The sequence below is a fragment of the Coleofasciculus sp. B1-GNL1-01 genome, assembly GCF_040220235.1.
Lineage (GTDB): Bacteria > Cyanobacteriota > Cyanobacteriia > Cyanobacteriales > Coleofasciculaceae > Coleofasciculus.
Genome location: NZ_JAVJTO010000021.1, coordinates 1 through 57,671, shown reverse-complemented (window position 1 = coordinate 57,671; position 57,671 = coordinate 1). Strand labels below are relative to the sequence as shown.

General features: G+C 46.7%; 54 protein-coding genes (1 of these 54 running past the window's edge). 28 read left to right on the top strand and 26 right to left on the bottom strand.

Going from position 1 to position 57,671, the window contains the following annotated elements:
• From RID53_RS05045 to RID53_RS05035, 3 genes are all read right to left on the bottom strand, one after another.
• Positions 1-11: the beginning of a Uma2 family endonuclease gene (locus RID53_RS05045; RefSeq protein WP_446387079.1), read on the bottom strand. 853 nt of this gene lie to the left of the window's left edge; only the first 11 of its 864 coding nucleotides appear in the window; the start codon lies at positions 9-11; the stop codon falls past the left edge of the window.
• A gap of 322 nt (positions 12-333) precedes the next feature.
• Positions 334-2,490, bottom strand: coding sequence for a Tex family protein (locus RID53_RS05040; protein ID WP_446387084.1), 2,157 nt, complete (start codon positions 2,488-2,490; stop codon positions 334-336).
• Positions 2,491-2,842: 352 nt separating this feature from the next.
• The gene (locus RID53_RS05035; protein ID WP_446387078.1) at positions 2,843-3,136 is read right to left on the bottom strand and encodes a hypothetical protein; all 294 of its coding nucleotides are present in this window, start codon (positions 3,134-3,136) and stop codon (positions 2,843-2,845) included.
• A 38-nt stretch (positions 3,137-3,174) separates the two neighbouring features.
• Between RID53_RS05035 and RID53_RS05030 the strand changes: the two genes are divergently transcribed.
• The 11 genes from RID53_RS05030 (at position 3,175) to RID53_RS04980 (ending at position 13,008) form a co-directional block, all read left to right on the top strand.
• Positions 3,175-3,834 carry a DUF2834 domain-containing protein gene (locus tag RID53_RS05030; protein WP_446387077.1) on the top strand — a complete coding sequence of 220 codons (660 nt, stop codon included), beginning with the start codon at positions 3,175-3,177 and terminating at the stop codon, positions 3,832-3,834.
• Between the two features lie 134 nt (positions 3,835-3,968).
• Positions 3,969-4,931, top strand: coding sequence for an arsenosugar biosynthesis arsenite methyltransferase ArsM (gene arsM / locus RID53_RS05025; protein ID WP_446387076.1), 963 nt, complete (start codon positions 3,969-3,971; stop codon positions 4,929-4,931).
• Between the two features lie 285 nt (positions 4,932-5,216).
• On the top strand, positions 5,217-5,417 hold the full coding sequence (locus tag RID53_RS05020) for an XRE family transcriptional regulator (protein WP_446387075.1): 201 nt from the start codon (positions 5,217-5,219) through the stop codon (positions 5,415-5,417).
• Between the two features lie 114 nt (positions 5,418-5,531).
• Positions 5,532-5,858, top strand: a complete 327-nt coding sequence (locus tag RID53_RS05015) for an ArsR/SmtB family transcription factor (RefSeq protein ID WP_446387083.1) — start codon at positions 5,532-5,534, stop codon at positions 5,856-5,858.
• Positions 5,859-6,095: 237 nt separating this feature from the next.
• The gene (locus RID53_RS05010) at positions 6,096-7,124 is read left to right on the top strand and encodes a PstS family phosphate ABC transporter substrate-binding protein (protein ID WP_446387074.1); all 1,029 of its coding nucleotides are present in this window, start codon (positions 6,096-6,098) and stop codon (positions 7,122-7,124) included.
• Between the two features lie 82 nt (positions 7,125-7,206).
• A complete protein-coding gene (locus RID53_RS05005) occupies positions 7,207-8,217 on the top strand; it encodes an ArsJ-associated glyceraldehyde-3-phosphate dehydrogenase (RefSeq protein ID WP_446387073.1) in 1,011 nt (336 codons plus the stop codon).
• Between the two features lie 51 nt (positions 8,218-8,268).
• The gene (arsJ, locus tag RID53_RS05000; protein WP_446387072.1) at positions 8,269-9,534 is read left to right on the top strand and encodes an organoarsenical effux MFS transporter ArsJ; all 1,266 of its coding nucleotides are present in this window, start codon (positions 8,269-8,271) and stop codon (positions 9,532-9,534) included.
• A 150-nt stretch (positions 9,535-9,684) separates the two neighbouring features.
• Positions 9,685-10,836 carry an ACR3 family arsenite efflux transporter gene (gene arsB / locus RID53_RS04995; protein ID WP_446387071.1) on the top strand — a complete coding sequence of 384 codons (1,152 nt, stop codon included), beginning with the start codon at positions 9,685-9,687 and terminating at the stop codon, positions 10,834-10,836.
• Between the two features lie 101 nt (positions 10,837-10,937).
• Positions 10,938-11,345 (top strand): arsenate reductase, glutathione/glutaredoxin type, encoded by a 408-nt coding sequence (gene arsC / locus RID53_RS04990; protein ID WP_446387070.1) that lies wholly within the window; start codon positions 10,938-10,940, stop codon positions 11,343-11,345.
• A 95-nt stretch (positions 11,346-11,440) separates the two neighbouring features.
• Positions 11,441-11,836: an arsenate reductase, glutathione/glutaredoxin type gene (gene arsC / locus RID53_RS04985; RefSeq protein ID WP_446387069.1), complete on the top strand. Its 396-nt coding sequence runs from the start codon at positions 11,441-11,443 to the stop codon at positions 11,834-11,836.
• Positions 11,837-12,225: 389 nt separating this feature from the next.
• Positions 12,226-13,008 carry a DUF6816 family protein gene (locus RID53_RS04980; protein WP_446387082.1) on the top strand — a complete coding sequence of 261 codons (783 nt, stop codon included), beginning with the start codon at positions 12,226-12,228 and terminating at the stop codon, positions 13,006-13,008.
• Here the strand turns inward: RID53_RS04980 and RID53_RS04975 are convergent.
• Positions 12,985-13,155, bottom strand: a complete 171-nt coding sequence (locus tag RID53_RS04975) for a hypothetical protein (protein WP_446387068.1) — start codon at positions 13,153-13,155, stop codon at positions 12,985-12,987. The genes RID53_RS04980 and RID53_RS04975 overlap by 24 nt on opposite strands.
• Before the next feature lie 387 nt (positions 13,156-13,542).
• Between RID53_RS04975 and arsS the strand changes: the two genes are divergently transcribed.
• Entirely contained in the window at positions 13,543-14,538 is a 996-nt protein-coding gene (gene arsS, locus RID53_RS04970) for an arsenosugar biosynthesis radical SAM (seleno)protein ArsS (RefSeq protein ID WP_446387067.1), read from the top strand.
• Positions 14,539-14,630: 92 nt separating this feature from the next.
• Here arsS and RID53_RS04965 read toward each other — a convergent pair whose 3' ends face one another.
• The 6 genes from RID53_RS04965 to RID53_RS04940 form a co-directional block, all read right to left on the bottom strand.
• Positions 14,631-14,867, bottom strand: a complete 237-nt coding sequence (locus RID53_RS04965) for a hypothetical protein (RefSeq protein WP_446387066.1) — start codon at positions 14,865-14,867, stop codon at positions 14,631-14,633.
• Positions 14,854-15,750 (bottom strand): ROK family protein, encoded by an 897-nt coding sequence (locus RID53_RS04960; protein ID WP_446387065.1) that lies wholly within the window; start codon positions 15,748-15,750, stop codon positions 14,854-14,856. Before RID53_RS04960 ends, RID53_RS04965 begins: the two co-directional genes overlap by 14 nt.
• Positions 15,751-15,815: 65 nt before the next feature.
• Positions 15,816-16,361, bottom strand: a complete 546-nt coding sequence (locus RID53_RS04955; protein WP_446387064.1) for a hypothetical protein — start codon at positions 16,359-16,361, stop codon at positions 15,816-15,818.
• A gap of 257 nt (positions 16,362-16,618) precedes the next feature.
• Positions 16,619-17,500 (bottom strand): ABC transporter permease, encoded by an 882-nt coding sequence (locus RID53_RS04950; protein ID WP_446387063.1) that lies wholly within the window; start codon positions 17,498-17,500, stop codon positions 16,619-16,621.
• Positions 17,497-17,934 (bottom strand): NUDIX hydrolase, encoded by a 438-nt coding sequence (locus RID53_RS04945; RefSeq protein ID WP_446387062.1) that lies wholly within the window; start codon positions 17,932-17,934, stop codon positions 17,497-17,499. Before RID53_RS04945 ends, RID53_RS04950 begins: the two co-directional genes overlap by 4 nt.
• A 47-nt stretch (positions 17,935-17,981) precedes the next feature.
• Positions 17,982-18,377: a hypothetical protein gene (locus RID53_RS04940; protein ID WP_446387061.1), complete on the bottom strand. Its 396-nt coding sequence runs from the start codon at positions 18,375-18,377 to the stop codon at positions 17,982-17,984.
• Positions 18,378-18,574: 197 nt separating this feature from the next.
• Between RID53_RS04940 and folD the strand changes: the two genes are divergently transcribed.
• The 3 genes from folD to RID53_RS04925 all read left to right on the top strand — a co-directional run bounded on the left by folD (position 18,575) and on the right by RID53_RS04925 (position 21,246).
• Positions 18,575-19,453, top strand: a complete 879-nt coding sequence (folD, locus tag RID53_RS04935; protein WP_446387060.1) for a bifunctional methylenetetrahydrofolate dehydrogenase/methenyltetrahydrofolate cyclohydrolase FolD — start codon at positions 18,575-18,577, stop codon at positions 19,451-19,453.
• 276 nt (positions 19,454-19,729) lie between these two features.
• Complete coding sequence (crtE, locus tag RID53_RS04930; protein WP_446387059.1) at positions 19,730-20,659, top strand: geranylgeranyl diphosphate synthase CrtE; 930 nt, start codon at positions 19,730-19,732, stop codon at positions 20,657-20,659.
• A 125-nt stretch (positions 20,660-20,784) separates the two neighbouring features.
• Positions 20,785-21,246: a divergent PAP2 family protein gene (locus RID53_RS04925; RefSeq protein WP_446387058.1), complete on the top strand. Its 462-nt coding sequence runs from the start codon at positions 20,785-20,787 to the stop codon at positions 21,244-21,246.
• A gap of 25 nt (positions 21,247-21,271) precedes the next feature.
• Here RID53_RS04925 and RID53_RS04920 read toward each other — a convergent pair whose 3' ends face one another.
• Both RID53_RS04920 and RID53_RS04915 read right to left on the bottom strand, forming a co-directional pair.
• Positions 21,272-21,601, bottom strand: a complete 330-nt coding sequence (locus RID53_RS04920) for an MgPME-cyclase complex family protein (protein ID WP_446387057.1) — start codon at positions 21,599-21,601, stop codon at positions 21,272-21,274.
• A gap of 182 nt (positions 21,602-21,783) precedes the next feature.
• Positions 21,784-22,521 (bottom strand): pyridoxine 5'-phosphate synthase, encoded by a 738-nt coding sequence (locus tag RID53_RS04915; RefSeq protein ID WP_446387056.1) that lies wholly within the window; start codon positions 22,519-22,521, stop codon positions 21,784-21,786.
• Positions 22,522-23,084: 563 nt separating this feature from the next.
• On the opposite strand from RID53_RS04915, the gene RID53_RS04910 reads away from it, so the two are divergent.
• The 5 genes from RID53_RS04910 to RID53_RS04890 all read left to right on the top strand — a co-directional run bounded on the left by RID53_RS04910 (position 23,085) and on the right by RID53_RS04890 (position 29,962).
• Positions 23,085-25,727 (top strand): terpene synthase family protein, encoded by a 2,643-nt coding sequence (locus tag RID53_RS04910; RefSeq protein ID WP_446387055.1) that lies wholly within the window; start codon positions 23,085-23,087, stop codon positions 25,725-25,727.
• A 333-nt stretch (positions 25,728-26,060) separates the two neighbouring features.
• A complete protein-coding gene (locus tag RID53_RS04905; protein ID WP_446387054.1) occupies positions 26,061-27,470 on the top strand; it encodes a family 2B encapsulin nanocompartment shell protein in 1,410 nt (469 codons plus the stop codon).
• Positions 27,471-28,162: 692 nt separating this feature from the next.
• Positions 28,163-29,563 carry a family 2B encapsulin nanocompartment shell protein gene (locus RID53_RS04900; protein ID WP_446387053.1) on the top strand — a complete coding sequence of 467 codons (1,401 nt, stop codon included), beginning with the start codon at positions 28,163-28,165 and terminating at the stop codon, positions 29,561-29,563.
• A 35-nt stretch (positions 29,564-29,598) separates the two neighbouring features.
• The gene (locus RID53_RS04895; RefSeq protein ID WP_446387052.1) at positions 29,599-29,745 is read left to right on the top strand and encodes a DUF4058 family protein; all 147 of its coding nucleotides are present in this window, start codon (positions 29,599-29,601) and stop codon (positions 29,743-29,745) included.
• Between the two features lie 16 nt (positions 29,746-29,761).
• Positions 29,762-29,962, top strand: a complete 201-nt coding sequence (locus tag RID53_RS04890) for a hypothetical protein (RefSeq protein WP_446387051.1) — start codon at positions 29,762-29,764, stop codon at positions 29,960-29,962.
• A 67-nt stretch (positions 29,963-30,029) separates the two neighbouring features.
• Here RID53_RS04890 and RID53_RS04885 read toward each other — a convergent pair whose 3' ends face one another.
• The 7 genes from RID53_RS04885 to RID53_RS04855 form a co-directional block, all read right to left on the bottom strand.
• Positions 30,030-30,467: an endonuclease domain-containing protein gene (locus RID53_RS04885; RefSeq protein WP_446387050.1), complete on the bottom strand. Its 438-nt coding sequence runs from the start codon at positions 30,465-30,467 to the stop codon at positions 30,030-30,032.
• Positions 30,468-30,650: 183 nt separating this feature from the next.
• Positions 30,651-32,504: a hypothetical protein gene (locus tag RID53_RS04880; protein ID WP_446387049.1), complete on the bottom strand. Its 1,854-nt coding sequence runs from the start codon at positions 32,502-32,504 to the stop codon at positions 30,651-30,653.
• Positions 32,505-32,779: 275 nt separating this feature from the next.
• A complete protein-coding gene (locus RID53_RS04875; protein WP_446387048.1) occupies positions 32,780-33,769 on the bottom strand; it encodes a hypothetical protein in 990 nt (329 codons plus the stop codon).
• A 997-nt stretch (positions 33,770-34,766) separates the two neighbouring features.
• Positions 34,767-36,038 (bottom strand): SufS family cysteine desulfurase, encoded by a 1,272-nt coding sequence (locus RID53_RS04870; RefSeq protein WP_446387081.1) that lies wholly within the window; start codon positions 36,036-36,038, stop codon positions 34,767-34,769.
• Between the two features lie 157 nt (positions 36,039-36,195).
• On the bottom strand, positions 36,196-36,402 hold the full coding sequence (locus tag RID53_RS04865) for a hypothetical protein (protein WP_446387047.1): 207 nt from the start codon (positions 36,400-36,402) through the stop codon (positions 36,196-36,198).
• Positions 36,403-36,913: 511 nt separating this feature from the next.
• Positions 36,914-39,550: a TIGR03960 family B12-binding radical SAM protein gene (locus tag RID53_RS04860; RefSeq protein WP_446387046.1), complete on the bottom strand. Its 2,637-nt coding sequence runs from the start codon at positions 39,548-39,550 to the stop codon at positions 36,914-36,916.
• A gap of 259 nt (positions 39,551-39,809) precedes the next feature.
• Positions 39,810-40,184, bottom strand: coding sequence for an STAS domain-containing protein (locus tag RID53_RS04855; RefSeq protein ID WP_446387045.1), 375 nt, complete (start codon positions 40,182-40,184; stop codon positions 39,810-39,812).
• A gap of 605 nt (positions 40,185-40,789) precedes the next feature.
• On the opposite strand from RID53_RS04855, the gene RID53_RS04850 reads away from it, so the two are divergent.
• Complete coding sequence (locus tag RID53_RS04850; RefSeq protein ID WP_446387044.1) at positions 40,790-40,984, top strand: hypothetical protein; 195 nt, start codon at positions 40,790-40,792, stop codon at positions 40,982-40,984.
• Positions 40,985-41,068: 84 nt separating this feature from the next.
• Here the strand turns inward: RID53_RS04850 and RID53_RS04845 are convergent, their stop codons facing one another.
• The 4 genes from RID53_RS04845 to RID53_RS04830 form a co-directional block, all read right to left on the bottom strand.
• The gene (locus tag RID53_RS04845) at positions 41,069-41,455 is read right to left on the bottom strand and encodes a hypothetical protein (protein ID WP_446387043.1); all 387 of its coding nucleotides are present in this window, start codon (positions 41,453-41,455) and stop codon (positions 41,069-41,071) included.
• Positions 41,456-41,600: 145 nt separating this feature from the next.
• On the bottom strand, positions 41,601-41,891 hold the full coding sequence (locus RID53_RS04840; RefSeq protein WP_446387042.1) for a hypothetical protein: 291 nt from the start codon (positions 41,889-41,891) through the stop codon (positions 41,601-41,603).
• Between the two features lie 197 nt (positions 41,892-42,088).
• Complete coding sequence (locus RID53_RS04835) at positions 42,089-42,655, bottom strand: single-stranded DNA-binding protein (RefSeq protein WP_446387041.1); 567 nt, start codon at positions 42,653-42,655, stop codon at positions 42,089-42,091.
• A gap of 346 nt (positions 42,656-43,001) precedes the next feature.
• On the bottom strand, positions 43,002-45,542 hold the full coding sequence (locus RID53_RS04830; protein WP_446387040.1) for a sugar phosphate nucleotidyltransferase: 2,541 nt from the start codon (positions 45,540-45,542) through the stop codon (positions 43,002-43,004).
• 370 nt (positions 45,543-45,912) lie between these two features.
• Between RID53_RS04830 and RID53_RS04825 the strand changes: the two genes are divergently transcribed.
• Together RID53_RS04825 and RID53_RS04820 are read left to right on the top strand one after the other, a co-directional pair.
• On the top strand, positions 45,913-46,104 hold the full coding sequence (locus RID53_RS04825) for a hypothetical protein (protein ID WP_446387039.1): 192 nt from the start codon (positions 45,913-45,915) through the stop codon (positions 46,102-46,104).
• A 3-nt stretch (positions 46,105-46,107) separates the two neighbouring features.
• The gene (locus tag RID53_RS04820; protein ID WP_446387038.1) at positions 46,108-47,043 is read left to right on the top strand and encodes a precorrin-6A/cobalt-precorrin-6A reductase; all 936 of its coding nucleotides are present in this window, start codon (positions 46,108-46,110) and stop codon (positions 47,041-47,043) included.
• 41 nt (positions 47,044-47,084) lie between these two features.
• On the opposite strand, the gene RID53_RS04815 is transcribed toward RID53_RS04820, so the two are convergent.
• A complete protein-coding gene (locus RID53_RS04815; RefSeq protein WP_446387037.1) occupies positions 47,085-47,585 on the bottom strand; it encodes a 2TM domain-containing protein in 501 nt (166 codons plus the stop codon).
• 265 nt (positions 47,586-47,850) lie between these two features.
• Here RID53_RS04815 and RID53_RS04810 point away from each other — a divergent pair, with 265 nt between their 5' ends.
• Both RID53_RS04810 and RID53_RS04805 read left to right on the top strand, forming a co-directional pair.
• Positions 47,851-48,972 carry a site-2 protease family protein gene (locus tag RID53_RS04810; RefSeq protein WP_446387036.1) on the top strand — a complete coding sequence of 374 codons (1,122 nt, stop codon included), beginning with the start codon at positions 47,851-47,853 and terminating at the stop codon, positions 48,970-48,972.
• Between the two features lie 142 nt (positions 48,973-49,114).
• Positions 49,115-50,158, top strand: a complete 1,044-nt coding sequence (locus RID53_RS04805; protein WP_446387035.1) for a pentapeptide repeat-containing protein — start codon at positions 49,115-49,117, stop codon at positions 50,156-50,158.
• Between the two features lie 139 nt (positions 50,159-50,297).
• On the opposite strand, the gene RID53_RS04800 is transcribed toward RID53_RS04805, so the two are convergent.
• Both RID53_RS04800 and RID53_RS04795 read right to left on the bottom strand, forming a co-directional pair.
• Positions 50,298-50,426 (bottom strand): hypothetical protein, encoded by a 129-nt coding sequence (locus tag RID53_RS04800; RefSeq protein ID WP_446387034.1) that lies wholly within the window; start codon positions 50,424-50,426, stop codon positions 50,298-50,300.
• Between the two features lie 2 nt (positions 50,427-50,428).
• Positions 50,429-51,052, bottom strand: a complete 624-nt coding sequence (locus tag RID53_RS04795; RefSeq protein WP_446387033.1) for a hypothetical protein — start codon at positions 51,050-51,052, stop codon at positions 50,429-50,431.
• Between the two features lie 261 nt (positions 51,053-51,313).
• Between RID53_RS04795 and RID53_RS04790 the strand changes: the two genes are divergently transcribed.
• From RID53_RS04790 to RID53_RS04780, 3 genes are all read left to right on the top strand, one after another.
• On the top strand, positions 51,314-51,847 hold the full coding sequence (locus tag RID53_RS04790; RefSeq protein ID WP_446387032.1) for a DUF928 domain-containing protein: 534 nt from the start codon (positions 51,314-51,316) through the stop codon (positions 51,845-51,847).
• Between the two features lie 54 nt (positions 51,848-51,901).
• Entirely contained in the window at positions 51,902-54,613 is a 2,712-nt protein-coding gene (locus RID53_RS04785; protein WP_446387031.1) for a WD40 domain-containing protein, read from the top strand.
• A gap of 83 nt (positions 54,614-54,696) precedes the next feature.
• Complete coding sequence (locus tag RID53_RS04780) at positions 54,697-57,423, top strand: toll/interleukin-1 receptor domain-containing protein (protein WP_446387030.1); 2,727 nt, start codon at positions 54,697-54,699, stop codon at positions 57,421-57,423.
• Positions 57,424-57,671 lie beyond the last annotated feature (248 nt).

Here is a 57,671-nt window from a genome sequence, read left to right as displayed (position 1 = left end):
CTCTGAGTCATGGGAATTGCGTCTGCGATCAGATTGCCCTATTATAACGATTGTCTGCGATCGCCGCCGTAGAGATGTTCCGGTGGAATGTTTCCTTATCATGAATCCCGGCAACGGGATTGAAACTTGAGAGTCGATGGTGGGTTACGGCGGATACCTCATTAAACGGTTACTTCCCTAATGGAATATCCGCCTAACCCACCCTACAGGCTATGGGCTACTTGATAGGAAACCCGCGCCGGCGGGTGCAAGGCAAGTGTAGCTGCGGTTACCCTACGGGAAGCCGCTCCGCGTCTACAACCGCCTAATATCGGTTCGCGATCGCAAAATCTATTACCTCTGTTGCGCCGCACGCATGGATAAGCCAATTCGCTTTAACTTCTCATCCACAGAAAGAACCCGCACATTTACAACTTGTCCCACTTTGACAATTTCTTTGGGATCTTCCACAAATCGATCCGCTAGTTGGGAAATATGCACCAACCCATCCTGATGCACGCCAATATCGACAAATGCACCAAAATTTGCCACATTCGTAACAATTCCTTCTAACTCCATTCCCTCTTTTAAGTCAGATAGTTCCTTTACGCCTTCCTTAAATGTGGCATATTTAAACTCAGCACGCGGATCACGTCCCGGCTTTTCTAATTCCCGGATAATGTCTTTCAGGGTGGGTAAGCCAACTGTATCCGTCACATATTTCTTTAAATCAATAGATTTGAGCCGATCGGCGGCTTTAGGGATTTGTTTCAAGGGAACCCCAATATCTTTCGCCATGGCTTCCACGACGGGGTAACTTTCCGGATGCACGGCGGTATTGTCTAGGGGGTTATCGCCACCGCGAATTCTCAGGAATCCGGCGGATTGTTCAAAGGCTTTGGGTCCTAATTTGGCGACTTTCAGCAGACGGCGGCGATTGGGAAAAGCGCCATTTTCATTGCGATAGGTGACGATATTTTTGGCAATGGTTGGAGTTAAACCTGACACAAAGGTTAATAACTCTTTCGATGCTGTATTCAGATCCACACCCACATAGTTCACACAACTTTCTACTGTGTCATCCAGCTTCTTTCTAAGTAACTTTTGATCCACATCATGCTGGTATTGTCCCACGCCAATGGATTTGGGATCAATTTTCACCAATTCCGCCAAAGGATCTTGTAAACGGCGTCCAATACTAATCGCCCCGCGCACGGTAACATCTTGATCCGGAAATTCTTCTCGCGCTACATCACTCGCCGAATAGATAGACGCACCCGATTCATTTACAATCACGCTAATCGGTTTCCGATCTAGGGTTTTAATCACATCCCCGACAAACTCATCGGTTTCCCGCGATGCTGTACCATTGCCGATCGCGATTAATTCGATCTGGTATTTTTCGATTAGGCTTTTGACTGTGGTAGCCGCTTGGGTGGGTTTTCCGGTATGGGGAAAAATAGTTTGGTATTCCATAAACTTCCCCGTTTCATTTAACACCGCCACTTTACATCCGGTTCGCAATCCCGGATCAATGGCTAAGGTGGGTTTCATTCCCGCTGGCGGAGAAAGTAGGAGTTCTCGTAAATTAGCTTCAAAGGTTTTAATCGATTCAAAATCAGCATACGCCTTACGATCTGTCCGCACTTCCGTAATTAGGGAATTTTTCATTAAGCGGTTAAAGCCATCATGCAGCAGATCCCGATAAAACTGCCGCACTTCTGGAATTTTCGTGCGAATCGTTTCTGATTCTAAATACGACTGAACAAACTCTTGATCAAAGTCCAGATTCAGGCTTAAAATTCCCTCACTTTCCCCGCGAAATAATGCCAGCATATTATGCGGCGCAATATCCTTTGCCTTAATTTGGAAGTTGCGGTACATTTCATATTTGGTACTGCCTTCGGGATAATCGTCTTTAATCTTGGAGACAAATCGCCCATTTTTCATTAAATAGTCGCGCAGGTAAGCCCGAAATTCAGCAGTTTCGGCAACTTCTTCGGCGAGGATATCAGATGCTCCTTTCAGTGCATCAGCAGCAGTTTTAACTCCCTTTTCTTCATCAAGATAATTGGCGGCTTCTGCTTCTAAGGAGACAGGTTTGGCGGTGGGAGTATTCAGGGATTTAATCCATTCAGCCAGAGGTTCTAATCCTTTTTCCCGCGCAACGGTGGCTCTAGTGCGGCGCTTGGGACGATAGGGGAGGTAAAGGTCTTCTAACTCATTTTTCTGGAAACAGGACTCTATTTTCGCCTTCAGTTCATCTGTCAATTTCCCTTGAGACGCGATCGCCTCCAGAATCGTGGCTTTGCGTTCTTCGAGTTCACTCAGGTAAGCGTAGCGTTCTGCGATCGCGCGAATTTGGGTTTCATCTAGAGAACCAGTGCGTTCTTTCCGATAGCGGGAAATAAAGGGAATCGTAGCGCCCTCGGCTAAAAGAGACAGGGTATTTTCCACCTGATTGGCGGAGAGGGAAAGCTCTTGTGCTAGGACGGAGGGAATATTCAACATCGGGTCTTTGTTATTCGTCATTCGTCCTTTGTCATTTGTCATTTGTTATCCTCACCAAGCGCCAAGTAAGCGATGTTTATGTAAGGGTTTGATGACTCTTGACAGAACGTAATCTAGTTAAGTTGACGGACTTAGATTTGCTATTATAGCTTAAATCCTTAAATCAGTTGTCGATATCATAGTTATCCGTGGTTATACCAATAAGCTGTTTTACATTTAAACCTTAATGTCAATAATGACGATATCCTTGGTATGCGATCATCTTTCTCGCTACCCATTCCCAATTTAAATGCGTGACAGCTTATCTCGACTTTGAAGTAGCCGGGTATCTAATTTAATAGTGAGAGGATGATCACTTCCAGTGTAGCGATCGCGAACTGATCCGTTGACCCAACACCCGGCTGGGAAAACAAAGCAACTCCAGCCAAATCAGTTTCAGGTAAAACGCCTGTCTGTATTGGGCAAATAGTTTAATTTTCTGCCATAAAAGCAATAATTGCAGTTTCAGCCGCACGGTGAATTCCCTGGTTAGCATGACTCTGGTGGTGTTGTCGTGATTACCGATGATTACCGTTTTACCGCAAAAAATGCCCGGGCGCGATCGCAAAAATGCCAACCGCCCCAGTGAATTTATGTGATAATGCACAAGATACCCGGTGGACTCGCACTTCACATCATTACCTTATGCTCAGACAACTTGGTTTTTGGATACTCTGGGTCAGCTTTCTCGCTTATGCCTTTCTGTTTGCGCCTCCCCAGCAACCCGACACCTTTGACCTGATTACCAATCTTTCCACAGGCAACTGGGATGGGATTAATCCCCTAATTATTGCCCTATTCAACATCATGGGCATACTACCGCTAGCATACGCCTGCTTGGTGTTTATTGATGGACGGGGACAGAAAATTCCCGCGTGGCTTTTTGCTACCGTCTCCTTTGGTGTAGGCGCGTTTGCGTTACTCCCCTATCTCGCCTTACGTCAACCGAATCCCGAATTTCCCGGTTCAAAAAATATCTTCTTGAGTATTCTCGATTCCCGTTGGTTAGGTGCTGTTCTCACCCTCGGCACTGTAGCACTCTTAGGCTTTGGTATACTTAACGGTGATTGGGCAAACTTTATCCAGCAGTGGCAAACCAGTCGTTTTATCCATGTGATGAGTTTGGACTTTTGCCTATTGTGCTTGCTTTTCCCGGCACTGGTGGGTGATGATATGGCACGACGCGGCTTAAATAATCCCACCCTATTTTGGGCAGTTTCCCTAATACCGTTAATTGGTTCGCTAGTCTATCTGTGTCTGCGTCCTCCTCTTCCCGACACCGAGGAAGTTATGGCGACAGCATAAAGTTTAGCGGATTCTCAGCAAAAACTAATTCAACCCCAGTTTAATACCCTCAGACAAAGAATGCTGACAGCATAAATCGTCATCGAGTCACCCATGACCAATGACATAAGACCAATGAAAAACAACAAACACTTATGACGTATCTAGAAACAACCGCAGAATTCTACAGTGAAGTCGCCCAAACCCCGGAAGTGGGGTTATGTTGTGTGCAGAGTTCTCCCCTGCAACTCCCCGGATTGAAAATTCCCCAGCAAATGCAAGAAATGAACTATGGTTGTGGGACAACGGTTCATCCGGCGGAACTGATAAACGAGCCAACGGTACTTTATGTAGGCGTGGGTGGCGGTTTAGAAGCCCTGCAATTTGCCTATTTTTCCCGGCGTCCTGGTCGTATCATTGCCGTTGATCCCGTCCCAGCCATGCGGGAAGCAGCGACTCGTAACTTAGAAAGTGCTGCTCAAGATAATCCTTGGTTTAATCCGAGTTTTATTGACATTCGGGAGGGCGATGCCTTTAATCTCCCTGTACCCGATGCTTCGGTTGATGTTGTTGCTCAAAATTGTCTATTTAATATCTTTGAACCCGAAGATTTAACGAAAGCCTTACAAGAAGCCTATCGGGTGTTAAAAATTGGCGGACGCTTGATTATGAGTGACCCCATCGCCACCCGTCCGATTCCTGATCATTTACGCCAAGATGAACGGTTACGGGCAATGTGTTTATCAGGGGCGTTGACTTACAACGAGTATATTAAACATCTGGTTCATGTTGGGTTTGGTCAAGTGGAAATCCGGGCGCGGCGTCCTTATCGGTTGTTGGATTGTCAAAGTTATCAGTTAGATGAACCTTTGCTGTTAGAAAGTTTAGATTCTGTGGCATTTAAAGTGCCAATTCCGGAAGATGGCGCTTGTATTTTTACCGGAAAAACGGCGATTTATCAGGGAAATAAAGACGTTTTTGATGATAACGCGGGTCATGTTCTGCAAAAAGGTGTTCCAGCGTCGGTGTGTGATAAAACAGCCGCTAACCTGGCGATGTCAAAGGATATCATGATTACTGATTCCACCTGGCATTACACTGGCGGCGGTTGCTGTTAAAGAAATTGAGGTGAATCAGGCGCACGTTAGTTATTGGTGTCAATGTGTCAATGTAGAGACGCGCCATGGCGCGTCTCTACTTGGGGTAAACGCGCGATCGCATCCTTTGTGCATGCTTTCAATTCAGAGGGTTAAGCGAGTATTTGATCCGAAGGATTGGTGGGTTACGGCGGATATCTAATTAAATGGCTATGTTTTGAAATTGAGTACCGCCTAACCCACCCTACCAATGTATACAAAAATGAGACATTTACGAAATTATTTGCCTCTGACACCATAAGGGGCATGGGAAAAGCAGGAAAAGCACTGAAACAGGTTCTGGAAACCTACGAGATCACTCAAAATCGATTAGCTGTGGCGATGGAAACGCGGCGTTTTAATGTAGGGCGCTGGTATCATGAACAAATCGATCCCACAGGGGATACGATCGCTGATATTGTCACCGCCTTAAAGAAACTCAATCCAGATGCGGCCAGATGCGGCTGAAATGTTTGTTGAACTGTATTTAGGTCAACTGCTTAAGCCTGATGAATAGCTTTCAAAAGCACGTCTCTACCTTGAAACCGGGCTAAAATTAAGGGGATGTTTCAAGAAAAGTTGATGCAAGTCACCGCCTCCCCGACCAATCTGAGCCTGATTACCTCTAGCTTCCATGCTCTATCTGATCCGATTCGGATCAAGCTACTGGAACTGTTGCGAGAACAGGAACTCTGTGTGTGCGAACTCTGCGAAGTGCTGGAGGTGAGTCAGTCGAAGTTATCGTTTCACTTGAAAACTCTCAAAGAAGCCAACTTGGTTCGCCCCCGTCAGGAAGGGCGTTGGGTTTATTACAGCCTGAATTTGCCTCAATTTGTGCTGTTAGAACAATATTTGGCAGACTACCGCCGCTTTAGCCCAATTTTATCCGCTCGTCCCTGTGCGGATTAATACCTGGGGTTCAAGGGCGTAGGGGTGTAGAGACGCGCCATGGCGCGTCTCTACAATTGTTTGGTATCAACTTTTTTTGGAGTATTGCTATAATCAGCCTTCTGCCCTCTGTCTCCTGCATCCTAGCTCCTGCCTCCTGCATGACATCGCCTCAATCTGGGATATAAGGGCTTGACAAATCAAATTTTTTTGAAATGATAAAAGTAATCCCATAGTTCTAGAAGGGGGTCGAGTTCAATGAAGGTTATCCCCAAACCCAAAATCCTGCCACAGACAAAATTGGCGCTAATTGGAATGGTTACGGCACTCCTGGGTGCTTGTTCCCAAGTCCAGTCGCAGTCGCCCCAACCGATTGATATTGATGGTTCGAGTACGGTGTATCCGATTACGAAGACTGTTGCGGAGGCATTCAAAGCTACAACAAAAGCACCTGTCAATGTCACCGTGGGCTTTTCAGGTACAGGGGGTGGGTTTGAAAAGTTCTGTGCTGGCGAAACCGATATTAATGATGCCTCTCGCCCGATTCAAACTGATGAGATGGCAGCTTGCAAACAAGCAGGGGTGGCTTACATTGAACTCCCCGTTGCCTTTGATGCGATTACCGTTGTCGTCAATCCCGAAAATGATTGGGTAGACCGTCTCACGGTGGCAGAATTGCAAAAAATCTGGGCACCCGAAGCCCAACGCCAAATCACCCAATGGAATCAAGTCCGGGAGTCTTTTCCCCAGAAACCGTTAAATCTATATGGTCCGGGAACAGATTCTGGTACGTTTGATTACTTTACCGAAGCCATTGTCGGTGAAGCTGGGTCGAGTCGTAGCGATTATACCGCCAGTGAGGATGATGAAATCCTGGCACAGGGGGTGAATCAAGACCCCAATGCATTGGGCTATTTTGGTTTAGCTTATTACGAAGCGATTCCAGATAAATTAAAAGCGATCGCGGTCGATAGTGGCAAGGGGGCTGTATTCCCGTCACGTCAAACCGTTGAGGCGGCTGACTATCAACCCTTAGCCCGACCGTTGTTTATCTACGTTAACGCGGCGGCTGCCCAGAAAAACCCAGCGTTAGCAGAATTTGTGGCGTTTTACCTGGAGAACGCCCCAGAAATCGTTAGTTCGGTTGGCTATGTGCCGTTACCGGAAGAGGGATATCACATGGCGAACGTACATTTCTTTCAAAACAAAGTCGGCACAGTCTTTGACGGCAAAGCTGAATTCAATCTCACCATTGGTGAGTTGTTACGCAAACAAAAAACGTTTTAACCATTAGCAGTTGCCGTTTGATTCATTTCTCTGAAGAGGAATACCAAGGCATCTAAGAAGCTTATTGATGGAGTAAAGTTGTATGACCAAGGTTGCAATTAATGGGTTTGGACGGATAGGTCGATTAGTGTTGCGAGCCGCTTGGGCTAGGCCCGAGCTGGACTTCATCCACATCAACGAAGTCAAAGGAGGAACGGCAGCCGCCGCTCACCTGCTCAAGTTTGACTCAGTACACGGACGCTGGGAACTAGCCGTAGAAGCCGAAAGCGAGACACAAATTCTCATTGATAGACAACCTCTTAGCTTTAGTGAGTACCAGACTCCTGGTGAAGTTCCTTGGGATGAACTTGGCGTAGATATCGTTCTAGAATGCTCCGGCAAATTCCGCACCCCCGAGCTGCTCGATCCGTACTTCAAACGCGGCGTGCAGAAGGTTATTGTGGCAGCTCCCGTCAAGCAAGGAGCACTCAATATCGTCTACGGCATTAACGATGATCTCTATGCACCTGCTAAACACCATTTGTTAACAGCGGCTTCCTGCACCACCAACTGCCTCGCTCCGGTTGTAAAGGTGATCCATGAAGGACTAGGGATCAAGCATGGGGTGATCACCACCATCCACGACACAACCAACACCCAGACGATTGTTGATGCGCCCCATAAAGATCTACGGCGAGCACGGGCAACCAGTTTATCGTTGATTCCCACCACAACCGGATCAGCAACGGCGATCACCCTCATCTATCCCGAATTGAAAGGTAAGCTGAATGGCTTGGCTGTACGTGTACCGCTGCTGAATGCATCACTGACAGACTGTGTGTTTGAAGTAGAACGCCCCACCACAATCGACGAGGTGAATCAATTGCTCAAGAGCGCCTCTGAGGGGGAACTCAAAGGCATTTTGGGCTACGAAGAGCGTCCTTTGGTATCCATCGACTATAAAGATGACCCCCGCTCGTCCATCATTGATGCCCTTTCAACCATGGTGGTGGATGGGACTCAGGTGAAGATTCTCGCCTGGTATGACAACGAGTGGGGTTATGCGAACCGGATGGCTGAACTGGCTCGCAAGGTGGCGGCTTCGTTAGCGTAATCTATCTCTTTAAGGCTACAGCTACATTATTAATCACAATCCTAACGACCTATGGCATCTCCTACAACGTTCGACAAAACTGGAGTTCGTAATTATGCTCTCGTGACGGCAGCCTATTGGGGGTTCACCATCACCGATGGGGCACTGCGGATGCTGGTGCTGCTCTACTTCTACACGATTGGTTATTCGCCCTTTGAAGTGGCGATGCTGTTTCTTTTATACGAAATCTTTGGTATTGTCACCAATTTATTCGGCGGTTGGATCGGGTCTCAGTTTGGTGTAAAGTTGACTCTCTACGGAGGGATTGCTCTACAAATTGGAGCATTGCTGATGATGACTCCTGTGAATGAGTCCTGGGCACTTGCCTTGGCGATCCCCTATGTGATGGTAGCACAGGCTATATCAGGCATTGCCAAAGACTTAACGAAAATGAGTTCCAAAAGTGCTATACGTCTGGTCATTCCGCAAGAGGCTCAGTCATCCTTATTCAAATGGGTTGCCATTCTCACTGGGTCGAAGAATGCTCTCAAAGGTGTAGGCTTTTTTGTCGGAAGTGTCCTGCTTGCAGCATTCGGCTATATCAATGCGCTGCTGATTCTGGCAGGTGGACTGTTCTTTATTCTACTATCGAGTCGGTGGTTGCCGTCGGGCATGGGCAAGATTAAGGCAAAGGTAAAGTTTCGCCAGCTCTTTTCTAAGAGTCGAGAAATCAACATTCTTTCAGCGGCACGGTTCTTTCTATTTGGTTCACGGGATGTCTGGTTTGTGGTAGGTCTACCCGTGTTTCTCCACGGCGAATTGAACTGGACCTTTGAACAGGTTGGTGGATTTCTCGCCATTTGGGTGATTGGGTACGGTATTGTTCAATCCCTTGCCCCAACATTGCTGAAGCATTTTGGTTCAGGGAAGCCTCCCCAAGCCAGCACGATTCGCTTCTGGACAGGATTTTTGACGGCAATGCCTGCGGCGATCGCCTTGGCTCTGCAAACAGGTCGTCCCCCCGGACAAACTATTGTGATTGGTTTGATGACATTTGGTATTGTCTTTGCATTTAATTCGGCGGTGCATTCCTACCTGGTGCTGGCTTTTACCGAAGATGACAAGGTAGCGCTGAATGTGGGTTTCTATTACATGGCGAATTCTGGTGGACGGTTAGCGGGAACCGTGCTATCGGGTCTCATCTTCCAGTTTTATGGATTGGTGGGCTGTTTATGGACATCGGCTATTTTTGTTTTGCTAGCAGAACTCATTACCTTGAAACTACCAAACCCCAAGCCCGGTCGAGAGATTGGCTGGAAAGCTGGAGGAGGTCACTAGTGCAGCGCGGCTTCAAATACTAACCAGTCAACAAGCTCCTTAAAAGCAGCTACCTTATTTATGTTCCTTATAGCCTTCTGCCATCTGCCTTCGGACTTCTGCCTTCTTGTACTAGGTGAAGGTTCACAGGCTGAGGGGTAATTGATTCCCATGAGTACCAATTCATCTCACACCACACCATCACCACCCCAAGTTGGGGGTCAACTTAGTTTCTTTGAAAAATATCTCACCGTTTGGGTGATATTGTGCATTCTCGCGGGTATTGCCCTAGGCAAATTATTTCCCGGTGTAGCGGTGACACTGGATACCATGAGTATTTATCAGGTATCTATTCCTATCGCCATCTGCCTGTTTTTCATGATGTATCCGATTATGGTGAAGATTGATTTCACCCAAGCAAAACGGGCAGTGCGTGCGCCCAAACCGGTGATTTTAACCCTGGTGGTCAATTGGTTAATTAAACCGTTCACTATGGTGGTTTTTGCCCAGTTTTTCCTGGGTTGGTTGTTTCAGCCTTTGCTATCGGAAACTGAGATGATTCGCGGCACAGAAGTTGTCTTGGCAAATTCTTACATCGCTGGGGCAATTTTATTAGGCATTGCCCCTTGTACAGCGATGGTTTTGATGTGGGGATATCTGTCTTACAGTAATCAAGGACATACCTTGGTGATGGTGGCGGTGAATTCGTTGGTGATGTTGTTTCTGTACGCCCCATTAGGACGATGGTTATTAGCGGCGAATAATTTAACTGTACCCTGGCAAACCATTGTGTTATCGGTGTTGATTTATGTGGGGTTGCCGTTGGCGGCGGGGATGTATAGTCGATATTGGATTTTTAAACATAAGGGGAAAGAATGGTTTGAACGGCGATTCATTAAATATCTGAGTCCGATTTCGATTGCGGCGCTGTTAATTACGCTGGTTCTGTTATTTGCCTTTAAGGGAGAACTGATTATTAATAACCCGCTGCACATTTTGCTGATTGCTGTACCGTTGTTTATTCAGACCAATTTTATCTTCTTTATTGCTTATGTGGCGGCGTTGAAGTTGAATTTGGCGTATGAAGATGCTGCACCTGCGGCATTAATTGGGGCGAGTAATCATTTTGAAGTGGCAATTGCGACGGCGGTTATGCTGTTTGGGTTGAATTCGGGGGCGGCGTTGGCGACGGTTGTTGGGGTATTAATTGAGGTGCCTGTGATGTTGATGTTGGTGGAATTTTGTAAGCGAACGGCGATGTGGTTTCCCCGGGAACCGGAGAAGGCAACATTGCGTGATCCGCGTTGTGTTAGCCCTTACTAATCATTCTCCGTGCCATTGTTTATCCAAATAACAAATGATATGAGCTAATAACAGACTTCCCTTGTCCTTAAACTCATTATCCTTCATGCTGTTATTGATCCATGAAAAGAGTGATTTTTGTCTGTCAAAAAAACGCTTGCCGTTCCCAAATGGCAGAAGGGTTTGCTCGCTTTTTAGATGAGAATCGGAAATTTTCCTTCGCCAGCGCTGGACTGGAAGCGAGTCAGGTTCATCCACTGGCGGTTCAGGTTATGGCTGAGGTGGGTATTGATATTAGTCAGCACCAGTCTAAACTGTTGAGTGATTTCAATGCTGAAGACTTTCCGGCTGTGATATCGATGTGTGACTGTGGTAAAGATTTACCGGAGGAGTGGTTAATAAAGGAAACTTTCTACGAGTGGCGATTAGATGATCCCCATGATGAACCGATAGAGATATTTCGCCAAGTTCGCGATGAAGTGGAAAGACAAGTCAGAGCCTTATTGTTATTTCTGAATATTAAGGGATAGAGAGGAATAGCGGTGATTTTTTTGAACTTTGTTCCGACTCGTGCCTCAGCGATTGAATTGTCGTAAACCAACAAAAATTAGTATCCAGGATTACCATGAAACACGTTATGTTTGTTTGCAAAAAAAACTCCTGTCGTTCCCAAATGGCAGAAGGATTTGCTCGCAAGTTAGGAGAGGGGAAAGTTGCAGTGACGAGTTCGGGTTTGGAGGCGTCTGAGGTGAATCCTAAGGCGGTGGAGGTGATGGCGGAAGTTGGTATTGATATCAGTGAGCAAACGTCTAAGCCGTTAAGTGATTTTAATCCTCAAGATTATAATGCTGTGATTTCTCTGTGTGAGTGTGGGGTAAATTTGCCTAAACCTTGGGTATTGCGTGAAATATTTCAAGATTGGCAATTGGATGATCTGGCGGGTGAACCGATAGAGACGTTTCGGCGAGTACGAGATGAGATTAAGCAGCGAGTTGTTAAGCTAATTGATGAATTAAGTTGAGGTTGAGCCTAATATTTGTAGGGGCACGGCATTGCCGTGCCCTTACCGTTTGTTGAGGAAATTTATTTTTAATGGATGTTTGTTTCAATCCCTGGTAGGGATTCAGGGGCATTCCAAGTGCAGCCTCTCAGAACCTATACTGTATTTGGTTTTCAAGGTACGATTGCGACAACCTCCTTAACAGCAAAAGAGGCGGCAAACCCTGACAGGATAAAGGATACAGCCTCAAATTTAGACTCGCCTGAAAAAACACCTACAGGTTGTCGCATCTAACCGAGAAATTGGCATGATTGGGCAGAAGTTCACTGGCGAGGTATCCTACTGTGAGTGCGATCGCACTCTCTCTTATTCACCGATACCAAGCAACGATCAACTTAGTTGTGGCAATTATCCCCAGACTCATAGGATTAGGCTTAATTTTAGTCTACTGGTTTTGGACAAATCCAGCCCAAGCCGGACAACTTGCCGATCGCGTGGCGCAGTTTCCCGATTGGCAAAGTAAACCCCCAGTAACGGCGGCGACGGGGGATTTGGTTTATCCCGATTGGATGGAGGGAACTTGGAATGTTACCAGCACCCTCGTCGAACAAGTTGCACCCTTAGCGCCAGAGATAGTCACGCCGGGATTTGAGAGTAATCGCCGCTATTTAAATCAACCAATCCAGTTTCAGGTACGGTTTGAACGGGTGGATCAAGTTCAATCCAAATCTCGCGATCGCATCATACCGCTTCCCCAGCAAACCGAATCAGCGATTGTGGCGGATCGAGAATTTAATGGCTTAAATATCGCCCAAGCCTATCTCGGTAATGACGCCATTCGTTCAGTTAAGGTTGATCCGGCGTCTGTAAATCGCCAAATAACCGAATTGCGATCGGGACGCCAACTTATCTCTATTGTCACAGGTCGAAACACAGAAACCCCCAGCCGCGATCGCTTTATTGCGACAGAAGTCACTAACCAATATTTTCGCGGTATCCAACAACCCTATTTAAATCAGGTGGAAACCACAACCGCTTATCATCACTTACCATCACCGGATTCCGGAATTGAAGCATGGCAAATCACCGCGATTTACCTTTCCCCTCAAGATCCTGATTATTTTAAGGCGTTAGATCAACCCGTCGCCTTGTATCGGTATCGACTCCAGTTAAATATCCCATATTGCCATTAGAGTGCCAGGATTTGCTGATGATTTAATCCACCGACACGCTAATTTTTTCTTACTCAGAGGATTACCATCCATCAAGAAAGCTTTGCCTGTTAATCTAGAACTATCATAAATCGCTTCTTTGCGGGATTCTTCTTTCACTCCTTTCATGGTTTCGCTCCTGAGTTAATGGCATGAATTAACCCAACCTTAACCTGTTATTTAAGCGTTTTGGTAAAGCGGTAATGAAGGTTGAACTCAAAACGGTGAAGCTTTTATTTTTTGTTTTCAAAGATTATTGATAAGTAGTCGGACAAAAGAAAACGGCACTGCACTAAGTTTTGTAAACACCCCTCAAACCCTTACAAAGGACGTAGCTTACTTCTCACTTGCGCGAGTATGACGAATGACGAATGACTGATTCTCAGCAAAAACTCATTGAACTCTTGTTTAATTAATCTGGGTCAGACTAAATGATTTATTATAGACTCAGCTAGCCGATATGAGTTTGGCTAGTCAGATGCTGAAGTCAAGATACATTTCCAGAGATTTAACGTAATGACACAGACAGCCACATTAGCGGTAACACCGTTTCGCCAAAAACTGAGTACACCTTTAACTAAAAACAAAATTACGGTTCTGCAAATCAATCTGGGGAAACGCTGTAATCTCGCCTGTACCCATTGCCATGTAGAAGCCGGACCTAAACGCACGGAAGAACTAACCCCGGAAATTTGTGATCAACTTATCGAACTGATTCATCGTTTTCCGCAAATCCAAACCGTTGATTTAACGGGGGGGGCGCCGGAAATGAATTATGGGTTTAAACCCTTAGTTGAAGCAGCGCGGGTAACGGGTAAAGAAGTCATTGTACGGTCAAATCTAACCATTTTCTTTGAACCGGACTTTCAGGATTTACCCGAATACTTTGCCCAGCATCAAGTGCGCGTGGTTGCCTCGCTTCCCTGCTATTTAGAGGATAATGTGGATAAAATGCGGGGGAAGGGAGTTTACAATGATTCGATTTGGGCAATTCAACGGTTAAATCAATTGGGGTATGGGAAAAATCCGCAGTTAATCCTGGATTTGGTTTATAATCCGGTGTTGCCTGTGAGTGAAGATTTTTCCTTAACGCCGAATCAGGTGAAGTTGGAACAGGATTATAAACGGTTCCTTAAGGAAAATTTTGATATTGAGTTTAACCAGTTGTTTACGATTACCAATTTGCCCATTGGCAGAACCAAGTTTTATATGCAACGAACCAAGCTGTATACGCCGTATCTGAAGTTTCTGGAAGATAATTTTAATCCGACGACGGTGGAACATTTGATGTGTCGGAATGAACTCTCGATTGATTATCGAGGAAATGTTTACGATTGCGATTTTAATCAGATGGAAGAGATTCCGGCTGAGTCTGGTACTGGGGAACCCTTAACTGTGAGTAAGCTATTAGCCGCAGGAAGCTTAGATATCATTGACGAAATTCGCACAGCGTCCTATTGTTACGGTTGCACCGCCGGGTGTGGTTCGAGTTGCGGTGGTGCTTTGACTTGAGAGAACAGGCATGAAAATACTTGAGCAGCCTCGTAGATATGATGAAGCGGGAAGCTGGGGAAGCTGGGGAAGCTGGGGGAAATATTAGCTGTTCAGCTTGACAAATGACCAATGACAAATGACCAATGACAAATGACCAATGACAAATGACCAATGACAAATGACCAATGACAAATGACCAATGACAAATGACCAATGACAAATGACCAATGACAAATGACCAATGACCAATGACAAATGACCAATGACAAATGACCAATGACAAATGACCAATGACAAATGACCAATGACAAATGACCAATGACCAATAACAACTCATAATTCATCATTTCTCATTTGTAACGCTAATTTAGCCGCCCCAACCATTCCCGCCTGATTCCCTAGGGTAGCTGTCAGTAACTGTAAACCTGTACGAGAACTCGGTAACACTCGACGTTCAATTTCTGTCCAAGCCGCCGGGAAGAAAAATTTGGCACTTGCACTAACTCCACCCCCAATAATAATCGCTTCTGGAGTGAGGACATAAATCAAACTCGCTAATCCTGCACCTAAATCCCGTCCGTAATGGTTCCAAAATTCTAACGCCTTTGGATTGCCTTCATTTGCCAAAATCCCCAGTTCAGTCGGTTCTTTTCCGGTACGGCGACGAATTGCCCCAATGGACAGATATTGTTCCAGAGACCCTTGATTGCCACTATTACAAGGCGGACCTTCTGGATTTAACGTGATTAACCCCAACTCCCCGGCTGCGCCCTGATGACCGACAAAGAGTTTCCCATCTAGAATAACTGCACCACCAACGCCAGTACCCAACGTCAGCATAATCAGATGGCGAAACTGACATCCTGCACCTAACCAAGCTTCACCTAAACCCGCGCAATTGGCATCATTGGCGATAATCGTCGGACAACCTGTTTTAGCTTCTAACCAATCCGCTAAGGGAATATCATGCCAATCGTTGAGATTAATCGCCACTCTAGCAATCCGTCCGGTTGCATCTGCAGGTCCGGGAGTACCCACACCAATGGCAATCACGCTATGGTTGGTATCAAGTTGTGCGATCGCGTCTGCCATTACTTCAACCACGGCTTTTGGAGTTGAGGGTTGGGGCGTCGCCACGGTTAACGATTGGGTGCAAGTGCCATCTTTCTGGAAAAGTCCCAGCTTAATCGCGGTTCCACCTAAGTCAATACCAATTACATCATTTGTCATTTGTCATTTGTCATTCGTCATTCGTCAGGTAACGGGGAACGGGGAACAGGCTATATTAAACCATACTAATCAGCAATGTTGAATGAATTCCAAAACGCTTGGAAGTCTTGTTCAGCGCGGCGATAATTGGCTTCTTTCTGTTCTAAAGCAGCTTGAGTAATTTCGCCATCTTGGAATTGTTTCTGGGCAAGTTCAAATTCGAGTTTAGCAATCTGATACGCTTGTTTTTTCAGCGTGCCTTCTACAGAACCCAGCCAGTTAGAAAAACCGAGATGCTGCGTTTCCCAGTCAGTATGACCAATTTCCGCCATTTTGCGATCGCCTAAAATGGGTTGGCTGGTTTCGGTTAACTCCTGGAAGCTGGACAGGGCATTTTTAATTTGTTGAACAATACCGAGGGAGTTGGAGAGAGAAAAGCGTTCATTTAGGGTATAGTCAACGGGTTCATCGGGGTGAACAGGAGAGAGGGATGGGTTATTTTGAGATATATTAGCGGGTTGAGGCAGTTGGGCAACGGAACTTGTCCACCAAAACCCTGCACTAGCCAGGGGAATGAGTAGTAACCCACTCATGGCGGCGAAACGTATAGACTTGGGTTGGATAAATTTCATAGAAATTGGCTGGTAGAATTCCCAGCTTTGAAAACTTATGTCTTCATTATTCGACGAGAATGAGATGATTTCCGGTTCCTGGGAAAGTTTCGACCCTTCGCTGCGCTACGGAACCTGATTTGTAGGGGTGGGTTTAGGGACTTTCTTGTCGCTATTGATGATAACGTTGGTGCAAAACCCGCCCTGACTAAGGTTTAGCGTAACTACCTCCATCTCCCCCATCTCCCCCATCTTCCCCATCACGCCCATCTCCCCCATCACCCCTCTCGCCCACGGGGATTAATAATCTCCGTTAACCCTTCTCCCAATAGCGATAAACCAACTACCATTGATGTCATCGCTAAACCAGGAAATAACGCTGTCCACCAAATCCCTGTCGGTAAAGCATCCAGCGCTTGACGCAAATCATGTCCCCATTCTGGGGTTTCTTCTGGGAGTCCCAGTCCCAAGAATCCCAATCCACCTAAAATTAAAATAGCGTCAGCCGCATTGAGGGTAAATAACACCGGGACGCTTTGAATCACATTCAGAAACAGATAACGGGAAAGAACCCGCCCAGGAGAAGCCCCCATCGCTTGCGCGGCTTCGATAAATAATTCCGTTTTGACGCTAACGGTATGGTTACGGACAACGCGATAATATTGAGGAACGTAAGAAATACTCAGTGCGATCGCGGCATTGAAGACGCCTCGCCCAACTACAAAAGCTAAGGTAATCGATAACAGCAATCCTGGCAAGGTATAGATCGTATCCATCAAAAATAGCAACACCCGATCTAATCTACCGCCGAGATACCCACTAATTAACCCCAAGGGAACACCAATAATTAAACTCAAGCTGGTTGCTAGAATCACCACCTTTAACGCCGCTTGAGTACCAAATAAGGTGCGGGAGAAAACATCATACCCTTGGCGTGTCGTACCGAACCAGTGTTCACCACCGGGAGGTTCGTGAATCGGGTTAATCAAGGATGCGGTGGGATCTTGCAGCCATCCCCATGCTTGAAAAGCTGGGGCGAAAATAGCGATGAGGATGAACACCAAGGTGATAATTATCCCCACCGCCATCAGTTTCATCGAAAGGCTGGCATATCGGCTAAAACGTAAAAGATGAGACAATCGCAGTCGCGTCAGGGTCATTGGTAAGGTTTCCTCGCCAAGAAATCTAATAAAATTGTCTGGTGAGGTTGCCCTAGAGGACGTACCTGACCCGCTACTTCCGAATAAGCCTGACCTGCCTTTATATCTTCAGGCGTCAATAAACCCAGATCCCAGCCTTCTTGTAGTACCAATTGATTCAATTCCACCGTTAAAGGGGCGTGGAATATATGACGAATGACGTGGGCATCATTATAGCAATCAAACGTCGCCAATTGGGGGGGAGAATAGGAAATTTCTTCGAGTAATTCTCGCCGCATCCCCACCTCTGGCGTTTCTCCGGGTTCAAGATGACCGCCAAAGAACCCCCAGCACCCTGGATAAAGAATACCAGGGATATCGTTCCTAAGCTGCATCAGGAACCGTCCCGAACGGTAGAGAATCGCGATCGCGACTTCAATGGATTGATTCTTCATTATTCACTGCTTATACCCTGTTGTTGTAACTGGCTTCTGATGACAAATTATTCAGCCTTCCGTTCGATCTGTTCGGTTTCCTGAAGATAGAGTTCACCCATTTCCTGTCCACCGATGGGAATACTTTGAAATTGTATCTGTGCGCTAATTAAAACTTGGTCACCCACATTGGGAAGGTCTTGATTACTCACGACCCAAATTTTGCCCGTGGTATCCTGTACTTGATAAGCCCCGGAGTTCAGAAAGGGTGCTTGGCTAGTCACTTGACCTTGAAGGTAAACCACGTCTGTGGCATTCTGATTAGATTGAATCTCACTAATCGCGGTGATATCTCCGGTATAAGTGCTACCCATACCATTGGAAGTACCCAACAGGGGGACATTGCTACAACTGACCAGTCCTCCCCCAAACAGCAAAGCACACATTGGCAGGAGATAAAACATAGTTGACCTTTGGCGGGTGGGAATTGACGAGCAAAGGCGTGAGCGATGGTCGTTTTGAGCAGACATTGCCATAACTGTTCCCCACGCTAAACGGTTTACATCCTGGTTATAGCTTAGATGCTTGAGAATTGAATACTGGGCAGTGACACCACTACCCGTACAATAATCAAAGTCCTTTGATGTCTTTCAACCTGCCGATGAAATCTGTTTACCCTCAGTTACTGGATGGCAAAGCCCTGGCTCAACGCATTCAAGATCAGCTCAAAACGGAAGTAGAACGGCTCAAATCAAAATACGGACGCCCGCCTGGATTAGCGGTGCTAATGGTCGGCGATAACCCCGCTAGCGCCGCCTACGTGCGGAATAAAGAACGTGCTTGTGCCAAAGTGGGGATTGCCTCCTTTGGACAACATTTTCCGGCTGATGTCTCTCAATCCGAGATCGAGAAAACTATTCATCGCCTCAATCAAGACTCAAACGTCGATGGTATCCTCCTGCAACTTCCTTTACCCGAACACCTAAATGGTGTTTATTTACTCCACCAAATTGATCCTGATAAAGATGTCGATGGACTGCATCCCCTAAATTTAGGGCGTCTGGTGCGAGGTGAAACGGGACTGCGTAGCTGCACGCCAGCCGGAGTGATGCGCCTGTTGCGGGAGTACCAGATTGATGTAAACGGAAAACATGCTGTTGTCGTGGGGCGGAGTATTTTAGTAGGCAAGCCAATGGCGCTAATGTTACTCGAAGCTGATGCTACGGTTACGGTTGCCCATTTGCGAACCCAAAATTTGCCTGAACTGATTCGTCAGGCGGATATCTTGATTACTGCTGCCGGATGCCCTAATTTAATTACTGCTGATCAGGTTAAACCGAATGCCATTGTGATTGATGTGGGTATAAATCGCGTCACCGATACTCAAGGAAAATCCCGTCTCGTGGGTGATGTGGATTTTGCCGCCGTTCGGGATATGACTCAATTTATCACCCCGGTTCCTGGTGGCGTTGGACCGATGACGGTAACGATGTTATTGCATAATACTCTTTTGAGCTATCAAAAACAACTGAGAAGCTGAGAACCCCTTGGCTGGTCAGAAAAGGATGAAAGGGAATTAAGGGCTTAGCCCATTGTGTCTTTATTGTCAACAACCAGAGGTGATTACACATTGTACAAAACAATTCATGAGTCAGATTTACACCCCAGCAGAAAACCAGTGTTAACACAGCAACAGGGAGAGGCATTCCCCTGGGAAACGAGAAGCCCACGCTATACCTTCACCTCCAAGAGCAAAGGATTAGGGTAGCGCTGGCTAGTTCACGACCATGAAACGACGATTTTAAGGAATAATGGCATGGTAGCAACAGATGGGCGACCTTCCCCCAATGGGGAATCCCCAGCCTTTGATTTATCAACCTATTTAAAAGAGCGGAAAGCTCAAGTGGAGGCAGCTTTAGACCGTTCTTTGCCCCTAGGTTATCCGGAAAAGATTTATGAGGCAATGCGCTATTCCCTCTTAGCTGGAGGGAAACGGTTACGTCCGATTCTTTGTCTGGCAACCTGTGAACTGATGGGTGGCACGATGGAGATGGCAATGCCAACCGCCTGCGCCCTGGAAATGCTCCACACCATGTCGTTAATCCATGATGACCTTCCCGCTATGGATAACGATGACTACCGTCGGGGTAAACTCACCAATCATAAGGTTTATGGTGAGGATATGGCGATTCTCGCTGGCGATGGTTTGCTGGCTTATTCCTTTGAATATGTTGCCACCCAAACCCAGGGAGTTCCAGCCGAGCGGGTGTTGCGGGTGATTGCTCGTTTAGGTCGGACATTGAGCGCGGCTGGATTGGTTGGGGGTCAGGTGGTTGATTTGGAATGTGAGGGAAAATCGGATATTCAAGCGGAAACTCTCAATTACATTCACACCCATAAAACCGGAGCGTTGTTGGAAAGCTGTGTTGTCTGTGGTGGAATTTTAGCGGGTGCAACCGATGCGGAGATAGAACGTCTGTCTCGCTATGCACAAAATATTGGTTTAGCGTTCCAAATTATTGATGATATTCTGGACATCACCGCCACTCAGGAGGAATTAGGCAAAACGGCTGGAAAAGACCTGCAAGCCCAGAAAGCCACCTATCCTAGCCTCTGGGGACTAGAGGCTTCTAAAGCTAAAGCTCAAGCGTTGATTGAAGATGCCAAAGTCCAACTTGAACCATTTGGGGAACGTTCTCAACCCTTAATTGCTCTGGCTGATTTTATTACCGCACGGACGTATTAGTTTTTTATCAGGGAATAGGGAACAGGGAGCAGGGAACAGGGTATTCAAGAGCAATTCCTTGTAATGGGGTGATTTGTAACTGCTCAAACATCCGTTGATCAACAACCAATTTTAACTGAAACACGATGCAGGATTTTGGCAATATCCTAAACAACCAGGTCCTACTGGTTGCGCTGATTGCTTGTTTAGTGGCTCAACTCCTTAAGCTACTGGTCGAGTTAACAAAAGATCGGAAATTTAATATCCGCACCTTGGTGACGACTGGCGGGATGCCTAGCGCTCATTCAGCCCTAGTTACCGCCCTGGCTGCGGGTGTGGGACAAACAATGGGATGGGCGTCTCCTGATTTTGCGATCGCGACGATTTTTGCTGTGATTGTGATGTATGATGCTGCCGGGGTTCGACAAGCGGCTGGCAAGCAAGCTCGTATCCTGAATCAAATTATTGATGAGTTATTCCAAGAAGGCAAGGAGTTTAATGAGGATCGCCTCAAAGAATTGCTGGGACATACCCCCTTTCAAGTGATTGTGGGTTCAATCTTAGGGGTACTGATTTCTTGGTTAGCTGCCCCAGCTTATTGTTTTTAGGATTGGGGTTGACGGAAATCCTCGTTTATGATATGGATGCTAGGGACGCGATCGGGTCAGGAATTGTATCCGATGGAGCCTTAAATTCTCCAGTTTTGACGAATTCTAAGCGCAGCTTTAACCAGGTGATAAATTTGGGGTTGGTTGAAATAACAGCGACGGCGGGTTTAGGACAGTCTTGTTTGACTGACGCCATTTCTGGTGCTTCTAAAAATGCGGGTTGTTTGACTAGCCAAAAGTCAATTTCTTTTCCTTTATCTTGGTAATCTTTGGTGCGTTCTCTGAGAACTTCTTCAAAGGGTTCTTCTTCAAGTAAGAAGCGCTGACTGGCGACTAGATAGTAATAGGTTTGCATCGTTTTAATTGGGTGATTGGGAACGTTTTGAGTGTGTAGGGGCGGGTTTCACGGCTATCATCTCTTTTTGACCCAGATGTGACTAAACCCGCCCCGATAAGCGTGAGAGCGTTTTGGGTTTTGCTCCTTGGCTGCGCTCGAAGGCATGGTTTATTGGGTTAGACTTAAGAAATTGCGTTTCGCTATTGATGATAACCCTCTACCCTTCCCCCCATTACTTGTTTCATCTCTCGAACGGCTCGTTCTAATCCAACTAGCGACGCTCGTGCGATGATGCTATGACCAATATTAAGTTCTTCCATACCGGGTAAACAAGCCACTGGGTAAACATTCCAATAGGTTAAACCATGACCTGCATTCACACGCAACCCAGCCGCGATCGCATCTTGGCATCCTTTGGCTAACAGATCCAGTTGCGTTTGGCGACTGGCTTCGTCTTTGGCTTCTGCATAGGAACCTGTATGCAGTTCAATAAACTTAGCGTTAATTGCCGCCGATGCTTGGATCTGGGCAGGATCAGCATCGATAAATAGACTAACGGGAATCCCGGCATCTTGCAACTGAGTCACCACTTCACCCAGGCGGGATTTTTGACCCGCAATATCCAATCCTCCCTCGGTTGTGACTTCCTCCCGCCGTTCTGGAACTAGGGTAATATAATCCGGTTTAATATCGAGTGCGATCGCGATCATTTCTTCTGTTGGTGCCATTTCCATATTTAAGTGAGTTCGCACCGTCTGACGCAAGAGTCGGATATCCCGATCTTGGATATGGCGTCGATCTTCCCGCAGGTGGGCAGTAATCCCATCCGCACCCGCTAATTCAGCTAACACCGCCGCCGCCACCGGATCGGGTTCCACAGTGCGCCGCGCCTGTCGAATGGTGGCGATGTGGTCAATGTTGACGCCAAGGGTTAGCACTCGTGTTTTTCTCCTGATACCGTTTTCTCTACAGCCCTTTATTGTATCTGAGTAGGGGTTTGGTTCCCAAACCTTTACCTGTTCCCCTATGGTCTGTTCAATTAAGCACAAAAGGGCAATGGGCTTGGAGAAAATTAACAATGTTTTAACGTCAAAACGCCACAGCTGAACCACGTTGCCCAACTGGTTAAGTTTTATGACAAAAAAATTAGACTCAATGATTTGAGATACTATGGCTACTGAGATAAAAATTAGGTGTTTTTTTCTGGTGATTATCAGCCATTAGACGGGTTTTAGTAATTTTGTACTAAGCGATAGCATAATCATTTATTTAAAGAATCAGTGTTACTTTAAAACTGCCTAATTGAGTCAAGCCAGCCTAACTAGCTAGCTGTGAACCAATCGAAACCGTGCTAATCGCCAGTTTTGGCAGGTTTTTTATGAAGTGTTGAAGACAAGGTATAAGACGACTATCTTATATCAAAATTTACTATAGCTATCCAATTCATTGAACTTCCACCCAGGCGTAACAACAATTTTCAGCAAATAAGCGTAAATGAACAATGACATCAAGCCAGCTACCCTTTGAATTACCGGATTTTTATATGCCTTGGCCCGCGCGTGTGAACCCCAATGTACAGGGGGCACGCCTACACTGCAAGGAATGGGCGTATCGGATGGGCATCCTCAGCTCGGATGAGGATACCGTATGGGATGAAGAAACCTTTGAGGCGATGGATTTCGCCGGCTTTGCCGCTGCCACTCACCCAGATGCACCGGCACCGGAGTTGGACTTACTCAGCGATTGGTATGTTTGGGGGTGGTTTGTCGATGACTACTTTCCGCGAACATTCGAGGGTGGAAGTTCAGATATAAAAGAGGCAAAGGCGTATTTGACTCGACTGCTGTCCTTTATGCCCAGCGATCTAGCCACTCCTATACCGGAGTCCCAGAACCCGACTGAATACGCCCTAGCAGATCTGTGGCCTCGTACCGCACCAACGATGTCAGTGCAGTGGCGACAGCGGTTTGTTGAACACATCCGAGTCATGGCAGAAGCCAACCTACGAGAACTGTTCAACACGGGCAATAACCAGGAGTGGATACTCGATCCAGTTGAATACATCGCGCTGCGCCGTCAGATAGGCGGGGTGTTTTGGTCGGCCGACTTGGTCGAACATTCCCTAACGGTTGAGATTCCACCAGAGCTCTATGACAAGCGACCGATCCAGGTACTCAATGACACCTACGCGGATAGCGTCGGTCTACGCAACGATATCATTTCCTACCAGAAGGATATTGATGACGGCAAGGTCAATAACTGTGTAGTGGTCGCGGAACACTTCTTCAACACGGAGATCCAGGAAGCTGTTAACGTCGTCAATGACTTGGTTACTTCACGACTATTCCTGTTCGAGAATACCATGACGGTGGAACTACCCCCACTATTGGATGAGTATAGGTTGGATAGTGAGGCACGATACCGGGTATTTCGCTATGTGAAAGCACTGCAAGACTGGATGGCTGGGGATCTGGAGTGGGAACTCCGACCCGGAGGTCGATACCTACCCGCCGAATCGAAAAAGGAATCGGCACTCGGAGGCCCCAAAGGCTTGGGTACGGCAGCTGCGCGTATAGGCTTATCGCCGGCGGCGATGGGACTAAGGGTAAGAACTTATAATTATATTCCTTTCCAGACGGTGGGAAAAACGCCCCTACCCGAGTTTTATATGCCCTTTTCGACAAGATTGAATCCGCACCTAGAAGAAGGGCGACGGACATCTAAGGAATGGGCTTACGAAATGGGAATGATCGGTATTCCTGGCATCAGTTTCTGGGATGAACAGAAGTTTGATGCGATCGATGTGGCGTTGATGTCTGCATTAATTTATCCGGATGCTCCCCAAGCTGTCTATGAGCTGGCGGCAAAAGGCCAGGTTTGGGGTTTTTACATTGATGGTGTATTTGAGGGACGCTACTTAGCGACCCGCAACATAGTGGGGGGTAGAGTGTACCTGGCTCGACTATTGGCATTGATCGCTAGCGACTCTGGTCCGATGTTGATGCCAACTAACCCATCGGAACGTGGTTTAGTGTATCTATGGCAGAGAATGACTTCTTTTTTGTCTGCCGAGGACAAGGAGGAGATGAGGGGCTCCCTCGTAAAAATATTTGAAAGTTGGGCGTGGCAACTTGACCACCAGGCACAAAATCGTATCCCCGACCCAATCGATTATATCGAGACAAGCGGCAAGACATTTGGTTTTGATTTCGTGATGCTCTTGAACCAAGGTGAGAAAATGCCCCCTGAGCTTTATGACACTCAACTAGTACAAAGCATGCATAAAGTGGCTGCCAATGTTTCTGGTTTAGTCAATGACATCGTATCCTATCAGAAAGAAATGGAATCTGAAGGCATACTCTTCAATAGCGTGTTGATCACTCAGCATTTTCTTGACTGTGATGTAGCACAAGCGGTTGAGATTGTTAACAACCTGATCACGGCGCGGGTGCGTGAGTTTGAACACATCGTCGCCACCGAACTCCCAGCGCTCTGTGAGGACTTTGACTTAGATGCAAGGAATCGCGAGCTGCTCTTTAGCTATGTTGAACAACTACAGATCATGATGTCTGGTCTGTCCAAATGGTTCTTGGGTTCCGACTACTACAAAGAATTTGAATTTAAACGAGATCCCAGCCCCAGGAACTTGTTCAATGTGCCTACCGCTTTAGGTTGTTCAGCCGCACGGATAACATCGTTGTTGAGTTCGGTCGGTATTCCCCAGCCAGACACCGAGGCGGAGCCAGAGGTGGAGAGTTTACCTAGTCTTCCCACAGGATTAGGCACCTCAGCCATGCAGATTGCCGCCAGTTTAGCTGAGACTCCCCAGCCAGAAACAGAAGCGGAGCCAGAGGTGGAGAGTTTACCTAGTCTTCCCACAGGATTAGGCACCTCAGCCATGCAGATTGCCGCCAGTTTAGCCGAGACTCCCCAGCCAGAAACAGAGGCGGAGCCAGAGGCGGAGAGTTTACCCAGTCTTCCCACAGGATTAGGCACGTCAGTGATGCAGATTGCCGCCAGTTTAGCCGAGACTCCCCAGCCAGAAACAGAGGCGGAGCCAGAGGCGGAGAGTTTACCCAGTCTTCCCACAGGATTAGGCACGTCAGTGATGCAGATTAGCTCATTGTTAGGACCCAAAAGCTGATTTGGCGAAATTACGGGTATCAAAAGTCAAAACTCTGGCTCAAACCTAATTTCTGGAGAGGTCTATGGTCTTAATCTAGTCAAGGTCTGTAGGGCTTTCTTGGTGCGATTCGTTTCGGTGAAACCATAAGGAGGAACCGGATGCTGAAGGGGTAATCCATAGGATTGAGTTCGCACTTTAATCCCCCAACAGCACAATTCAAATTCCATACAGGTGAGGAAATCTAGTCAAGCTAAAAGCACCCAGCCGCAAGCAAAGACAACTAGAGGTAATAACCATAATTGACCAAAAGTTCACCAAACATTAACTAACATTAACCAAAGGAAAATCATCATGACAGATGCAGCCAATACGCCCCTAGACAATCAAAATGATCAACCGCAGTTGAGCTTAAACACAGCCGCCGCCCGGAATTTGGCAACCACCACCAAAACCAAGCCCCAGATGCAGGGCATTTCGTCACGGTGGTTGTTAAAAATGCTGCCCTGGATACAAGTCGTCGGTGGTGCCTATCGGGTGAACCGTCGGTTTACCTATACCGTTGGCGATGGGCGCGTCACCTTCACCAACGTTGGGGCTGATATCCGCGTGATTCCCCAAGAACTGTGTGAACTGCCATTGTTGCGGGGGTTTGCGGATGAAGAGATACTCTCTGCCTTAGCTGACCGATTTGTGCAGCAAGAATTTGCCGCCGGTGATGTGATCATTCAGGCGGGTCAATCCGCTAACCAGGTCATCCTGATTGCCCATGGTAAAGTGAACGTAATTGGACCTGGAAAATATGATGATGAAGTCGTCTTAGGGGTGCTGGCTGACGGCGATCATTTTGGTGACCAAGCCGTCGTGCAGTCGGAAGATACTTGGGACGTTACCCTACAAGCAGTGACTCGCTGCATTGTTTTGTCACTACCAGAAGAGGCGTTTCGGCAGTTAGTTAGTCAGTCCGAATCATTGCAGACACAGGTCGATCAATACCGCGCTAGCCTGAGCAAACCCCAGAGCGCCGAAGGGGAAGCCTTAATCGATTTATCTGCAGGACATCAGAGTGAAACCCCATTGCCTGGAACCTTCGTAGATTATGAAGTCGCTCCCCGTGAGTATGAGTTGAGCTTGGCTCAAACGGTGTTGCGGGTCAACTCGCGAGTGTCTGACTTGTACAACGAACCGATGAATCAGACTGAGCAGCAATTGCGGCTGACGATTGAGACATTGCGGGAACAGCAGGAACATGAACTGATTAATAACCGCGACTTTGGGTTGCTGCACAATGCAGACCTGAAGCAGCGCATCTTTACCCGTAGCGGTCCACCCACCCCAGATGACCTGGATGAATTAATCTCCATTGTCTGGAAAGAGCCGAGCTTCTTCCTCGCCCACCCTCGCGCGATCGCCGCCTTTGGTCGGGAGTGCAACCGTATGGGACTCTATCCACACCCTGTTCCCATGGGCAACAGCTCTGTACCAGCTTGGCGCGGTATCCCCATCTTTCCCAGCAACAAGATTCCCATCTCCAACACCCGGACTAGCTCCTTCATGTTGATGCGTGTGGGAGAAGCGAACCAAGGTGTCATCGGTCTCCACAAAACCGGTATCCCCGACGAATACCAACCCAGTCTGTCTGTCCGGTTTATGGGCATCAACGAAAAGGCGATCATCTCCTACCTCGTCAGTGCCTACTACTCCACCGCCGTCCTCGTCCCCGACGCCCTGGGCATCCTTGAAGATGTCGAAGTCGGTCGTTAGGAAGAAGGTGAGAACGCTGTCTACCGAGAGCTAATTAAGGGGCAAGTCGGGGCGGGTTTTACAGATAACTTATGGCAACAACTTTGTCGGGGCGGGTTTATTCATATCTGGGTGCAACCCGCCAATGATAGTAGTAAAACCCGCCCCTACATTCAACCCGCCCTTTTCCGGTGGCGATCGCTATCAGCCGAGGGAGCAGGAACCCCGTCGCTAAAAATTAGAAGGGGCAAGGGTTGTGGCTTAAGTTGACACCCATGGTGGGCAGTGCCCACCCTACGGTATATCTTTTTGTGAGTTACGAGCAGTATGGAGTATTAAATTGTAAGCAACCCCGGTCTAAAGACACGGAGCAAAAGCCAAATAAGTTAAAGCTGTGCTTACCAGCCTAAGTCTTAACTGACTACGTTATCGGCAAGTGTTTAAGACCTACCAGTAAATGCGTAGCTAGTTTACTGCTCTAGAACCGAAAAGTTAAACAGTTTTAAGGTCACTGAAACAGTGCTTTTTGGATAGTTACCGACCGATAACATTGGCGAAGCTAACTTTACCCGAAAGGAGACTGAGGCAACCCTACCTCATCGGAGGGGCAACCATACCCCTCCACCCCCGAAAGGGGTATGCGGTTAAAACCGCTATCGCGTGTTCATCCCCGGTCTCGCATACACGGGGTTTCCCACAACGAAGGAGTTTTTATGACAGATGCCGCCAATTTGCCGGTTGAGAGTGAACAGCCGCAGATGAGTTTGAACACAGCCGCCGCCCGGAATTTGGCAACCACGACCAAAACCGTGCCGCAGATGCAAGGGATCACCCCACGGTGGCTGTTGAAGATGTTGCCTTGGGTGCAGATCAAGGGGGGTGCTTATCGGGTGAACCGTCGGTTACGCTATACCGTCGGGGATGGACGAGTCAGCTTTACCAACACGGGCACCGACGTGCGGGTGATTCCCCAATCCCTATGTGAGCTACCCTTGCTGCGCGGGTTTGACGATGTTGAGGTGTTAAATGCCTTAGCAGACCGATTTGTGCAACAAGAGTTTGCCGCAGGTGACGTGATTGTCCAGGCGGGTCAACCCGCCGATCGCGTGTTACTCATTGCTCACGGTAAAGTCAACAAGATGACACCGGGAAAATATGAGGAAGACGCTTTACGAGATGTACTCGCCGACGGTGACCATGTTGGGGGTCAAGAAATGGTTGAGTCCCAGGAGAGTTGGAATGTCACTCTACGGGCGGTAACAAGTTGTACAGTATTATCCCTGCCGATTCAGGCATTTCGGCAGTTACTCAACCAGTCCGAGGCGCTCCAGGCTCAGGTCGATCAATTTAGAGCCAGGTTGAGACAGCCCCAAGACAAACACGGTCAAGCCGCGATCGCTATATCAGCAGGACATCCGGTGGAAACCGAATTGCCAGGGACGTTTGTGGATTACGAATTAAAACCGCGCGAGTATGAGTTGAGTGTGGCTCAAACCATTTTGCGGATCAACACCCGCGTGGCTGATCTGTACAATGAACCCATAAATCAGGTTGAGCAACAGTTACGGCTGACGATTGAGGCGTTGCGGGAACGGCAGGAATACGAATTAATTAATAACCGCGAATTTGGATTGCTGCACAACGCAGCCCTCAAGGAGCGTATTTTCACCCGCACCGGTCCACCCACCCCAAATGACCTGGATGAACTCCTCTCTCGGCGGAAGAAGTCGAAGTTCTTCCTGGCTCACCCCCGCACCATTGCTGCCTTTGGTCGGGAATGTAACCACCGTGGCATTTATCCCCAGACTGTTGAGGTAAACGGGCAGATGATCTTCGGTTGGCGTGGCGTTCCCATCTTTCCCTGCAACAAAATTCCGATTACGAAAGCCAATACGAGCTTCATCCTCGCACTCCGCACCGGTGAGGAGAATGAAGGGGTGGTTGGCTTACACCAAACAGGTATCCCTGATGAATATCAACCCAGCCTATCCGTCCGGTTTATGGGTATCAACGAAAAGGCAATTATGTCTTATCTAATCAGCGCCTACTATTCCGTGGCTGTTCTTGTCCCTGACGCACTGGGTATCCTTGAAGACGTTGAAATCGGGCGCTGAGCCAAGGAGGCGATCATTATCATAGAACTACCCAAATGATGCCTTCGCCGTTTCCAGGGATGAATCCCTATCTAGAGAATCCCGAATTTTGGTCGGAAGTCCATCACTTGCTGATCAGTATCCTGGCTGAGATGTTGAACCTTAACTACTCCCCAAATATCGAGTTGCGATCGCGAAACTAAAGGTAAAAATACTGGATTGACTGAATCAGAACGCTATGAGTTATTAGTTTTAATGTCAATTTATCAAATTGGTCAAGTCAGAAAATCAGCCGGATTAGCTGAAGCCGTTCGACGAGGATTAAAAAGTCCTTTATTATACGCGCCGATCACTCCTGCTCACTTTTGCCACTCCGCCGCCTACAGCACCTTCCCTTCCAGGGGAGGACGGGAGGGGTAAAAAGCCGGATGCCACTCTTGTTAATTCATCATCGATTAAGCGTTTATAACTGCCGTAGTTGCTCAAATCATAGAAAAAGCCGTGATGCATTTAACCCCCCCAACCCCCCCTTGCTAAGGGGGGCTAATACACTCTTTTCTTGCCTCAATCCTATAATTCTATGTCTAATAACTTCACACACACTTGATAGGTTGATCTGTACATCATCATTAATAAATCGCAGAAAAGTAATTCTAGTTGACTCGATAAACTGTTGTCTTTCTTTGTCGTATTCTGGCACTCCTGTTTGAAAATGACTATCTCCATCTACTTCGATTGCTAATTGTATTTCTGGACTGTAAAAATCAATGATAAACTGAGCAACACTGTACTGTCGCCTAAACTTACACCCTTCTATCTGCTTGCCTTTTCGATGCGACCACAGAAGTTTTTCTGCAGAAGTCATATTCTGGCGTAATACTTGTCGTTTTTTCTTCTCAGAGGTTCTGTTGTAAAGTTTAGTCATAGTTGATTGTAAGTTTTCACTTGTGTTTTTTCAGTTCCGGGGGGGTAAAAAGGTCTATTGTTCTAAACTACTCCCCAATGGACTTTGAATCAACCCACAGCCAACCCTGTATATTGCCTCACTAAAGGTTCATGAAACGCAAAGTTGTTGGTAACCAGCTTGTTTGAGTGGCTAAACCCGCCCCTAGAATTGACTTATACAAGCCGTTTGTAACACTACAAATCTCTCCATCTGAAACACCGAACAATCCTCCACTACCCCAGCTAATGCTGGAGTGATTCCCTGAGTTAGTCTCTCTTGCGCCTCTAAAGTGACAGGTTGATAATCTCGCAGCCAATCATGATTGGCTAGATACTCTGGCGTGAAGGCAGTTTGGTCTAATAACCAAAAGTCTACTCCATAGCGTTGAATAAACTGTTTCACTTCCTCTAAATTGGGACTGTACTGGGCTTGAATTAAGTCAATTGTGCGTTGGCGAAATTGGCGATAATACCCCCAATGATAAGGAATCGCATATTCCCGCCCCACTAAAATAGAGCGTTGGGCAAAGGTGGGTAGGTTATCTGCCTCTTCTGATACTGAAGCAATTAAACTATCTTTGGGTTGCTGTTGGAAGAATTGATACAAAGCAGGAAAATGACCGTCTTTGTATTTGGTTAAGGGAAAGGGTTCAACTAAGTAGGGATAGAAAAGTAACGCTGCGGTGATAAAGCTAAGGGTTAGGTAGTGGTAAATTCTGAGTTTTGAGTAGGGGCGAGTTTCTCTATTATCATTTCTTTTCGCCCTGCTGTCACTAAATCTGCCCAGAGACAGGATGATAGTTTTGAGTTTTGCCGGATGGCAATCTATTCTCAAAATAGCATCAATAACAATTGTTAAAACCATCCCGGCTGATACGGATAAAAGAATGCGAAAGCTATGTTCGGTATAACGACTGGGAAGATGCAGGTTAAATAGGAACAGATGGGCAACGATGAACATTAAGATAGAGGCACAAAAGATTTGAGTTAATACTTTTATCTGAGGGGAAATCGATTTAACTAGGGGGAATGAGTTGGGATATCGGATGAGAATGGGTAATAGTATGCCTAAGGCTAAAGTTGCGGGTCTAACGAAGCCTACGTCTAATACACCACTGCGGGGACCCAGGAACAAGAAATACCAGGGATTATTACTGAAAAAATAACTGCGTCCGGTTCCCCAAAATTCTGGTAATTGTTTGGCTTGAGTGGCGGTAATGACTGGATCGAATTTTCCGGGGATGAGGGCGTAGCCGGAAATGGCGATTATTGTGAGGATTAGACCTATTATTGATAGGGAATGGGGGGGGAGTTGGAATTTTTTTGGGAAACGCAGAGGGGCGCAAAGGTAAGCGCAGAGGGACGCAGAGGTTCGTAGAAGTGATTTTTTTGTGGTAAAGAGTTGTAGGATGAATAGGGCGGCACAAATTAATAAGTATTGGGGATAGAATAGGGCGAGTAGGATTATTGTGGTTAGGCAAGGCAGTAGAGATTGGCGTAGTAAGTAGTATAAGAAGGCGAGAAATAGGGGGTAAACAAAGGCTCTGGGTGTAGCTGAGATTAGATCGTCTTTCAGCCAAAGACTTTGATTGAGTAGTACTGTGGTGATGAAGCCAGCCGCAGGTACGGGTAAGAGTTGGAGGGATATGCCAAAACAGTAGCCTGTCGCGATCGCGCCGAGAATGGGTGGTAGGAGTTTGTTGAAGAGAAAGGGATGAATGCCAAAAGCGGCGGCGATGCGGTATATGGTAGTATATCCGACAGGAGCAACGGATTGGAAATAATCGGCGATTAAGTCATGGGGAAATAATTCGCTATCAATGAACCGTTGCATCCAAAAGACATGCTGTCGGGCATCATCTTGAACGATATAGGCATGACTAAATGCTTCTCTCAGGGCTAACCCACTGTAAATCGCGGTGATGGTTAAGCTTAAACTGAACCAAAATACAACGTGAACCGTTAACCCTGTTGATCTAGGTTGAGTTAAAAACTTTTGCAGAGGTTGACGTCGCATAAAATGGTAAAGGTTTAAGCCCGGTTATTGGTTGCTGTTAGGGCGCACGTCAGTCATCCGTGTCAACTTAAGGTGAAAACTTTTCCCTGTAAGACGAAAGAATTTCGTCGCCTTAATCTTAACCCCCCTTAATCTCCCCGGTGCTTTGGGGGGAAATGTTCCCTCCCCGTCGATTTGGGGAGGGTTAGGGTGGGGTAGAGTCAAGGTATTGCTTGGGTTTTCCGCTTAAGTTGACACCAATGCACGGAGCGTGCGCCCCTACAAATACCCACCGATTATGGAGAACAAAGGATAGTTCTAAGTTTTTTCGGAATCTCTTCAAAATACTCTAACAAAAAATCCATAATTGCCAAATGGCGCAAATCAGCGGGTTTAGGAGGGCGATGTCCTTGACCTAGGTTAAACCAACATTGTACGGTTCCCAGGGAGCGATCGCAAATATGAGAAATTTGTTCATAGGTGACATCCCACTTAGCATAAAAGTCCCTGGGTGTCATCCCTAATTCACAGTAACAGTAAAGGTCAATGATGTATTGTTCACGTTGAGTAATTGGGCGAGGCTGGTGGGGATAGTGGGTATTGTAGCGTCCTCTGGGACTATGCAGAGATGGAGGCGCTATCGCACGGCGAGAATGGGTGGGATAACGGTATGAATAGCCATTCTCTTCGCTGGGTGCAACGGTATCAGGTATTTTTTCTAAATCTTCTTCCCAAGCCATATCTGTGGTAATCCAAGCTGCACTGGGCGAATCGGGGGCGAGTTGAATCAGGTAGCAAACCGTCCACTGATCACGATCATGATTATATTCATAGAAGCGTCCCAGAATCACGCCCCAATCAGGATTTGGGGTTTTCCATTGAACGCGATCGCCTTCTTTGTAGCGGGGGGTAGGAAAAGTGTTGAGTGTTGTGTAGGGGCGGGTTTCACTACTATCGTTTCTTGTTTCCCCAGATGTGACTAAACCCGCCCCGACTGAGTGTGGAGTCATCTCCCTCATCTCCTCCATCTCCTCACCATGACGCAGGGTATTTAATTCGCCAGCGATGAGTTTACCGTTGAGGCTTTGAGTCAACTGCTGAATAAACAGCTTGGCGAGGATTTTGACTTCAGCATCGGTTAGATGCATTTGGGATGCATCAAAGTCAACATCGCTGTAGTGCTTGAGGTAGGAGAGGAGTTGAGTAACGCCAACATCCTCTAACCCTTGCGTGTCAATGGTTTCGGTGGTATTGCAAGTATCGAATTGAGGCGGTAGATGTCTCATCATATTTTGGTCTTTTGTGTATTTGTGACAATAGTATAACAAAACAAGCAAAAAAACACCCTTTTCTCTCAAAAAAAAAGAGTAAAGGGAAACAATTTGCTCCAAAAAACGTAGGGTGGGTTAGGCGGGACTTCAACTGAGACAGGAACCATTTAGTGAGCTGTCCGCCGTAACCCACCGATGTTCAGGTGGGGAATTTTTTAAAGTTTGTAGTTTGTCGTAAGGGATGCGAGCCTATCTTTGCTTAAAGCCATTAAATACAGGGCGGGTTTTGTTGTTCAGTTATGGTTAACTAGCCCAATGGAGTCCCTAAACCCGCCCCTACAATAGATTGATATTTGAAACCTATTTATATGATGGTTCCCCTTCTCCCTTGATGAGAGAAGGGGTTAGGGGATGAGGGTGAAATGTTTACCAGTCGAACTTTTCAGCTTAAGTTGAAACGCATAACGTCTATGCGCCTCTACATTATCCCCCCATAAAAATCATCGCTCCATCGGGGGATTGGACACCGATGGAGCGATGATTTATAACGTAGGGGCGCACCGACGTGCGCTCTTTGTTTAAAGATGTACGCTCTTTGTTCATAGATTAGTAGCGAGCAAGATGCTCGCACTACAATAAATTTCACCATTATTGACATAAACCTGTCAATGCCGAATAGCTTATTGCTATACGTGTAATACCTGACGCTTCAGGGCGTTAGGTTAAAATTATTATATTTTCCCAATATTTAGGGTCTGTTGAATAAGTCTTGTGGTGGGGAGATGCAACAGGAAACAGGCAACAGTTTCAACCCTTTTAAACCAAAATGTCAAAAAAATTAATCCATTGTAGGGGCGGGTTTAGGAACTCAATTGGGTGGCTTAACGATAACTGAACAACAAAACCCGCCCTTTATTTAATGGCGCTAAGGATTTTGGACTTGTGCAGCAATCCTCAATTATTCAGAACGGCTGCAATTGGGACAAATGGCGATAACCCGATAATTTATTCTTTATCTTGCCTGACATTGCAATGCTATCACAAAGGGAATCGCCTCTTTTAAAGCACTGATAAATGTATCAATTTCCTCACGGGTGTTGTAGAAATAGGGACTCACGCGAGCCGTGCAAGGAACTCCTAAAATCCGGTGCAAGGGTTGGGTACAATATTGACCTGCCCGAATCGCAATTCCCGCCTGATCCAACACTTGCGCTAATTGATACGGGTTGATCGTGCCGCAGGTAAATGAGGCTAACGCGGCTCTACCACTCCCGTCTTCTTTGGGTTTAGGACCATAAATTTTTAGACTGGGAATCGTGTTTAACTGCTCAAACAAATAGGCAGTCAATTCATGTTCATACGCCTGGATTTTGTCCATACCAATAGCGGTGAGGTAATCCACGGCGGCACCCAGCGCGATCGCTTCCCCCGTGGCGGGAGTTCCGGCTTCAAAACGGTAGGGAATATCGGCATAGGTGGCATGATCCAAAAAAACCTCAGCTATCATCTTCCCGCCCCCCAAAAACGGCGGCATTTCTCTGAGTACATCTAATTTCCCATACAGGAAACCAATCCCGGTGGGAGCGCACATTTTGTGTCCAGACGCCGCTAACCAATCGCAATCAATCGCTTGTACATCAAGTTTTAGGTGGGGTGTACTTTGACAAGCATCAATTAATACTTTCGCGCCATAGTGATGCGCCAGTGCGGTAATGTCTTGGATTGGGTTAATACATCCCAAGGTGTTGGAAATATGAACAATGGATACCAGTTTCGTGCGATTGGAGAGTAGAGTTTTAAACTGGTCTAGGTTAAATTCTTGAGTGTCGGTCAATTCGACAAATCTTAACACAGCACCTGTGCGTTGGGCGATTTGTTGCCACGGGATCAGATTGCTGTGGTGTTCCATCACCGAGAGAATGATTTCATCTCCAGGCTGTAAGTTTTTCCCTCCCCAAGTGGAGGCGACTAAATTAATTCCTTCTGTGGCGTTGCGGGTATAGATAATTTCTTGAGCAGATGTGGCATTAACAAATGTGGCAATTTTCTGCCGTGCGTTTTCGTAGGCTTCGGTGGCTTGGGAACTCAGGGTATGAATGCCTCGGTGAGCATTGGCGTTAGTATGCTCATAGTAGTTCTGCCAAGTCTTAAGAACTTGTGAAGGTTTTTGGGAAGTTGAGGCATTATCTAGGTAAACTAAAGGTTTACCGTTAATTTTATCGTGCAAAATCGGGAAGTCAGCCCGAACTTTGGCGGCAAGCTGTTGTTCTGTGGCAAGTATCATAGTCATCCAGATTGGAAATTGTCTGTATATTGTTCTAGATCAATTTTCATCTTGAATGGCATGAAATCCAAGGGAGAAAATGATAAATTAAGTATCATTTTCTCAGAAAAATAGCCAAGCACTGCCTGGAATATTAAGTGGGTGGACACAATTAAAGTTAACGGTTCTCCTGCTTCGCTTGCAAATCATCTCTTGCTTGTGCATCAGAGATAGCCTGTTCTCTTAAAATGTCGGCATCAGTCTGATTATTAGCGGTATTGGTAGCAGCAGGGTTGGGTTCTTCACCCGATGTATCCGGCTGATCAACATCTCCAGGTGTTTCTAAGTCGGCAGGTCTGGTATCGTAGGATTTAGGCGTTTTCATCAGTTTGTTTGAAATACTCAACGCCTATAGGCTATCCAGCCGAAGTTAGTTTCTCGTCTATCCTGAGAATGAGTTACAGCGTATTGCAAGTTCGTGAGGTACAGTCATTTGCCCTCTGATCAAGTAGTTAGCCTTGGGTTTAAACCCAAGGAACCCAAGCGAAAGTCAGCTAAAGCTGACTAGACCAAGAATAATGGCACTGACTTAAGCCTTTTGGAATCGCCGGAACTCTTGCTATACCCTAGGTTAGGTACTATCTATCAGCTTTAAGTTATAGCACTACGCACACAGGTTAGGACAAAAGAAGAAAAAATTAAATCGCTCAATCCCTTGATGAGTCAGTGTTTTTCTTCACTATTGCCCATTGCCTATTGCCCATTGCCTAGCGCGTAGCGCTATAGTACCATTCGGATTAAAAGTTTTAGTCCACTTTAGTGGACTTGAGCTTTTAGCCCGGAGTTTGAACTCCGGGCGGGTGTCGGGGCTTTAAGTCAGTGCTATTGATCCTAGGTTAAATCGCTTCACCTAAAATGAGCTGTTGTCGATGACTGTGCAATAACTGAAAGTCCTGTGGCCCCACCTGCTCTACCATATAGATGATATCTTCAGGTCGCAGTAGCGTGCCGTCATTCCGACAACTGCCAACATACCGTAGCACAGCAGGTTGAGACGGGGCGTCTGTTTTCACCTCTATCAGTTCTAACTCAAATAAGCGATCGCGCAAATTCACAGACTTCTTCTTCCCCGACTTGGTTCGCTTCTCTAGCCAAATCGCCTCAGCCTGATTTACCTGATCAACCCAATCTTGCCACTGTTCCCACGACGCTGATCCCGCTTCGCTTACCACTTCAAGCCGATACTCCGCTTTCTCTAAGAGTCGGGTTGTCGCTGGCACCTTTAAATCTGCTTCTTCAACCTGATACACCGGAATATCTGGCGGAAGCTGATCCGCTAGCCGTTGCTGAAACTCCGCCACATCCATCGATTCGGTTAACTCAAAGTCAGCAATCTCGCCACTACTCGACATCCCTAATGATAAGGCATTCGCGATCATAATCCGGGGTCCAGGATGATATCCCCCAGTAAAGGTAATCGGTAACGATGCCCGTCTCACGGCACGGTCAAATAACCGGACTAAATCCAAATGACTGACTAATGTCATTTCGCCTACCTTACCGTACCACACCCGCAACCGCTGCGCTTTGTGTTGATTGGGCTTAAAATGACCTGTAAATTCGGGAATTTGCGGCGGTTCAAAGACAATATTATGACCGAAATCCGTGCCACAGATCCCACAGTGAGAACAGCCCTCAAAGGCGCAATCGGGTACAGTCGCTGCATCTAGGGCGCGTTGTAAGTCTTCAATCAGCCAGTTTTTATCAATCCCGGTATCCAAATGATCCCAGGGTAAGGGGGCATTCAGGGAATTTTGATTGGGGATTGGGGATTGTGGATCGTTGAGGGTTGAATCATGAAACACATTCCATTCACCGTTCTCGACTTGGCGATATTTCCAGGTAAGATCTGATTCTGCGATCGCACCTTCCCAAGCCGCAAATGCTTTATCCAGACTTTCCCACCATGCATCCATTCCCGCACCCAATTCCCAGGCGCGACGCACCACCGCCCCTAAGCGTCTGTCACCTCGCCCGACAAAGTCTTCCATTGCCGAAATTCGCACATCGGTGTAGTTGACTTTCACACCCTTAATCCGGCGGAATGCCTCGCGTAATAATTCCTGTTTACGGATAAACTCAGACGTAGACACCGAATGCCACTGAAATGGTGTATGCGGCTTGGGGGTAAAATTAGAAATTGTGATATTAAAGCCAAACCGTTTCCGCCCCGATGCCCGACATTCTTGCTGCAACCACCTTACCGTTTCAGCAATCCCGATCACATCCGCATCGGTTTCACCGGGTAAGCCAATCATAAAGTAGAGTTTAACTTTATCCCACCCTTGCTCAAACGCCGTCTTCACACCCCGCAGCAATTCTTCGTTGGTGAGTCCCTTATTCACAATATCCCGCATCCGCTGGGTTCCGGCTTCTGGGGCAAAGGTTAACCCGCTTTTGCGCGTACCGCCGATAATATTGGCAATATTTTCATCAAACCGATCCACCCGTTGGCTGGGAAGAGACAGGGAAATGTTCTCATTTTTGAGACGATTCTTTACTTCCAATCCCACGGCGGGTAGGGATAGGTAATCGGAACAGGAAAGAGAAAGCAGGGAAAACTCATTATATCCCGTCGCCCCCATCCCTTTGGCGATCGCATCCACGACTTTCTCCGGTTCCACATCTCTGGCGGGACGGGTTAACATTCCCGGTTGACAAAAACGACAACCCCTGGTACAACCGCGTCGAACTTCAATGGTTAGCCGATCATGAACGGTTTCGATATAGGGGACGAGTCCAATAGAATACTCCGGGATTGGCGTCGCTACCCGCCGCAGAATCCGCGCTGGTACATCCGGGCGATTGGGATGAACTGAACCATCCTCTGCCATGTCGTAGAATTGTGGCACATAAACCCCCGGAATCTGCGCCAAGTCTAAGAGTAATGCAGTGCGAGTTAATCCGGCGGCTTTGCCTTCTTCGATAACTAAACCAATTTCCGGGAGTAATTCTTCCCCATCCCCCAGCGCCACAACGTCTAAAAAGTCGGCGTAGGGTTCTGGGTTGGATGTCGCGGTTTGTCCGCCAGCAAAAATGAGGGGAATTTCTGTAATCGGGTGATTTGCCCGTTCTTGCCAAGTGAGGGGAATCTGGGCTAAGGAGAGCATTTCCAGAATATTTGTCGCCCCAAGTTCGTAGCTAAGGCTGAATCCCAGGATATCAAACTCGGTGAGCGATCGCCGATTTTCGACTGTAAACAAAGGTGTCTGAGTGTCCCGCAATTTCGCGGCTAAATCCGGCGCAGGTAAGTAAGCGCGATCGCAAAGTTGTCGAGGTTGAGTGTTTAGGATGTTGTAGAGAATAATATGTCCTAAATTAGATGCACCCACTTCATAGACTTCTGGGTAGGTTAATACCCAGCGCACCTTAGCGGTGTCCCAGGGTTTATGAACAGCACCTAACTCATTTCCCAGGTAGCGGGCTGGTTTGATGATGTCTTTGGTCAGTAGTTTCTCTGGTGCGATCGTCATGACAACCTTGCCCCTCTGAATCGAGTGCGGTTAACCCTTACAACTCATCCATCTTACAGAAGACTAGCAATAATGCCCAATGGTCACTCGACAATCGTCCTGTGACTGTCTCCAATAAGAACACAATAAATTTGTCAGGGAAGTGTACAATTCACCTACTTTTATGATAGAGTTTTAGTTTTTCGATATCAGGGACATCTGCTTGAGAGCGTTATCAGGGAACACTACTAAGCGTTTAAGCTAGCTAATGCCAAAGGAATTAAGCATAAGCCATTGTCCGTCTTGGGCTGTCTTCGTGAGCGGCTAAGGTTGCCAAGAAAGCATCATAGCTTTCAAAGATTTCCATAGCTTGATCCAGTTGAGTTAGCTCAAAAATCATCCGAACCGAATCCCCCACACCACAAATGCTAAAGCGCTGGTTTCGCTGTTGCGCTAAACGCAACGCGGATACCAATACACGCAAGCCAGCACTGTCAAGGGTTTCTACCTGCTGCATATCCACCAGCACCGTCGAATAGCGTTCCGACAAAATAGCCGATTTCAGTTGCCGATCCAATTCAACCGTATTAGAGGCATTAACCTGACCCGTTGGTCTAACGATTGATAATTTGGTGTTTAAAGTTGCGATTGCCATAGCTCACTCCTCAGATTTGTATAGGTTAAGACATTGGATTAGAGAATCCACCTAAAGATAGCGCGTCAATTCTCCAATCTGCTACAAGTTTTCATTAACAACGGGTTAAGGTTTTCTAGCGTGGGGTTTTACTTTCTTCAGTTTTTTAGTGTTCCTTAAAAAAAGATTAAGTTTTGTAGCCTAATATACTGAATAATGAACACTTAGCCCAAAGTCATATCCCACAATTCCTGCTGCACGAAATGTTTATCCTTAATACCAGTTGCTTTATATCTATAATTAATAGCCTATTTGTGGCATCTTCCTTCGGGTAGAGAATAAAATGAATCACATCTTAGCATTTATTCTACCTCTTTAACAATGTTTCGTATAATCAAATACACTAATTAATTACCCAAGAAGGACTGACCTGCGATAAACTGTTTGAATTGCTGCTTTTTCAGCGGCTTAAGCACACTGTTTGCTTAGTTATCAAATCAATTCATTATACGAGTTTTTGCCAAATAGCAGTGATATAGATCACCCAAAAAAATGATTAGAATCACGCTCTTGCCTAGTAATTCCCCAGAGAATTGATCTAGTATGGAATTCTGTGCAATAAGAGAGTGAACACCACCTACGTTATCCGTCATTTGGTTGAAAGAGCGCTTTATATCAGGCAACTAACTCCTGATATAGAGAATGAAATTAACTACGAATTAACTCGCTTAGGATATATTTCCGATGCCGATTACGAAGCCCTTGAATTATTAATGGCTGAGATGGATGCGGGTAGAATCCGGTTAGTTCCTAGTGTTTAGAGCGTTACGTTAAGCATCACCAGCTAGACGGGAAATTTTTGTAAGTGCCAAAAGCCAGTTTTAGATTACCCTATAGAATTGATTTCATTTCATGGATGACTCAAACTCCTGAGGATAGGTTTGCCAAACTTCAGCAATGAAATCAGCAAGTTGATGGCGAGTATCAGAATTATCTTTTGGGTGATGATGTAAGTCTTCCAGTTGTGCGAATAGAGGAATGATTTCCGTATCCCAAACCAGTCGTAAAAACTTTGTGGGCCAAAGTATGTCAGGTCCTTGACGCAAATCATACAATCTGAGAGATTGAGGGAGAACCGAGGTTATGTCTTCATTCTCGCTAGAGGTTACAGCTAGCATTAAAGGGCGCAACCAGCAAATCTGCCGCCATTCAACGACTTCAATCACTTCAGCGTATAAATGGCGTGTTGCGTATTCTAAACAAACGATCTGGTGAGTCTGAATAATGCTCATTTTGTCACAATATTTTTCATAAAAACCACCCCTCGGTTGAATCTCAATCTGAGGGGATAACCTTAAGTATTTGCCGTAATCCAATACTAACAAGGATTACAGCATTTTAGAATTATTTTATTATAGGCACATCCGCCACCTTGGGCTAATTCAGCGTCATACTCTGATTAGTTGCACAATAGTCTCGACAATTAATCGCTTGTTCCGAATTGGCAACAGACGGATGAATGGTACATTTGAGACGATAATCATTGGTAAAAAATTGACAGTGGCTACAAGGGATTTGATGCATACGCTTAGCATTTGCCACACCGTCTTTAATCGCCAACCCGACTGTTACTAGGGTTATGATTACTATTGTCCACGCTAGACAAAAGCACAAGGGTATGAGAAAAGGCTGAATCGCCTGAATGAGGGGGTAGAGAACTTGAAACACAATTCTATCCTATCTGACAAATTAACCAACACTATTATTAAAACTAATCTGAATGATTAGTTTTGGGAATTATAGCAAATTTTGCCAGATTCGATCATCAGTACCGCAACATTGGCAGTCAAATATCTTACCAAGTTGCGGCTCATTGCAGTTGATAAGTAGGGGGGTGAAAGACGCTAAGGCTGTCCCCATTATCTTTAAAACGGAATATCATCTAAATCTTTCTGGGTATCGGGAACCGGGGGAACGTTTGGCACTGGAGAGGGTTCATAACTCGGCTGATCAATCGGCGATGAATAATCATAGTCCTGATCTCTCGGTGCAGATACAGGTGCCGGGGTTGGAGGGGCGGGACGCGATCGCATGGGAACAACATTCTCTGATTTCTTGGGTGATGATGGGATTGTTGTCGCCTGCATCGTTGGGGAAACGGTAGCCGTTTGTAGCCCCATGTCCGTATCTGCACCCAGTTTATGAACTCGATAAGTGGTTAATTCAGCCCGTTTTTCTTTAAATCCTTCGGGGCGCTCAATCGTATTCATACTCAGACGCCCTTCAAGGACGACAAGATCACCAACCCCATAGTTTTCCTTGATTTCTTGAGCCAAATTGCCCCAACCGACTACTTTGAGTGTTGCGGGTGGATCGTCGGATCGCATACTGGGGAACTGCACCAGCATTTGGGCAATAGGGGTTTGATTATCCGAGGTGTAACGCAGTTCTGGATCTTGAATAATTTGTGCCATCAAGACGCAGCTATTCATCGTTAATATCTCCTGGCGCTTTGGGTAATCGGTCTATTCATTGACCGTGACTGCTAGTTGAGTAGCGCTTATGTTTGGGACAATTGGTCGTTTCAAAAACCATATTCGCCCATTCTATCATTACTACTCCTGACCCAGCAGACGTATGTTGACCATTGAAAAAAGGAGTCCGTTGTTATTACTCAACGTCCTCCTTCTTTAATTTAGAACAAAAGTACTATATTGTCAGGGGGGAGAGAGTTTTGAGCCTGTAGGGGCGGGTTTCACAACTATCGTTTCTGACCTAACCCAGATGTGACTCAACCCGCCCCGCTTCCTCCATCAGCTTACCGTAACCCGCCTGGACTTAGACAGGCGATTCAGCTGTGGGCAGTTCCAGCCCTTGCTCTTGTTCGATGAACTCTTGCACATAAGTGCGATATTTTCTCAGATTTTCATCGACCCAATTGCGATCATCGCTGTTGGCAAAGACATGGACTAGCGGTTCTCCCGCATCCGGCAAAATCAACACCCAACTGTCTGTTTGCCAATCCACAATTTTCACCCCATCAATAAGTTCTAAGTCATCATTGGCATGGGTTTCGACTAAGTGGCGCATTAATGCTCCCTTGACCGTCCAAGGACAGCGCATGGTATAGGTTTTATGGCACACCCGAGGCAATTCGCTGCGAATCTGACCCAGGGATCGCTCTTGAATTGTCAGCATCTCAATTAACTTAGCGATGCAGAACATGGCATCAAATCCGGGATGGAGTTGCGGAAAAATAAAGCCCATTTCCTCAGAACCACCCAACACAACATTAGGATTAGTTTGAGAGGCTTCCATCAACGCCGCTGGATTCGCTTTAGTACGAATCACTCGACCATCATGACGACGGGCGATTTGTTCCACAGCACTGGAGGTATGAACCGGAACCACTACAGTACTGCGAGGATGAGCCGTCAGCATCACGCTAACCATCAGCGCGGTTAGGGTTTCCCCGCGCACGGGCATTCCGGATTCATCCACCAAGATCAGTTGTTCCCCATTGGCGGACACCTGGACGCCAAAATTACCTTTAAGGGCTTCCACCACTTGACCGAGTTGGGTGAGTAATCCTTCTCTTTCATCGGCGGAGAGGGACATTTGATTTAAACTGGCATTGAGGACAACCGCATCACAGCCGAATTTTGCCAACAAGACGGGGAGAACTGCCCCAGAAACTGCATAAGCATAATCAATCACTAATTTTGCGCCACTATTGCGAATCGCTTGCACATTTAAATACCGTTCAAAGCCGACGCTATAGAGATCGAGTAACTGACTGGGGTAGTTGACATTGCCAATTTCTGGAATCGGCGATCGGCGCAAGTCCTCTTTGAAGTAAGCCCCTTCAATTTTCTTCTCCTTGGCTTTGGAGATATTGATGCCGTGGGAATCAAAAATCTCGATCAGAATATAGTCGGGGCGATCCGGGTGTACCCGGACGTGAATTCCCCCAGCAACCGCTAGGGTGGGTACAACCAGACGGGCGATGGGGATGGCTGTGGCTTCCAAGTTCTGGACGTGAATCCCCACGGACATTAAGCCCGCAATTAGCGATCGCGATACCATGCGGGAGATACTGCGTTGATCGCGAGAGACGGTGATTTGAGACCCCGGTTTTAAGGTTGATCCGTAAGCCGCACCCAATTTGACGGCAAACTCTGGCGTAATATCAATATTCGCCAAGCCTTGAACGCCACGTTGACCAAAAAGATTCCGTTGCGCTGTACTCCCCCAAATCAGGTTCATGTTTAACATGGCACCCGATTCAATTTTCTTGCTGGGCCAAACCCTCACACTAGGGCTAATTTGGGCTTCTTCTCCCACGGTTGATAGAGAACCGACAACCGCACCTTCCAAGACATGGGCGCGACGATCCACCCTAGTGCCTCGGGAAATGACACAAGCCCGCAGATGGACTTCATCACCAATAATCGAACCATTCCAGAGAATCGGACGCTTCAGGTCAGCGTAAGCCCCAACGGAGACATTATCCCCAATCACGGTTCCGGCTTCAATATTCACCCCTGGACCAATGCGACAATTACTGCCAATTAGGGCTGGGGTTTCGATTTTAACCGTAGGATCAATGGATGTATTTTGTCCCACCCATAGTCCTGATCTGCGCTCTTCGTAAGCAAAATCAATCTCTACCTTTCTATCTAAGGCGTCGTAGTGGGATTCGCGGTAAGCATCGAGATGACCGACATCACACCAATATCCATCTGCGACAAAGCCATACATGGGTTCCCCTTTGTCTAAGAGTAGGGGAAACAGGTCTTTAGAAAAGTCAGATTCTGTGTTTTCGGGCAGGTAATCTAAGACAGACGGTTCTAAGATGTAAGTGCCTGTATTTACCGTATCCGAGAAAATCTCACTGGTTGAGGGTTTTTCTAAAAAGCGGCGAATCCGCATTTGCTCATCGGTAATTACCACCCCAAATTCCACAGGATTGGGGACACGGTAGAGAACAATGGTGGCTTTAGAGTTACGGCTTTTATGGAATTCAATGGCGGCTTTTAAATCAAAGTCGGTGATGCTGTCACCACTGATCACAATGAAGGTATCATCGAGTAATTCGGCAATGTTTTTCACGCAACCGGCAGTACCGAGGGGCTGCTCTTCTTCGACGGCATACGTCATTTGCACGCCAAAGTCACTGCCATCTTGGAAATAATCCCGCATTACATCGGGGAGGTAGTACAGTGTAGCAATAACTTCGGTGATATTATGGCGTTTGAGTAGGTTGATAATGTGTTCGGCGATCGGTCGATTGAGTACCGGCACCATGGGTTTGGGCAGATCACAGGTTAAGGGTCTCAGACGTGTTCCCGAACCGCCTGCCATCAGCACTGCTCGCATAAGTCCTCCTAAAAATTTTTGGCTTCACGGTGTTTGCACCGTATATTTTTCTATTTATTGTCTCGTTTAACTAAGCTAGCCCGGTCATGCTACAACTGAACTCTAATGGATAAATAGACTAGAACTGAACTTAATGCTACTTTGACTTGTAGTCGGGATCAATTCTACCTAGGGCTGAAATGTGGCATCTAAAAGGCTGAAAACGTTATTGTAAAAGTGATTCAAGGATTCGTATACTGCCAGATGTAACCGGAGACGTTTTGGGGGAGTTGGTCTAAAATGAGTGAATTAGCAGGTTCGCTTTTGCTCGGCTGAGGCTTTGCAGTCGGTGTGAAACAGTCCCTGATTCGGTTTCTTGGGGGTTAATTGGATGAAAGTATTAGTTTTGCTTGTGTTGGGGATTTATGGCTACGGTGTTTGGAAGTTGTGGACGGGGTTCAATCGGACAAACTTCTCTCGTAGCTTGCCTAACCGAATTTATTTGTCTTTGTTGTGGCCCGCTTTAATTGTGGCAAATAAGTCTTATCGGAAAAATTTTACCAGAGCGCTTAAAGGTCGGTAGGTTTTGCCAGAGAGTCAAAGTCTGTGGCTGATTGGTGGGACAAGTGAGAGTGTACAGTTAGCAGAGGCGATCGCGTCTCTAAATTTACCTTGTCTGGTTACGGTGACAACAGCCGCCGCCGAGTCCCTTTATCCTCAAACGCCAAATTTACAGATACAAGTGGGGCGCTTGAATACTAAGCAGATTGAGCAGCTTTGTCAACAGCAGCCTATTAGAGCCATACTTGATGCATCTCATCCCTATGCGGTAGAAATTTCCCGAATGGCGATCGCGACTGCACAACGTTACCAGATTCCCTACCTGCGTTTTGAACGTCCTGTCGTTCAAGGAGATGGGGGAGATCAGGGCGGGTTTAGTCACATCAGGGTGACAACAAATGATAATAGTGAAACCCGCCCCTACACATCGGTCAGGGCGGGTTTTGAACAAAGGTTATCATCAACAGCGAAACCCAATTCCCTAAACCCGCCCCTACAGACGAATAATGAACCATCTGTGATTAGCTTAGACAGTTTTGAAACCTTGGTGGCGGGTGACTATTTAAATCAACAACGGGTACTGTTAACCACGGGCTATAAAGTTTTATCCTTATTTCAAGACTGGCAAGCGCGATCGACTTTATTTGCCCGGATTCTTCCCGCCGTTACGTCTCTAGAGGCGGCTATAGCAGCAGGATTTAGTCGCGATCGCATTATTGCGGTACGCCCCCCTGTACCCTTTGAATTGGAAATGGCACTCTGGCGTCACTGGGATATTTCACGGGTGGTGACTAAGGCGTCTGGGGTAGCCGGGGGAGAGGCGACGAAGCGACAAGTGGCGGCGCAGTTGGGAATTCCATTAATTGTCATTGATCGTCCGGTGGTAATGTATCCACAGCAAACCAGTGATGTCGCCGTAGCGTTGAAGTTTTGCCAGAGATATTTAGGGATTGCTGAATAAGTATTGTGTGCAGCAATCCCTATTTATGAATGACTGAATCCTTATGTTGCCTTAATCCAACTGTTCAACCGGGTAAAAATGGATTGAGTCAACTGATTCAACTGTTGCTGGCGATACCACTTTTGAAACGCTTTTTCATAAGCGTCTCCTTGAAGTTGATAAGTATTCCACGTCTTCAAACCCAGTCCTGCTCCCCAAAACAAGAGAATATACAATGCCCAGGAAAGCTGACCCGCACTGAGCAGATTAATTACAACCAAAAAGCCATTAACGATAATATATTTGCCCAAACGCTGCTTTAATTGGCTGCGCCGATACTGTTCAAACTCCCGGCGCTTGTGCTGCTGTTGTTGCTGAAGCCGCCATTCCTGTTCCGCTAGTTGGAGGTTCGCTGGCGAGATTCCCAATTCAGCGGCAATTTCTACAAGCTGCGTCCGGGAAAACTCACCGCCATTGGCTTGACGGACGATCGCGAGATTCAGGATTTGCTGGAGTTCTTCTTGGTGATAAGACTGGATAGTGGTGGGTTCAGAAACAGACATGACCTAAATTAAGAGGATGAGTGGGCTGAAGATGAAAACAAAAAATAGTGGCACATTGAGGTTGTCCTTCCTCTATTATTATCAACCACACCTAGACAGACGGTACAGACTAGCTGATGTTCACAACCGAACCCCTGGGATCGGATTTTACGAAAAATAATGGTGGAACGGAAGTTTTACATTTCGTTACGATAGATTCAGACCCCAAGGAGGACACTATAAAAACAAAAACGTTTTCTTTGAGAGTAGATTTGAGGTAATTCGTATGAACGGTAGTATTCGTGTTGGTAATTTATTGGGGATTCCCTTTTATGTAAACCCCTCCTGGTTTTTGGTTCTCGCTTTGGTCACGTTTGAGTTTGGGGGATATCTCGGCGGATTTGCTGGATTGACAGGTCTCTTACCCTGGATGTTGGGATTCGTGGGGGCGCTGTTGCTATTTGCCTCGGTTTTAGCCCATGAATTGGGGCATAGTTTAGTCGCCATTCGCCAGGGCATTGAGGTGAAATCGATTACCCTGTTTCTCTTTGGGGGTCTAGCCAGCTTGGAGAAGGAATCTCAAACGCCAGCCGAAGCCTTCTGGGTCGCGATCGCAGGTCCTTTAGTTAGTTTAGCCCTTTTTGCCCTATTTACGGGTATCGGCGTGAGCAGCGGCGTCTCTGGTCCCTTAGCAGCCATTCTCAGTTTACTGGCTTCGATCAATTTAGTTTTAGCCCTATTTAACCTGATTCCTGGCTTACCTTTAGATGGTGGGAATATCCTCAAATCCGTGGTTTGGAAAATCACCGGGAATCCCTATCGCGGTGTTGTTTTTGCCAGTCGGGTTGGTCAGGTTGTCGGATGGTTGGGAATCAGCATCGGTATCCTTTCGGTCTTAGGTCTGAGTAACATTGGTAGTATCTGGACGCTATTAATTGGGGTATTCCTGCTACAAAATGCGGGGATGTCAGCGCAATCAGCTACCCTGCAAGAAAAACTCCAGGATCTCAAAGCTGAAGATGCGGTAATTCCAGAGAGTCCAATTATCTCAGCGGATCTGTCGCTGCGGGACTTTGCCAACAACTACATTATCGGCAAAAAAGAATGGCGCAAGTTCTTGGTGACTGATGAACAAGGACAATTGATCGGTGCGATCGCGGTTGATGATCTCAAAACTATCCCCACCTCGAACTGGACAACGACTCCAGTCAGCGAACTGATCAAGCCTGTGGAGTTGGATGCGATCGTCAAATCGGATCAGTCTCTGTTAGAAGTGATTACGCTGCTGGAACAAGGCAAATTTACTCAATTGCCGGTGGTGCGCGAAAATGGAGTCCTGGTTGGACTATTGGAAAAGGCATCAATTGTGAGTCTCCTAGAGAAGCGAACTCAAACCAATCCCGCTTAAACCGATTGGCGTCACTGAAATTAAAGACTTAAGCCTAATCCCTCGAATAAAGTTCGGGGGATTTATAATAGATGGGCATCCTGAATAAAATAAAAAACCCTCGTCTTATCAAAGATGTATTAGGAGGTTAAATAGTGATTCAGTGAAGACACAACTTAAGCGATTAATCTTTTGGTTACGAAAATTCTCAGTTCATTTCGTCGCTTATTTCTGGAAGTTACCCACTTGGTCAGTTGTGGTTGGAGCAACTGTTCTGGTCATTGGCGTGATCCTGATCACGGATGAGAACTCTCAACTCTCTAAAATTCTGAATAATGTTGAAGCTATCAGTATTTTTGCAGCGGTTGTTTTATTTTTAAAAGAAACGCCGAATCGAAAAAAACAATTCTATTACCAAGCTTGGCGCACAATAGACGCTGCCCATGGACGACAAACTAGCTATGCCCGGGTTCACGCCTTGCAAGATTTGAATGAAGATGGTGTGAGTTTGAGAGGACTCAATATTCCGGGAACAAATTTACAAGGTATCAACTTACCGAAAGCATTTCTCTATGAAGCTAACTTACAAGAAGCTAATTTAATTACCGCTGATCTGAGTAACAGTCACCTGGATAAAGCGAAACTTACTAAAGCGAAACTGAATGCCGCGAAACTCTCTGGTGCTTGCTTGATTGCCACAGATCTGAGTCATGCGGATCTGAGTGAAGTTAACCTGAGAGGTGCTGATCTGATTGATGCTAACCTGAGCCATGCTAATCTTATTGGTGCTAATTTAAAGGGTGCGGATTTGAGTCGGGCGGATTTGAGTCATGCTAACTTGAGTAGAACGGATCTGAGTCAAGCCGATTTGATGGATACTATCCTAAGTGACGCTGATCTGAGTGGGGCTAATCTGAGTTATGCTGACTTCAATAATGCGGATTTAAGTGATGCGGATTTGAGTGGGGCTAATCTGAGAAATACTGATTTTACCGATGCTAATTTAAGTGGTGCTAACTTAAGCGGGGCGGATTTGAGGGGGGCAGATTTGAGTGATGCTAATCTGAGTGATGTTAATCTGAGTGACGCTAATCTGAGTCAAGTTGATATCAGCAATGCTTATTTTGATGGCGTCAATATCCAACCCACTAAATTAAAAAAAAACGAAAATATTTTGTATCATCGAGAGGCTAAACGCAGGATTTAAAAAGGTGAATTTTCAGCAGTTTTTAAGTTATAGCAACCGCCATAGCGGTTAGGACACATCATTTATGTAGAGACGCGCCATGGCGCGTCTCTACAATGGTGCCGAAAGTCCTAATCGATGTGTCTACTGCTATAGTAGATTAGGGGCTGCTGAATAAGTCTTGTGGTGGGGAGAGGGAATAGGGAATAGGCAACACCTCAGCTTCGCTCGGTGTGTCATGGGCAATCGTAATATCTATATGGATGCGATCGCGTCCGTTATCAACCACTATCAACCACTACCCTTGATAGTTGAAACCTTTCCCAGCAATCGAATTAAAGTTATTCCAGTTAACCCTGCAACTAACATCCACGTTACCCCTAAACCCAGAACTTCGCTGAGAAACATCTGGGTGAAGCGGCGCAAAAGTCCGCCGACAATCCAACCTACAGTTAAGCCGATTGCCCAGTATAGAGTATTGGCAAAAATCCATCCCCAAGCTTTGCTAACATACTGTCTGAGAACCCACCATTGTGCCATTCCCAGGATTAGCCCCAGAGTTGCACCATCGACGACTCCATACACCAACCGAGGGAAAAGACGCATCGTTCGGGGAGCAAACCAACCGATGACTCCAAAGGAACTCAACCCCATGACTCCCCAACCGAGGAGACTGGCAATAATCCACCACCAGGCGGAGGAAAGGTATCGTCTCAAGACTAGCCATTGGGCGAATCCGATTATCGTCCCGCCAATGATCCCCTCAATCATATTAATATCGGGTCTTTCTCCAATCTCGATCCAAAATAGACTTGCCACAAAACCCAACAGCGTCACCAATAGCCACTGCAACCAGACGCTACAGCTAGTTTCGATGGGTTTGATTGGGGATTGATAGTTAATGGTTACTGGCACACCAATGACAACGATTCAGAACAGCGCAAAAATATCTAAGGAGTCGCCTTAGATCTGTAATATATATATTACTAGGTATTACCGCCTCCATTGCCTCTCACAAGAGGAGACTAAAGCATAATCATGAAGATTGTCTTTAAAAAACTCTGGGTTTTTTAAAGTTTTGATGAAGATCAGCTTAAATTTATTTTTCCAGATAAAACGGGAAATTTTCGATTATTATGGGTTTAGAAGTATCAATTAGGTTTCACACATCTACCAATGGATAGATTAAAGTCTTTTAAGTCTTTGAGTCTGGTAACCGGGGTATTCACGACAATCTGGGTAATGGGGATCGGCTGGCAACCCCCGCTACAAGCCCAGTCTAATGAAGATGTAAACGTTTTAACTGCCCAGCTTTCACCATCGCGCGATCGCGGCGCTGGGTTGCGCGGTGCTGGATGTGGCGAAGCAACGATTACCCCCTTGATGCCTACTAACGATCAGGGGGTTTATTTAGTGGCGCTGAACTCGCCCGCAACACTTTCATGGCAAGTACCGGAAACCACTGTCACCTCCGCCGAATTTCTCCTGGTGGATCAGAGTTGGAATCCAGTTTATCAAACCATGATTGAGATTCCTGAAGCAGGCGGTGAGGTTGAAATCACGCTTCCCAATGATCTTTCTCTAAAAAGGGAAACAGATTATTACTTCCAGTTTGCCTTAGTCTGTGATGCGGCTGATCGCACCAAAGATAATGCCATCCAAGGCGCAGTGCAGTTCACCGCCCCCGATGCTTCCACCCCAGAAGAATAACGATCATCACTGAACCCGATTCATAGAACCTAGACACTTCAAGGTGTGCAATTTATGAAAGAAGCCTTTATTTCTTATTCCCGGCGCAATAAGGAATTTGTGCTGAAACTGCGGGAGGCATTTAAAAACGCTAACCGTGAGGTTTGGGTGGATTGGGAAGGCATTCCCCTAACCGCTGATTGGCGACAAGAAATCTACCAAGGAATCGAAGAATCGAATAATATCGTCTTTGTGATTAGCCCAGATTCAGTGGCATCCAAAGAGTGCGGTGTCGAAGTAGACTGTTCCCTAAAACACCATAAGCGAATTCTGCCGATACTATATCTGGATGTTGACCCAGACGCGATCCATCCAGAGATGAGAGAACTTCCCCAGATTGATTTTCGCGAAGGTACGGATTTTGAACAGGCGTTTGCAGAACTGCTGCAAGCCATTGACACGAATAAAGAGGATACCCAAGAACATACGCGCTTGTTAGTGCAAGCCATGGAATGGGAAAAAAAAGGACGCAATACTAGCCTCCTATTAAGCGGAAGTGAACTGACATCAGGAGAATCCTGGCTGGTGTGGAGTTCAGAACAAAAACCTTTTCCTACACCTCTGCATCGGGAATACGTTGGACTCAGTCGTCAATGGGTCACTCGTCAGGCAAAACGATCCATTATTGGAGTTAGCTTGGCGCTGGGTGTGTCTACTCTCTTAGGACTTGTCGCGTTCTGGCAATATCAGCGATCGCAAAAACTTTTTGTCCAAGCCCAGCAAGAACAGCTTATTGTCCAAAGTACCACCTCCGACGCTTTATTTGTTTCCCAGCAAAAATTTCCTGCCCTTTTAGAATCCCTAGAGGCGGCTAAAACGCTGCAACAAGCCAACTGGGTTAGCCGAGAACCTCAACTTCATTCAACGATTTCCACGGCGTTACTTCAGTCTGTCTATTGGGTGAATCAATCGAATCAATTAGACGGGCATACAAATAAAGTTCGCAGCGTTAGTTTTAGCCCCGACGGTGAACGTATTGCCTCGGCTAGTAGTGATCATACGGTTAAACTCTGGCAGCGAGATGGGAGTTTAATCAAAACCCTAGAAGGGCATCGCGATCGCGTCCGAGAGGTCAGCTTTAGCCCTGATGGTGAAATGATTGCTTCGGCTAGCCGGGATGGGACGGTAAACCTGTGGACAAAAGACGGGGCGAAGCTACATAGCATTAATGCCCATGATAATGATATTTACGATGTCACTTTTTCCCCCGATAGTCAAATCATTGCCTCAGCCAGCCAGGATGGGACAGTAAACCTATGGAGTCGAGAGGGTGAACTCCTGAATTCCTTAACTGGACATAATGCCCCAGTTATCAGTGTCAGCTTCTCGGCTGACGGTCAACAGTTGGCATCGGCTAGCGCCGATCAGACGGTGAAACTCTGGACAATCGAGGGTAAAGAATTACAAACCCTGACAGGACACCAAGGAGAGGTCACAAGTGTGAGTTTTTCCGGGGATGGTCAACTCATCGCCAGCGCCAGTCAGGATAAAACAGTGAAACTCTGGACGATTGAGGGGGAAGAACTGCAAACGCTAACGGGTCACACTGATGGCATCTGGCAGGTGACATTTAGCCCGGATAGTCAACGCCTTGCCACCAGTAGTAAAGACAAAACCATCAAACTCTGGAATCGGGAGGGAACCCTACTCAATACCCTCACCGGACATAGCAGTCAGGTATTTGGGGTGGATTTCAGTCCAGATGGGCAAACTCTAGCATCAGCGAGTGATGACACAACTGTGAAACTCTGGAAACTAGACAATCCCTTCGTCAAAACCTTGCCCCAATCCGGTATTAGTCCCAGTTTCAGCCCCAATGGAGATTTAATCGCGATCGCATCCGGAATCGATGTCACTCTCTGGAGTCCAGACGGCAAGAAATTAAACACCCTATCCGGACATAAAAATTGGGTGGAAAGTGTCAGTTTTTCTCCCGACGGTGAAACCATTGCCTCAGCCAGTGATGACCAAACCGTGAAACTCTGGACAAAAGACGGGAAAGAATTACAGACGCTAAACGGGCATGAGGGAATCGTCTGGACGGTACAATTTTCTCCCGATGGAGAGTATCTTGCCTCAGGGAGTCAAGACCAAACCGTGAAACTCTGGACACCTGATGGTGAACTGGTGCAGACTCTCAAAGGTCATCAGGGTATGGTGTTAGATGTCAGCTTCAGCCCGGATAGCCAAACCATTGCCTCCGCCAGTACCGATGGCACCGTGAAACTGTGGCGTCTAGATGGAGAGACGTTGCATGCAACGTCTCTACAGACGATTGAGGGACATGACGCCGCCGTTGGTAGTGTCAGCTTCTCCCCCGATGGTCAAATCATTGCCACCGCCAGTGATGACCAAACCGTGAAACTCTGGACAACTGAGGGTAAGTTACTCCAGACTCTGGCAGGACATCGCGATCGCGTCTATCGCGTCACCTTTCGACCCGATGGTCAGTTCCTGGCTACTGCCAGTTTAGATGGTACCGTGAAAATTTGGACGCTAGATGGCACAGAAGTCGTTACCTTGAACGGACATCAAGCGGGAGTAGACCATCTCAGTTTCAGTTCCGATGGCAACACCCTGGCATCTACGGATAGAAACGACACCATGATTCTCTGGAATTTAGAGTATTTGGATGACCAATTACTCAACAATCTCATCGCAGCGGGTTGTAATTGGGCAGGAGACTATCTGCAAACCAACTCGAATTCCCTTTGTAAGAAGTTATAAGTGAAGAATAAAACTTACGGCAGCGGATGATGTAACGAAGGACAAATGACGAAGGACAAATGACGAAGGACAAATAACAAAACATGGCTGAAATTTTTATTTCCTACTCCTCCCCCGATAAAGACGCGATTCAGAGACTCTATGACGCCCTCATCCGGGAGAAACGAGATATTTGGCTGAATTGGGAAGAAAGTCCTCTAACCCAGACTGAACCAGAAATAGAAGCCGCCCACACCTGTATTTTCTTTATTAGTCCCCATGCGATTCAATCGGAACGCTGTACTCAAGAATTGGAGTACGCAATTCAACGCTGCAAACGCATTATCCCAATTGTGCTGCGGGATGATCAACTCAAAGGCGTACATCCAGAATTAGCTAGACTCAACTGGGTATTCTTCCGCGAAACTGATAATTTTAATGGGTCATTGGAGTCTCTACTCAAAACCCTGGATACCGATTTAGACCATATTAAGAAACATACCCGCTTGCAACAACTGGCGAAAGAGTGGGATAAGAAACAACGCAATAACCACCTTTTACTCCGAGGAAGTGAACTCGAAGCCGCCGAACAATGGTTCACCACCAGCGCGGAAATCGAACCCAAACCGACCCAACTTCAGCGAGAGTATATTGATGCGGGACGCCAAGCCAGAACCCGTGGTCAAAGACGACTTCTCGCTGGCGTGAGTGTGGCGTTAGGCGCTTCGGTTATTTTAGGGGGAGTGGCATTCGTTCAATATTTAAAAGCCGAACGACTAAGGATGCAAGCCTATACCGGGCAGATTATTAGCCACAGTAAAACCGCAGAAGCGTTGTTTGCGTCTGGTCAAGGCTTTGAAGCCCGATTAGAAGCCCTGAAAGCGGGACGTAAACTGCAAAATGCTAACTGGAGTCAAAAGGATACTCAGTTAAACGCCAATGTGATCACCGCCCTGCAACAAACGGTGTCTTGGGGTAGAGAACGGAACCAATTAGAGGGTCATACGGACAGAGTATGGGATGTCAGTTATAGTCCCGATGGTGAATGGATTGCTACCGCGAGTAATGACCAAACCGTAAAACTTTGGCGTCCAGATGGTACATTAGTTCGTACCCTCACCGGACATACTCAGCAAGTCCGGGGCGTGAGTTTCTCTCCAGATGGGCAAACCCTTGCCAGTGGCAGTTTCGATGGGACGGTTAACTTGTGGAATCAAGAGGGAACCGTGATTAAAACCATCGCCGCCCATGACAATGCAGTCAATAGCGTCAAGTTTAGCCCTGATGGTAAACTCCTCGCCACCGCCAGTAATGACCAAACGGTGAAACTTTGGCAGCCAGATGGCACGTTGGTGGGTACTCTAGACGGACATCAGGGTGAGGTTTATGGCGTGAGTTTCTCTCCAGATGGTGAAACCTTGGCGACGGCGAGTTGGGATGGTACAGTCAAGGTTTGGACGCTAGCGGGTGAACAACGGTTAACCCTGACGGGTCATGAGGGTGGCGTTAGCGGGGTGAGTTTTAGTCCCGATGGGCAAATTATTGCTTCAAGTAGTACAGATAATACGATCAAACTCTGGGGTCAAGACGGCACCCTGATCACCACGCTTACGGGACATGAAAACCAGATCAGGGGCGTGGTTTGGAGTCCCGATGGGCAAACTCTCGCCTCCAGTAGTGATGACCAAACCGTGAAACTCTGGAATCGAGAGGGTCAACTGCTGACAACGCTAACTGGACATCAGGGTGCGGTTTATGGGACGAGTTTTAGTCCCGATGGGCAGACTCTGGCGTCGGCGAGTTTAGATAAGAGTGTAAAACTGTGGCAACTGGGTGAACGTCAGCTTGTTGATACGCTTCAGGGACATCGGGATTCGGTCAATAGTGTCCGGTTTAGTCCCCAGGGGAATTATTTGGCATCCGCGAGTTCAGACAAGACGGTGAAACTCTGGCAAAGTGATGGGATAGAGTTAGCAACGCTGCAAGAGAATAGCGATCGCGTCTATGATGTGAACGTTAGCCCCGACGGTGAGACGCTTGTCACGGTGGGTAATGACAAACGGGTGCGCTTGTGGAACCCAGAGGGGAAACTCCTGAAGACTTTGCCAGGGGAAGACAATCTAGAGGATGGACATCGCGATCGCATAAATCGGGTGAGTTTTTCTCCAGATGGCGAAACCATTGCCACAGCGAGTGAGGATGCAACGATTAAATTATGGAATCGCAATGGAACGCTACTGAAAACCCTCGAGGAACATCGTAGTGGCGTCAATGATATTAGTTTCTCCCCCGACGGTGAGATCATTGCTTCAGTTAGTGATGACAACACCGTGATTTGGGATAAAACTGGCACAGTCCTCTCATCATGGCAGGCAGATGATGAAGCGATCAAAGCCGTGAGTTTTTCCCCTGACGGTGAGACAATTGCCATCGCCAGTGAGGATAAAACCGTGAAACTCTGGAATAAAGACGGCGTTTTGCTACAAACCCTAGAAGGTCATGATAATCCAGTTTATGCGGTAGCATTTTCTCCTGACGGTCAAACCATTGCATCCGGAAGTTTAGACGGGCAGATCAAACTCTGGCAACATGATGGCACGCCAATTGTCACCCTTAAAGGGCATCAGGATGAAATCAGAGGGTTGAGTTTCCACCCCGATAAGCAAACACTGGCATCTGCCAGTTTGGACAACAGCATCATTTTGTGGAATTTGGAGGATGTTAATCAAACCGTTCTCGATAATCTCCTGGTTCGCAGTTGTGATTGGGTAGGGGATTATCTGAAGACTAACCCCAATGTAACAGAGCGCGATCGCGCCCTTTGCAATTAATTAAAGGCAGAGGGCAGAGGGCAGAAAGGAACCTGGCGCGTGATCCTTCGCTAGTCGAACATAATCATAATATTGTGTAGGGGCGGGTTTAGGGACTTTGTTTTGGCTAGGGTAAGCAACTGTAACCAAATACTTGCCCAAAGCTACCCATATTTTGACTTTTTGGGTAAGTTTTAATGTCGCGCCATCCGTTCTATTACGTCGCTAAGGCTATTAGCGCCCAACTCCAGTCGTTTTATCTTTAACCA

Bases quoted from the DNA above. Each gene is read 5' to 3' on its own strand.
- RID53_RS05040 (WP_446387084.1), bottom strand. From the start codon at position 2,490: ATGTTGAATATTCCCTCCGTCCTAGCACAAGAGCTTTCCCTCTCCGCC.
- RID53_RS05030 (WP_446387077.1), top strand. From the start codon at position 3,175: ATGCTCAGACAACTTGGTTTTTGGATACTCTGGGTCAGCTTTCTCGCT.
- arsM (WP_446387076.1), top strand. From the start codon at position 3,969: ATGACGTATCTAGAAACAACCGCAGAATTCTACAGTGAAGTCGCCCAA.
- RID53_RS05020 (WP_446387075.1), top strand. From the start codon at position 5,217: ATGGGAAAAGCAGGAAAAGCACTGAAACAGGTTCTGGAAACCTACGAG.
- RID53_RS05015 (WP_446387083.1), top strand. From the start codon at position 5,532: ATGCAAGTCACCGCCTCCCCGACCAATCTGAGCCTGATTACCTCTAGC.
- RID53_RS05010 (WP_446387074.1), top strand. From the start codon at position 6,096: ATGAAGGTTATCCCCAAACCCAAAATCCTGCCACAGACAAAATTGGCG.
- RID53_RS05005 (WP_446387073.1), top strand. From the start codon at position 7,207: ATGACCAAGGTTGCAATTAATGGGTTTGGACGGATAGGTCGATTAGTG.
- arsJ (WP_446387072.1), top strand. From the start codon at position 8,269: ATGGCATCTCCTACAACGTTCGACAAAACTGGAGTTCGTAATTATGCT.
- arsB (WP_446387071.1), top strand. From the start codon at position 9,685: ATGAGTACCAATTCATCTCACACCACACCATCACCACCCCAAGTTGGG.
- arsC (WP_446387070.1), top strand. From the start codon at position 10,938: ATGAAAAGAGTGATTTTTGTCTGTCAAAAAAACGCTTGCCGTTCCCAA.
- arsC (WP_446387069.1), top strand. From the start codon at position 11,441: ATGAAACACGTTATGTTTGTTTGCAAAAAAAACTCCTGTCGTTCCCAA.
- RID53_RS04975 (WP_446387068.1), bottom strand. From the start codon at position 13,155: ATGAAAGGAGTGAAAGAAGAATCCCGCAAAGAAGCGATTTATGATAGT.
- arsS (WP_446387067.1), top strand. From the start codon at position 13,543: ATGACACAGACAGCCACATTAGCGGTAACACCGTTTCGCCAAAAACTG.
- RID53_RS04965 (WP_446387066.1), bottom strand. From the start codon at position 14,867: ATGATGAATTATGAGTTGTTATTGGTCATTGGTCATTTGTCATTGGTC.
- RID53_RS04960 (WP_446387065.1), bottom strand. From the start codon at position 15,750: ATGACAAATGATGTAATTGGTATTGACTTAGGTGGAACCGCGATTAAG.
- RID53_RS04955 (WP_446387064.1), bottom strand. From the start codon at position 16,361: ATGAAATTTATCCAACCCAAGTCTATACGTTTCGCCGCCATGAGTGGG.
- RID53_RS04950 (WP_446387063.1), bottom strand. From the start codon at position 17,500: ATGACCCTGACGCGACTGCGATTGTCTCATCTTTTACGTTTTAGCCGA.
- RID53_RS04945 (WP_446387062.1), bottom strand. From the start codon at position 17,934: ATGAAGAATCAATCCATTGAAGTCGCGATCGCGATTCTCTACCGTTCG.
- RID53_RS04940 (WP_446387061.1), bottom strand. From the start codon at position 18,377: ATGTTTTATCTCCTGCCAATGTGTGCTTTGCTGTTTGGGGGAGGACTG.
- folD (WP_446387060.1), top strand. From the start codon at position 18,575: ATGAAATCTGTTTACCCTCAGTTACTGGATGGCAAAGCCCTGGCTCAA.
- crtE (WP_446387059.1), top strand. From the start codon at position 19,730: ATGGTAGCAACAGATGGGCGACCTTCCCCCAATGGGGAATCCCCAGCC.
- RID53_RS04925 (WP_446387058.1), top strand. From the start codon at position 20,785: ATGCAGGATTTTGGCAATATCCTAAACAACCAGGTCCTACTGGTTGCG.
- RID53_RS04920 (WP_446387057.1), bottom strand. From the start codon at position 21,601: ATGCAAACCTATTACTATCTAGTCGCCAGTCAGCGCTTCTTACTTGAA.
- RID53_RS04910 (WP_446387055.1), top strand. From the start codon at position 23,085: ATGACATCAAGCCAGCTACCCTTTGAATTACCGGATTTTTATATGCCT.
- RID53_RS04905 (WP_446387054.1), top strand. From the start codon at position 26,061: ATGACAGATGCAGCCAATACGCCCCTAGACAATCAAAATGATCAACCG.
- RID53_RS04900 (WP_446387053.1), top strand. From the start codon at position 28,163: ATGACAGATGCCGCCAATTTGCCGGTTGAGAGTGAACAGCCGCAGATG.
- RID53_RS04895 (WP_446387052.1), top strand. From the start codon at position 29,599: ATGATGCCTTCGCCGTTTCCAGGGATGAATCCCTATCTAGAGAATCCC.
- RID53_RS04885 (WP_446387050.1), bottom strand. From the start codon at position 30,467: ATGACTAAACTTTACAACAGAACCTCTGAGAAGAAAAAACGACAAGTA.
- RID53_RS04880 (WP_446387049.1), bottom strand. From the start codon at position 32,504: ATGCGACGTCAACCTCTGCAAAAGTTTTTAACTCAACCTAGATCAACA.
- RID53_RS04875 (WP_446387048.1), bottom strand. From the start codon at position 33,769: ATGAGACATCTACCGCCTCAATTCGATACTTGCAATACCACCGAAACC.
- RID53_RS04870 (WP_446387081.1), bottom strand. From the start codon at position 36,038: ATGATACTTGCCACAGAACAACAGCTTGCCGCCAAAGTTCGGGCTGAC.
- RID53_RS04865 (WP_446387047.1), bottom strand. From the start codon at position 36,402: ATGAAAACGCCTAAATCCTACGATACCAGACCTGCCGACTTAGAAACA.
- RID53_RS04860 (WP_446387046.1), bottom strand. From the start codon at position 39,550: ATGACGATCGCACCAGAGAAACTACTGACCAAAGACATCATCAAACCA.
- RID53_RS04855 (WP_446387045.1), bottom strand. From the start codon at position 40,184: ATGGCAATCGCAACTTTAAACACCAAATTATCAATCGTTAGACCAACG.
- RID53_RS04845 (WP_446387043.1), bottom strand. From the start codon at position 41,455: ATGAGCATTATTCAGACTCACCAGATCGTTTGTTTAGAATACGCAACA.
- RID53_RS04835 (WP_446387041.1), bottom strand. From the start codon at position 42,655: ATGAATAGCTGCGTCTTGATGGCACAAATTATTCAAGATCCAGAACTG.
- RID53_RS04830 (WP_446387040.1), bottom strand. From the start codon at position 45,542: ATGCGAGCAGTGCTGATGGCAGGCGGTTCGGGAACACGTCTGAGACCC.
- RID53_RS04825 (WP_446387039.1), top strand. From the start codon at position 45,913: ATGAAAGTATTAGTTTTGCTTGTGTTGGGGATTTATGGCTACGGTGTT.
- RID53_RS04815 (WP_446387037.1), bottom strand. From the start codon at position 47,585: ATGTCTGTTTCTGAACCCACCACTATCCAGTCTTATCACCAAGAAGAA.
- RID53_RS04810 (WP_446387036.1), top strand. From the start codon at position 47,851: ATGAACGGTAGTATTCGTGTTGGTAATTTATTGGGGATTCCCTTTTAT.
- RID53_RS04790 (WP_446387032.1), top strand. From the start codon at position 51,314: ATGGATAGATTAAAGTCTTTTAAGTCTTTGAGTCTGGTAACCGGGGTA.
- RID53_RS04785 (WP_446387031.1), top strand. From the start codon at position 51,902: ATGAAAGAAGCCTTTATTTCTTATTCCCGGCGCAATAAGGAATTTGTG.
- RID53_RS04780 (WP_446387030.1), top strand. From the start codon at position 54,697: ATGGCTGAAATTTTTATTTCCTACTCCTCCCCCGATAAAGACGCGATT.